Annotated in this window: 50 protein-coding genes (2 of these 50 running past the window's edge); 22 read left to right on the top strand and 28 right to left on the bottom strand. The window is 49.9% G+C overall.

All coding sequences use genetic code 11. The features are described 5' to 3' along the window. The 5 genes from CCUR_RS05245 to CCUR_RS05225 form a co-directional block, all read right to left on the bottom strand. Positions 1-814: the 5' portion of a glycosyltransferase gene (locus tag CCUR_RS05245; protein ID WP_012803436.1), read on the bottom strand. It extends 464 nt beyond the left edge of the window; only the first 814 of its 1,278 coding nucleotides appear in the window; its start codon is at positions 812-814; its stop codon lies beyond the left edge, outside the window. 248 nt (positions 815-1,062) lie between these two features. Beyond that, on the bottom strand, positions 1,063-2,220 hold the full coding sequence (locus CCUR_RS05240) for an ABC transporter permease (protein WP_012803435.1): 1,158 nt from the start codon (positions 2,218-2,220) through the stop codon (positions 1,063-1,065). Then, entirely contained in the window at positions 2,217-2,993 is a 777-nt protein-coding gene (locus CCUR_RS05235; protein ID WP_012803434.1) for an ABC transporter ATP-binding protein, read from the bottom strand. The genes CCUR_RS05240 and CCUR_RS05235 overlap by 4 nt, the downstream gene beginning before the upstream one ends. A 9-nt stretch (positions 2,994-3,002) precedes the next feature. Then, the gene (locus CCUR_RS05230) at positions 3,003-3,920 is read right to left on the bottom strand and encodes an efflux RND transporter periplasmic adaptor subunit (RefSeq protein ID WP_012803433.1); all 918 of its coding nucleotides are present in this window, start codon (positions 3,918-3,920) and stop codon (positions 3,003-3,005) included. Positions 3,921-4,109: 189 nt separating this feature from the next. Beyond that, entirely contained in the window at positions 4,110-4,358 is a 249-nt protein-coding gene (locus CCUR_RS05225; protein WP_012803432.1) for a hypothetical protein, read from the bottom strand. A gap of 204 nt (positions 4,359-4,562) precedes the next feature. Here CCUR_RS05225 and CCUR_RS05220 point away from each other — a divergent pair, with 204 nt between their 5' ends. The 4 genes from CCUR_RS05220 (at position 4,563) to CCUR_RS05205 (ending at position 8,995) form a co-directional block, all read left to right on the top strand. Next, complete coding sequence (locus CCUR_RS05220) at positions 4,563-5,240, top strand: response regulator transcription factor (RefSeq protein ID WP_012803431.1); 678 nt, start codon at positions 4,563-4,565, stop codon at positions 5,238-5,240. Then, complete coding sequence (locus tag CCUR_RS05215; protein ID WP_012803430.1) at positions 5,240-6,775, top strand: sensor histidine kinase; 1,536 nt, start codon at positions 5,240-5,242, stop codon at positions 6,773-6,775. The genes CCUR_RS05220 and CCUR_RS05215 overlap by 1 nt, the downstream gene beginning before the upstream one ends. A 385-nt stretch (positions 6,776-7,160) precedes the next feature. After that, positions 7,161-8,291 carry an ABC transporter substrate-binding protein gene (locus CCUR_RS05210; RefSeq protein ID WP_012803429.1) on the top strand — a complete coding sequence of 377 codons (1,131 nt, stop codon included), beginning with the start codon at positions 7,161-7,163 and terminating at the stop codon, positions 8,289-8,291. Between the two features lie 14 nt (positions 8,292-8,305). After that, positions 8,306-8,995, top strand: coding sequence for an ABC transporter ATP-binding protein (locus CCUR_RS05205; RefSeq protein WP_012803428.1), 690 nt, complete (start codon positions 8,306-8,308; stop codon positions 8,993-8,995). An 8-nt stretch (positions 8,996-9,003) separates the two neighbouring features. Here CCUR_RS05205 and CCUR_RS05200 read toward each other — a convergent pair whose 3' ends face one another. Both CCUR_RS05200 and CCUR_RS05195 read right to left on the bottom strand, forming a co-directional pair. Next, entirely contained in the window at positions 9,004-10,506 is a 1,503-nt protein-coding gene (locus CCUR_RS05200; protein ID WP_012803427.1) for an MFS transporter, read from the bottom strand. A 1-nt stretch (position 10,507) separates the two neighbouring features. Beyond that, positions 10,508-11,959 carry a M20 family peptidase gene (locus CCUR_RS05195; RefSeq protein ID WP_012803426.1) on the bottom strand — a complete coding sequence of 484 codons (1,452 nt, stop codon included), beginning with the start codon at positions 11,957-11,959 and terminating at the stop codon, positions 10,508-10,510. Between the two features lie 140 nt (positions 11,960-12,099). Between CCUR_RS05195 and CCUR_RS05190 the strand changes: the two genes are divergently transcribed. From CCUR_RS05190 to CCUR_RS05180, 3 genes are all read left to right on the top strand, one after another. Further along, entirely contained in the window at positions 12,100-12,498 is a 399-nt protein-coding gene (locus tag CCUR_RS05190; protein WP_012803425.1) for a molybdenum cofactor biosynthesis protein MoaE, read from the top strand. A gap of 261 nt (positions 12,499-12,759) precedes the next feature. Further along, complete coding sequence (eno, locus tag CCUR_RS05185) at positions 12,760-14,049, top strand: phosphopyruvate hydratase (protein ID WP_012803424.1); 1,290 nt, start codon at positions 12,760-12,762, stop codon at positions 14,047-14,049. Continuing rightward, complete coding sequence (locus tag CCUR_RS05180) at positions 14,049-14,753, top strand: DNA-3-methyladenine glycosylase family protein (RefSeq protein ID WP_012803423.1); 705 nt, start codon at positions 14,049-14,051, stop codon at positions 14,751-14,753. The genes eno and CCUR_RS05180 overlap by 1 nt, the downstream gene beginning before the upstream one ends. A gap of 106 nt (positions 14,754-14,859) precedes the next feature. Here the strand turns inward: CCUR_RS05180 and CCUR_RS05175 are convergent, their stop codons facing one another. The 10 genes from CCUR_RS05175 to CCUR_RS05130 form a co-directional block, all read right to left on the bottom strand. Then, the gene (locus CCUR_RS05175) at positions 14,860-16,593 is read right to left on the bottom strand and encodes a glucosyltransferase domain-containing protein (RefSeq protein ID WP_083771582.1); all 1,734 of its coding nucleotides are present in this window, start codon (positions 16,591-16,593) and stop codon (positions 14,860-14,862) included. 16 nt (positions 16,594-16,609) lie between these two features. After that, positions 16,610-18,601: a thiamine pyrophosphate-binding protein gene (locus CCUR_RS05170; protein WP_012803421.1), complete on the bottom strand. Its 1,992-nt coding sequence runs from the start codon at positions 18,599-18,601 to the stop codon at positions 16,610-16,612. 3 nt (positions 18,602-18,604) lie between these two features. Beyond that, the gene (locus tag CCUR_RS05165) at positions 18,605-19,675 is read right to left on the bottom strand and encodes a glycosyltransferase family 2 protein (protein ID WP_012803420.1); all 1,071 of its coding nucleotides are present in this window, start codon (positions 19,673-19,675) and stop codon (positions 18,605-18,607) included. Continuing rightward, positions 19,662-20,642 carry an NAD-dependent epimerase/dehydratase family protein gene (locus tag CCUR_RS05160; protein ID WP_012803419.1) on the bottom strand — a complete coding sequence of 327 codons (981 nt, stop codon included), beginning with the start codon at positions 20,640-20,642 and terminating at the stop codon, positions 19,662-19,664. The genes CCUR_RS05165 and CCUR_RS05160 overlap by 14 nt, the downstream gene beginning before the upstream one ends. Then, entirely contained in the window at positions 20,639-22,081 is a 1,443-nt protein-coding gene (gene rfbH / locus CCUR_RS05155; RefSeq protein WP_012803418.1) for a lipopolysaccharide biosynthesis protein RfbH, read from the bottom strand. The genes CCUR_RS05160 and rfbH overlap by 4 nt, the downstream gene beginning before the upstream one ends. Next, the gene (gene rfbG, locus CCUR_RS05150; RefSeq protein ID WP_012803417.1) at positions 22,074-23,261 is read right to left on the bottom strand and encodes a CDP-glucose 4,6-dehydratase; all 1,188 of its coding nucleotides are present in this window, start codon (positions 23,259-23,261) and stop codon (positions 22,074-22,076) included. The genes rfbH and rfbG overlap by 8 nt, the downstream gene beginning before the upstream one ends. Then, positions 23,246-24,019 carry a glucose-1-phosphate cytidylyltransferase gene (rfbF, locus tag CCUR_RS05145; protein ID WP_012803416.1) on the bottom strand — a complete coding sequence of 258 codons (774 nt, stop codon included), beginning with the start codon at positions 24,017-24,019 and terminating at the stop codon, positions 23,246-23,248. The genes rfbG and rfbF overlap by 16 nt, the downstream gene beginning before the upstream one ends. A gap of 2 nt (positions 24,020-24,021) precedes the next feature. Beyond that, the gene (locus tag CCUR_RS05140; RefSeq protein ID WP_012803415.1) at positions 24,022-25,464 is read right to left on the bottom strand and encodes a sensor histidine kinase; all 1,443 of its coding nucleotides are present in this window, start codon (positions 25,462-25,464) and stop codon (positions 24,022-24,024) included. Beyond that, positions 25,457-26,188 (bottom strand): response regulator transcription factor, encoded by a 732-nt coding sequence (locus CCUR_RS05135; protein ID WP_012803414.1) that lies wholly within the window; start codon positions 26,186-26,188, stop codon positions 25,457-25,459. The genes CCUR_RS05140 and CCUR_RS05135 overlap by 8 nt, the downstream gene beginning before the upstream one ends. A gap of 203 nt (positions 26,189-26,391) precedes the next feature. Beyond that, on the bottom strand, positions 26,392-27,258 hold the full coding sequence (locus CCUR_RS05130; protein WP_012803413.1) for an aldo/keto reductase: 867 nt from the start codon (positions 27,256-27,258) through the stop codon (positions 26,392-26,394). A gap of 476 nt (positions 27,259-27,734) precedes the next feature. Between CCUR_RS05130 and CCUR_RS05125 the strand changes: the two genes are divergently transcribed. Both CCUR_RS05125 and CCUR_RS07690 read left to right on the top strand, forming a co-directional pair. Then, positions 27,735-29,072: an FAD-binding oxidoreductase gene (locus CCUR_RS05125; RefSeq protein WP_245526089.1), complete on the top strand. Its 1,338-nt coding sequence runs from the start codon at positions 27,735-27,737 to the stop codon at positions 29,070-29,072. Then, a complete protein-coding gene (locus CCUR_RS07690) occupies positions 29,002-29,154 on the top strand; it encodes an FAD-linked oxidase C-terminal domain-containing protein (RefSeq protein WP_342606829.1) in 153 nt (50 codons plus the stop codon). Before CCUR_RS05125 ends, CCUR_RS07690 begins: the two co-directional genes overlap by 71 nt. Positions 29,155-29,175: 21 nt before the next feature. On the opposite strand, the gene cydC is transcribed toward CCUR_RS07690, so the two are convergent. Next, positions 29,176-32,793: a thiol reductant ABC exporter subunit CydC gene (cydC, locus tag CCUR_RS05120; RefSeq protein WP_012803411.1), complete on the bottom strand. Its 3,618-nt coding sequence runs from the start codon at positions 32,791-32,793 to the stop codon at positions 29,176-29,178. 380 nt (positions 32,794-33,173) lie between these two features. Here cydC and CCUR_RS05110 point away from each other — a divergent pair, with 380 nt between their 5' ends. Further along, on the top strand, positions 33,174-35,768 hold the full coding sequence (locus tag CCUR_RS05110) for a DUF2339 domain-containing protein (protein ID WP_012803410.1): 2,595 nt from the start codon (positions 33,174-33,176) through the stop codon (positions 35,766-35,768). Between the two features lie 74 nt (positions 35,769-35,842). On the opposite strand, the gene CCUR_RS05105 is transcribed toward CCUR_RS05110, so the two are convergent. After that, positions 35,843-36,217 (bottom strand): pyridoxamine 5'-phosphate oxidase family protein, encoded by a 375-nt coding sequence (locus CCUR_RS05105; RefSeq protein WP_012803409.1) that lies wholly within the window; start codon positions 36,215-36,217, stop codon positions 35,843-35,845. Between the two features lie 139 nt (positions 36,218-36,356). On the opposite strand from CCUR_RS05105, the gene CCUR_RS05100 reads away from it, so the two are divergent. After that, complete coding sequence (locus tag CCUR_RS05100) at positions 36,357-36,860, top strand: RrF2 family transcriptional regulator (protein ID WP_012803408.1); 504 nt, start codon at positions 36,357-36,359, stop codon at positions 36,858-36,860. A gap of 154 nt (positions 36,861-37,014) precedes the next feature. Here the strand turns inward: CCUR_RS05100 and CCUR_RS07670 are convergent, their stop codons facing one another. The 3 genes from CCUR_RS07670 to CCUR_RS05085 all read right to left on the bottom strand — a co-directional run bounded on the left by CCUR_RS07670 (position 37,015) and on the right by CCUR_RS05085 (position 40,043). Continuing rightward, the gene (locus tag CCUR_RS07670; RefSeq protein ID WP_049754334.1) at positions 37,015-37,845 is read right to left on the bottom strand and encodes a 4Fe-4S binding protein; all 831 of its coding nucleotides are present in this window, start codon (positions 37,843-37,845) and stop codon (positions 37,015-37,017) included. 181 nt (positions 37,846-38,026) lie between these two features. Beyond that, complete coding sequence (locus tag CCUR_RS07275; protein WP_012803406.1) at positions 38,027-38,629, bottom strand: TetR/AcrR family transcriptional regulator; 603 nt, start codon at positions 38,627-38,629, stop codon at positions 38,027-38,029. Positions 38,630-38,711: 82 nt separating this feature from the next. Then, positions 38,712-40,043: an ATP-binding protein gene (locus CCUR_RS05085; RefSeq protein ID WP_012803405.1), complete on the bottom strand. Its 1,332-nt coding sequence runs from the start codon at positions 40,041-40,043 to the stop codon at positions 38,712-38,714. A gap of 408 nt (positions 40,044-40,451) precedes the next feature. Here CCUR_RS05085 and CCUR_RS05080 point away from each other — a divergent pair, with 408 nt between their 5' ends. Both CCUR_RS05080 and guaA read left to right on the top strand, forming a co-directional pair. Beyond that, a complete protein-coding gene (locus tag CCUR_RS05080) occupies positions 40,452-40,910 on the top strand; it encodes a DUF1648 domain-containing protein (protein WP_012803404.1) in 459 nt (152 codons plus the stop codon). Between the two features lie 307 nt (positions 40,911-41,217). Next, positions 41,218-42,810 carry a glutamine-hydrolyzing GMP synthase gene (guaA, locus tag CCUR_RS05075; protein WP_012803403.1) on the top strand — a complete coding sequence of 531 codons (1,593 nt, stop codon included), beginning with the start codon at positions 41,218-41,220 and terminating at the stop codon, positions 42,808-42,810. Positions 42,811-42,932: 122 nt separating this feature from the next. Here guaA and CCUR_RS05070 read toward each other — a convergent pair whose 3' ends face one another. Beyond that, entirely contained in the window at positions 42,933-43,217 is a 285-nt protein-coding gene (locus tag CCUR_RS05070) for a cupin domain-containing protein (RefSeq protein ID WP_012803402.1), read from the bottom strand. A 581-nt stretch (positions 43,218-43,798) separates the two neighbouring features. On the opposite strand from CCUR_RS05070, the gene CCUR_RS05065 reads away from it, so the two are divergent. The 3 genes from CCUR_RS05065 to CCUR_RS05055 all read left to right on the top strand — a co-directional run bounded on the left by CCUR_RS05065 (position 43,799) and on the right by CCUR_RS05055 (position 45,251). Next, positions 43,799-44,056, top strand: coding sequence for a SemiSWEET family transporter (locus CCUR_RS05065; protein WP_012803401.1), 258 nt, complete (start codon positions 43,799-43,801; stop codon positions 44,054-44,056). Between the two features lie 78 nt (positions 44,057-44,134). Then, a complete protein-coding gene (locus CCUR_RS05060) occupies positions 44,135-44,584 on the top strand; it encodes a DUF3290 domain-containing protein (protein WP_012803400.1) in 450 nt (149 codons plus the stop codon). Between the two features lies 1 nt (position 44,585). Beyond that, the gene (locus tag CCUR_RS05055) at positions 44,586-45,251 is read left to right on the top strand and encodes a DUF421 domain-containing protein (protein WP_012803399.1); all 666 of its coding nucleotides are present in this window, start codon (positions 44,586-44,588) and stop codon (positions 45,249-45,251) included. On the opposite strand, the gene CCUR_RS05050 is transcribed toward CCUR_RS05055, so the two are convergent. The 4 genes from CCUR_RS05050 to CCUR_RS05035 all read right to left on the bottom strand — a co-directional run bounded on the left by CCUR_RS05050 (position 45,229) and on the right by CCUR_RS05035 (position 49,222). Beyond that, positions 45,229-46,632, bottom strand: a complete 1,404-nt coding sequence (locus tag CCUR_RS05050) for a molybdopterin-binding protein (RefSeq protein ID WP_012803398.1) — start codon at positions 46,630-46,632, stop codon at positions 45,229-45,231. The two genes, CCUR_RS05055 and CCUR_RS05050, sit on opposite strands and share 23 nt — an antisense overlap. Positions 46,633-46,694: 62 nt before the next feature. Next, complete coding sequence (locus tag CCUR_RS05045; protein ID WP_012803397.1) at positions 46,695-47,513, bottom strand: TetR/AcrR family transcriptional regulator; 819 nt, start codon at positions 47,511-47,513, stop codon at positions 46,695-46,697. Between the two features lie 16 nt (positions 47,514-47,529). Then, a complete protein-coding gene (locus CCUR_RS05040; protein ID WP_012803396.1) occupies positions 47,530-48,303 on the bottom strand; it encodes an ABC transporter permease in 774 nt (257 codons plus the stop codon). After that, positions 48,290-49,222, bottom strand: coding sequence for an ABC transporter ATP-binding protein (locus tag CCUR_RS05035; protein ID WP_012803395.1), 933 nt, complete (start codon positions 49,220-49,222; stop codon positions 48,290-48,292). Before CCUR_RS05035 ends, CCUR_RS05040 begins: the two co-directional genes overlap by 14 nt. Positions 49,223-49,565: 343 nt before the next feature. On the opposite strand from CCUR_RS05035, the gene CCUR_RS05030 reads away from it, so the two are divergent. Further along, complete coding sequence (locus CCUR_RS05030) at positions 49,566-50,474, top strand: undecaprenyl-diphosphate phosphatase (RefSeq protein ID WP_012803394.1); 909 nt, start codon at positions 49,566-49,568, stop codon at positions 50,472-50,474. Positions 50,475-50,622: 148 nt separating this feature from the next. Then, a complete protein-coding gene (locus CCUR_RS05025; RefSeq protein WP_012803393.1) occupies positions 50,623-51,003 on the top strand; it encodes an MGMT family protein in 381 nt (126 codons plus the stop codon). Positions 51,004-51,049: 46 nt separating this feature from the next. Here CCUR_RS05025 and CCUR_RS05020 read toward each other — a convergent pair whose 3' ends face one another. Beyond that, on the bottom strand, positions 51,050-52,861 hold the full coding sequence (locus CCUR_RS05020) for a flavocytochrome c (protein WP_012803392.1): 1,812 nt from the start codon (positions 52,859-52,861) through the stop codon (positions 51,050-51,052). Positions 52,862-53,212: 351 nt separating this feature from the next. Here CCUR_RS05020 and CCUR_RS05015 point away from each other — a divergent pair, with 351 nt between their 5' ends. The 4 genes from CCUR_RS05015 to CCUR_RS05000 form a co-directional block, all read left to right on the top strand. After that, positions 53,213-54,664 (top strand): helix-turn-helix transcriptional regulator, encoded by a 1,452-nt coding sequence (locus CCUR_RS05015; protein WP_012803391.1) that lies wholly within the window; start codon positions 53,213-53,215, stop codon positions 54,662-54,664. Then, positions 54,645-54,926 carry a chorismate mutase gene (locus tag CCUR_RS05010; protein WP_012803390.1) on the top strand — a complete coding sequence of 94 codons (282 nt, stop codon included), beginning with the start codon at positions 54,645-54,647 and terminating at the stop codon, positions 54,924-54,926. Before CCUR_RS05015 ends, CCUR_RS05010 begins: the two co-directional genes overlap by 20 nt. After that, positions 54,923-55,771: a 3-deoxy-7-phosphoheptulonate synthase gene (gene aroF, locus CCUR_RS05005; RefSeq protein WP_012803389.1), complete on the top strand. Its 849-nt coding sequence runs from the start codon at positions 54,923-54,925 to the stop codon at positions 55,769-55,771. The genes CCUR_RS05010 and aroF overlap by 4 nt, the downstream gene beginning before the upstream one ends. Before the next feature lie 182 nt (positions 55,772-55,953). Beyond that, on the top strand, positions 55,954-57,671 hold the 5' portion of the coding sequence (locus CCUR_RS05000) for an ATP-dependent helicase (protein WP_012803388.1). Its footprint extends 808 nt past the window's final position; 1,718 of the gene's 2,526 nt are visible here — the first part of the coding sequence; its start codon is at positions 55,954-55,956; the stop codon falls past the right edge of the window.

The raw sequence follows: 57,671 nt of genomic DNA, 5'->3' as shown, positions 1-57,671 counted from the left end.
AAAGAAACCGATCAGGCAACTTCAGCGGCATACTACTAAATGTTATTGCAATTGGCTGCGGCCCGCTGCTCAGAAATTTCTGCAGCTTATCGGGAAGGTTGCTATTTTTTTCAGCGGTGTAGAAGAACCCAGGTAAAGATACCCGATCGTTCCAGCTTGTTACTTCTGGAAACAACAGACTGCTTATTGGGTACATGATAGGAATGTCCCGCTTCTCATCGTGCAGGGTATATATTCCTGGCTTGCGCGGTTTCCAAGAAAGCTCATGAACTCGAAAATCATTTATTAGTTTGATTAACGGGCGCTCTGCCATGTCATTAATCCGATAACTCATTCGGTTTAACCAAGGTCCAAGGTTCCTGGTGGTGCATGCGAGATTTGCGAATTCCTTGATAGGGTATATCGTTGGTATTGGCGGCATACTGATGCAGGGAATGTCGTAATAAAGCGCGATATCAACTGCACCAAGAGCCTTTGGGTGATACACAATGCAGTCAGCGTCTTGAGCGGTTACCAAAAACTCGTGCAACGTTTTTCTATAAGCGGGATTAATCACCTTTTTAGTGAGCGCAAGCGCTTTGTGGAAGTTGCGGACAGGATGCTCCATGACCGTTTTGCCTTCTGCTGTTTTTGCAAGGGCCATTAAGTCCGAGCTGGTTCCTATGAAAGAAACGCCGTGCGATTCAATGAGTGTGCGAAAAGAGCCGCCCGTACAAAGTACGGCTTTATGTCCACAGCGAATGAGTTCTTGAGCTAGGGCAAGGTATGGCTGTACATCTCCCCGTGAACCCAATGTAAAAATGCATACGCGCATGCCGCTACTCCTTGGTTTAACCGAAGGTATTGTAAAAGAAATGGGGCTCTTTTACCGTATCGGTTTTGAGCATCGGCATCGGTCATTTACTTTGAAGCAATGCTCCTAGCCCTAGCATAATTATAAGGCTTGATAACGGCTGGTTTGCTGAGTGCGTCGCGCTTCTTAAGGATGGAGGATAGCGAGATAGCACGGTATTGAGTACTACCGCAGGGCTTCTTCGATAGGGTTGAGTAGCAACATGAATATTATCGTAGAGCCTCGATAGGATTGAGTCGTGCCGCCCGATAAGAGGGTACAAGGCCAAATACCAATCCAATAGCAATGCTTGTTGCTGCCGCTATGATAATAACGCCCGCAGAGGGTTCAAAGGCTAGCCCAGTTTGTCCTGCTGCGTATCCAAAAGCCAGTCCGCCTGCAATGCCACAGATACCACCCATGATGCTGATAATAAGAGCTTCCATAAGAAACTGACCCATGATGTCTATCCGTCGTGCGCCCAAAGCCTTTTTGATACCGATTTCTCGCACACGTTCGGCTACTGACACAAGCATTACATTCATAACACCGAGACCAGCTACCACGAGCGAAATACTTGCGATACCGCCAAGTAATGCCGTCATAGTTTGATTAACTGACGACCCGGCATTGAGCAACTCGTCCTGGGTTGTGATGGCATAGGAATTTGCGTTGAGCTTCTTTTCCGTTGAAAGATATGCTTCAACATCGGATTTTGCTAGGCTGACATCATCTTCACTGGCTGCCTTTACGTATGCTTCGTTAAACGACGAGCCAGTTCCCATGTCGGCTGCGGTGGACAGAGGAATAGTAACCAGATTTTCGGTGTTGAGCCCCATCGATTCACCCTGTGATTTAATAACGCCCACGATGGTATAGATATCACCATTAATCTTGAGTGTTTTCCCAACCGCGTGAGTATTTCCCCCGATCGCCTTGGCAACTTTTTCCCCGACGACACAGACCTTGCTTTTGTTTTGGCGGTCAACGACAGAAAGGTTGCGACCTTCCGCAAGGGAAAGGTTACGAGCTTCAAGATATTCCTCGTCGGTAGCAGTTACGTTTGCTTGGCCAATTTTCTTGTGATTCGAAGAAACTTCAGCGGAGACACTTTTTGAAGGAGCGATGGCGCCGATGCTCGAGCGCGATCGAATGCCCTCAATGTCCTGGTAGTTAAAACCGCTGCCATTGTAGGCATAGGCTGAAATAATGTTGCCACCGAGCGACTGAATGCGGGCAGCTACTTCGCGGTTTGACCCATCGCCAATACCAACAAGAACAATAACCGATGCAATGCCAATGATCAGCCCCAGCATAGTCAGCGCCGTGCGCAGCTTGTTACGCAGTACATTGAAAAATGATTCACGCAGCGTTTGAGCAAGCTTCATGAGGCGGTCCTTTCCTGTATATGCCCATCAGAAATGGACACGCTACGCGAGGCGCGCAGTGCTAGTTCGGGGTTATGCGTAATGAACACGATTGTTTGCCCGGCGCTATTGGAAGCTTCAAGCAACTGCATGATTTCTTCGCTTGTTTTCGAATCGAGTGCGCCCGTGGGCTCGTCGGCAAGCAGCACTTCTGGCTTGCCAGCTAATGCGCGCGCAATAGCAACGCGTTGTTGTTGTCCGCCGGAAAGCTGTGCGGGAAGATGACCCGACCGGTTACCCAACCCCACGCGTGTAAGTGCCTCGCGCGCCCGCTCTCCTGCTTCTTTTGGTTTAATACCACGATAGAGCAGGGGTAGTCGCACGTTTTCGAAGGCGTTCATCGTGGGGAGCAGGTTGAAATCCTGAAATACAAAGCCGATAGTCCGGTTACGAATGCGAGCGGCATCCGAATCGGATAGCGATGCGGCATCGCGCCCGGCAAGATAATATGCTCCTTCGTCGGGCACGTCGAGCAAGCCGATAATGTTCATTAACGTCGATTTGCCCGACCCTGACGCCCCAATAACCGAAACGAATTCACCCTTTGCAACAGCAAAGTCGATGCCATCGAGCGCGTGCACTGGTTCATCACCCATCAGGTAGGTCTTGTGGATCCCGCGCATATCGATCATAAGGGTGAGCTCATCTTGAGTTTTTACCTGTTGGTCGTTTACTGGGGTAAGCGTGGACTCGCCCTGGATTCTTACATGCTGGCCGCTAACTGATGCTTCCATAGTGGATTCCTAATTTGCCGATGTGGTGCTGGAACTCTGCGCACCGGTAGAGGAAGAGGAAGAAGCGGCAGGAAGCTCGTTGAGGAGCACGCGCTCGCCTTCGTGAATGTCACCCGAAACTTCCACCTTGGTGCCGTCGGACACCCCTGTGGTCACCGGCTCGTCTTCGGTTGTGCCATCTTTGTGCTGAATGGTAATAAAGGTGCCCGCATCACCTGTCTTGATAGCGCTAACGGGAACGGTAAGAACATCGGACGCCTCATTTGTTTTAATGCGCAGATTTGCAGACATGCCAACAAGAATGGAACCGTCTTCATTCGGGATCGATACAGTTACCGTATATTTTGATCCCGATGAACTGTACGTACCCACTTCGTTGATAGCAGAAACCGTACCAGTGATAGTAGTCTTTTCATCAGATCCAACGGTCACTTCAGCTTCTTGTCCAATGTGCACGTTGGCGATATCACTTTCGCCTACTGCGATATCAACGTTCATGGAGTCTACGCGCGTCACCTGCAGATAGTGCTCTTCGGTCAGCTCCTGTTTAGCCTTTTTGGGCAGATTTGTTTCGGTAACTACCAAGTCGTACGGGGCCTTGAGTGTTTCGCCGTTCGTGTATTTAACGAGCGGAGTTCCTTTAGTGATGCGTGTGTTAAGACCGACAAGCAGTTCCTTGTAATAACGATTTTTTTTCATTTCAAGTTTTTCGCTTGAAGCGCCTTTAATTTCACCGGGGCCACTGACATATGATTCAATCGTACTCTTTTGTACGGTTGCACTGGGTAGTTCGGATGGTGCTGCCGAGTTGTCGGCCCTAGCGTTTGTGGTGAAGGGGTTTTGCTCTGTGGTGAGACCCCAAACGAGCGCTGCGAGTATGCCGACCAGCAAAACGACTATCAGTGTTTTTCCAATTGCCTTGCTCATAGGGTATTCCTTTGCAGGATTTATTCGGGCAGGTTGTGTGGGGTTCTTGGTTGGACCCCATCTGGGAGGGTTGTGTGAATTTCCTTTGCGTGACTCTATTTAAGTAAGAGTGGTATGTGAGTCTTTGCTAGGACGCTATTGGTAGCTCACTGGCTGGACTACATCCGGTCGTTCGTGAGTCAAAAGAGGTTATTTTGAAGTGCTTGACGATCCATCGGTTGCTGCGCTCGACGAAGAGTCGCTGCGCATGATGCTCATGCCCTCAGGTGGATTATTGGGATCGATCTCAAACGATTCTGCTTGCTGTGTTTGGTCAGCGTTGGGGTTGACTGCTTGCTGGATACCAGCATTCTTTACAATAAACAGAGCGCCGACTACTACAATGGCTGCAACGAGCCCAATAATAATCCATTTAAATGAGGCGTTCTTCTTTTCCATTTCAGCTCCTTTTGCCGATGGGTTTGCAAGATTCGCTGATTGTGACACAGAGCACCTTAACGATTCCTTAAATGGAAGTAGGAACATCTAGGGGCACTGATATCGATGTTATAGTGTCGCGTTAAGAAATGCTTCTCGAACCTATCGGACTGAACATATCTTTAGTGATACACCAGGTTGAACTGTTTCTCGAAGTGAGGGTACGTGGATATTCTGATTGTGGAAGATAATCGTCCGCTTTCTCAGGTGATACGCCAATGCCTTGAACCGAATTACGTCGTTCATCAGGCATTTGATGGGGAAGAGGGATATTTTTATGCGAAAGAGGGTATCTATGACCTTATCGTGTTAGATCTGATGCTGCCTGGCATGAATGGATATGAGGTACTCGAGTGGTTACGAGCCGATCGTGTAATGACGCCGGTGCTTATTTTGACGGCATTGCGTGGCATTGACGAGCGGCTGCGAGGATTTCGGGCTGGCGCCGATGATTTCTTGACCAAGCCATTTGCAAAAGATGAATTGCTTTTGCGTATCGAGGCTATTCTCAGGCGCAGTATGAATCTTGTTGAGAAGCGTGAGTTTTCATTCAAAGACTTAGTGCTGTATCCCGATTCGCATACTGCCTGTATACAGGGTGAAGAAATTGAACTCAAGGGTCGTCAGTATGATGTGCTGGAATTTCTAGTGAGTCGGCAGGGGCAACTTATCTCGAAAAGCCAAATCTTTGACAAGGTATGGGGATTCATGTCCGATACCTCTACTAATGTTGTTGAGGTGTATATGAGTGCTATTCGCAAGCAGCTGAAACCATATGGTTATGACATTTATGTGCGAACCATTAGAGGAGCCGGTTATCTGTTCGGGGATGATGGCGAATAATGACTACCCGTGCTGAACAGCGATTTATCCAGCGAGAACTGATAGCCAGTACTGCAGTGTTCTTTGTAGTATTGGCTGGTTTACTGCTGGTCTTGGGATTTTTCATCTATCACCAGGTAAGCGAAAACCTCTTTGAAAGCATCGACAATCAGCTACAGACAGCCCGTGCTTCGCTGTCAAGCGGGCTGCAATGGGATACAGTTGCGCCCGATGTGTCTGGGACGGTCGACAGTGCGCAAGGTGGTGCGAGTGCTGTTGATGGGCAGGGTAGTCAAACCGCTGTTGGGGGACAGAGTAGCCAGGGGGATAACCAATCGACTGCTAGTGAGCAAAACGATCAAGCAGTAGCGAGCGATCAGGGAATTGCAAGTGATCAAGCGGCCACGAGTGAGCAAGATAGCGATGAAGACTATCAGGTGGCTATTGAAAGTGGGCTTTCCGGCGAATTCATTGAGGCCATTGAGCGCAATGTTGGAGAAAATCCGCAGCTGGTATTCGTTATACGAGATGAACAAGGGGCTGTCACAAGTGCTATCAGCCTGTATGCAGTAGCGCCTGATTATTTGGGCGACATTCCCTTCGAACCAAATGCTTTGGATACGGCTCAGCTGCGGTCGCTTGATGGACACCATCTGCGCATGGTGACAGCTGCTATTCACAGTGATACTCAAGAAAATTCGCCAATCACCGGATACGTGCAGGTGGTGGCAAATGTCGATTCCGAAATAGCGATTCTTGACACGTTTACAAAGACTATGGTGGCTGGCTTTTCGTTAGCCCTTGTGCTTTCCGCTGTGGCAAGCTATCTGCTTTCGCGGCGCATGGTTCGTCCGATTGCCCGCGCGTGGCAGAAACAGTCTGAATTTGTGCAGAACGCGTCGCATGAGTTGCGCACGCCGCTTTCGGTTATCAAAACCACCCAGGAACTTATGCTTGAGCATCCCAATGATCGCATTGTCGATCGGTTTGAAGAAATTACGGCGACTATTGATGAGTCCGATCGCCTTGCTCGTTTGGCAGAAGACCTGCTTGCTCTTACGGCGCTTGATGCTGGTGAGGCAGATCTTGAACGAGAAGAAGTTGACATTGACGAGACGGTGTCCTCTATGGTGTCCATCTACCGTGAATACGTTGAGCTGCAGGATAAAGTAATCTCAGTCGAGGCATGTAGCCATCAGATTATTCAGGCAGACCGCGCAAAAATTCGTCAGTTGCTTGCCATCGTATTGGATAACGCAGTCAAATACACTGACGAAGGGGACACTATAGACGTGCGTACTTCATCTGAGGGTAAGCACGTGCGCATTGTTGTGGCTGATAGTGGTATTGGCATTACGACGAAAGATGCCCAAAACGCGTTCGACCGTTTTTATCGCGCTGATCATGCCCGTGCCGCAAATGGTGGGCGTGGGTTAGGCCTTGCTATTGCGAAGGGTATTACCGAGGCACACGGCGGATATATTTCTATCGCGCCGAATCCTGCTGGTACGGGTACCGCCGTTACTATTATGTTTCCGGGCGCTGTAAGGAAATAATAGACCCGTTCATGTCTTATTTCAGGTGAAACGATCGTTTTGCGGAAGAGCTGTTTGAATGTCTGATCGCTCCACCGAGGATCAGAGGAAACGACGCACAAACCGAATGGATTCGTTCATATCTAGCCTCAGTTAAGCCTAGCGAAACTGATGCATGATTAATGCCCCGATTCAGCGAAATCACTTCAATGCGTTCTCCGTACACGGTTATATCCGAAGATACATGGTTGATGCTGGAACTTAGCAAAAAACGATATATGAATCCTGGTTTTATATAAATTTTATCGGTATATATCCTCACTTAAGTATAATGTACAAATTGTAGTTGCTTTATGCAAGTTTTTGCCTACACCCTAACTGTAATGCATTGAAAGGAAGTTGAAGTATGCAGCAAAAAATGATATTGAACAGGAATTTTATTGCCATAGGTCTTTCGGCAGTACTGGCGTTTGGCACAGCGGGTGCGCTTGTTGCATGCTCAGCGCCATCGAATACAGATAAGGGATCTGCCGTTCAATCAGGTGACCAAAGTGCCACCCGGACGGTTACGCTTGAAGGGGTGGATTATCAGGTTCCTGCTCAAGTCGACAAGGTAGCACCTACTATTGGTGCACTTGCTCAGGTAACTGAAATCGTGTCTGTTGATGGCGACAATATTGCTGCAACTGCAACGCGTGCGATTAGTGATCAATTCAAGACAGTGTTCAATAAATATTCTCAAGGCAATCCCACCAATGCCGATACGAGCGATATCGAATCAGTGATTGCTGCAGGTGTTCAGGTAACGTATGGCCCCAGCTCAGTCTACTCCGATGAACAGCGCCAGCAACTTACCGACGCTGGTATTGTGTTTATTCCGATGGACAACATCGCTACGATTGATGGTATCTGCAATATTACCGAAGCGATCGGTCAGATTTTAGGCGATGAAGAATATGCTCGTGCAAAGCAGTTTACTGCATATTGGAAAGACAATATTTTTGATGCCCGATCGCGTACCGCAGGTCTTACCGACGATCAAAAGCCGACGGTTTTAAATCTTTCGTACAACAACGGTGCGTTCACCACGGAATCTGGAGCAGCTCTGATCAGCGAATACATTAAGGCTGCTGGTGGTAAGAGCCTTTCTGAAGACTACTCCGCTGCGGCAAGCGGTAACGGTGGCGGCAAAGGTGGTGCAACGGTAAGTGAAGAGCAGATCGTTGCTTGGAATCCTGATTACATCATCACGTTTTCACCTGAGTCGACCGAGCAGGTTTTAAGCAATCCAGCGCTTGCCGAGGTGCCTGCTGTCAAGAACGGTCATGTGTATACCAGCCCTAAGGGTTTGTATCTCTGGAGTGTTCGTTCGGGTGAAGGTGCTCTTATGGCACCGTGGGTCGGCATCAAGATTAACGCCGATCGTTTTGCCGATGTTGACATGGTCAAGATGGTGCAGGACTTCTTTAGCACCTATTACAACTACAGCTTGACCGAAGATCAGGCGAATGCTGTTTTAGCTGGTACTTCGTTCTAATAACCTTATGATGAGTGGGCGTTGCTATTGTTCGCGTCCACTCGTTTTTTGAGGGGAGCTTTCATGTCCTCATCCACGTCCTCGCAAGGATTAGTGGGCGCAAGCGCAGTGGGAAGACGACTCGTCGTTATCGCACTTGCCTGTTTGCCTATATTCCGCAGACGCATACGCCACCGTTTCCGTTTACTGTGCGCGATGTGGTGGCACTTGGTCGCACGCCCTATTTGGGGCAGTTTAACCGTATGGGTGCTACTGATGAAGCGATTGTCAACGAATGCATGGAACGTATGGGCGTGGATATCTGGTCTGACCGACCGTATACAGAACTTTCAGGGGGTCAGCAACAGTTGGCGCTTATTGCTCGTGCCTTAGCGCAGCAGCCACAGCTGTTGATTATGGACGAACCAACGGCGAGTCTCGACTTTGGCAATCAGCAGTTGGTACTTCGTCAGGTTCGCCAGCTCACTGAAGATGGTATGGGTGTACTTATGGTGACGCATGACCCCAGCCATGCTCTTGCGTGTGCTCATCATGTTGTCATTATGGAAGCAGGAACGGTCACCGCCGAAGGGACACCCCGCGATGTGGTCGATACGGCCTGCCTTGAGCGTATTTATCATGCAGATGTGCAGGTCATGGATGTGCAGGTACCTAAAGGAATCCAGCGCGTTTGCGTTCCTCTGATAGGTGAAACACTAACGTAGAATTAATGCTAATGGGCGATTTCATTTCCTTCTGCGTCAAGCAGGGGAGCACCGGCGGCGATACGTTTCTCCGCCAAGCTTTTTGCAGCAGGAATAGAAACAAGCAGAAACGTACCCATAGCAACGGTTGCCACCATAACCATAATCCAGGCAGGCACAAACGAAAGGTACGCATCAAACAGCAAACCTGAAGCTACGGCACCAAGCGCGGCACCAAACATTTCGAAGGCCGTTACAATACCGGTAATAGTTCCCAAATCTTTCTTACCGAATTCTTTGACGGTCATCATCGGTGGAGCGACGGTGCCCATGCAGGTGCCAAAACCGAAGAGGAGCGAGGCAAGAATGGGACCAGCGTCAGTGACGGGAAAGCACAACGCTACCGCCGCAGCAAGCGATGTGGCTGTTCCAATGAGTGTGCCGGTGCGCATACCCCAGCGGTCATAGATGGCACCTAGTAGCACCTTAAACACAATTACGCAGGCAAGGTAGAATGCCCATACGTTGCCTGCCCATAATGTGTCATGTCCGCCGGTAACCACCGTTGTGCCATGCAATTCGACGAAGGTCATGTTTGAAACCGCATTAGTAATAATGGCCCCATTGTCGATGCCCATCATGACGAAGCCAGCTGTCATCAGCCAGAAGGCACGACTTTTCTTGAGCACCTTCCAACCAAGCGCGACAGAAACGGGCTTATCGGGCGACCGATCAACGTGGGTTTGCTCTACCTGGCCAGCTCCATAGGGCAAAAGACCCTTATCGCTTGGATGGTTACGGAAAAACACCAGCACAAGAGGTAACCCCAGCACAAGGCAGACAAAAGCCAGCGTTCCAAAGGCGCTGCGCCAGCCAAAACCAGTAATAAGCATGCTGGTAATAGGTGAAAGCACCACGCCACCGACACCCGATCCAGAAAGTGCAATCGAGACGGCCAGCCCGCGTTTTAACGTAAACCAATTGGCAATAATGACACTTGAAAGAAGACGCGTACCAGCTACTACAATCATGCCGGCTAAAATGCAGAGCACATAGAGATGCCAAAGCTGCGTTGCGAGCGAAAACCCAATGAGCACCACGAAGGCACAGAGAACGGTGAAGGTGCCTAAAATACGGACATCCCAGATATCGATAAGCTTACCGATGGCAAGTGATGCAAACACAGCAACGACCGTGCAGAGCGAAACGCCGGTGTTGAACTGGCCGACCGTTATACCAAGATCGCGAACGATGTGAGTTTGGAAGAGAGGAATGCAGTTGACAAATACCGTGTAGCAGGTTGCCATTAACAAGAAGCCAGCCGCAACAATTCCCCATCCGTAAAACGGCTTCCGGTTGCCATTTGTCGTTGTAGCAACCGTGTTGTTATCTGTTGTGGCGAAGGTGCTGTTGTCTGTTGCAACGAAGACAGCGTCTTTTTCTGTAGTGAAGACAGCGTTGTTTTCAGGTGTTTTAGAGGTGTGAGCGGCATGCTCCCTGTCAACGGGTGGTTTCTCTCCGTCGGTAGTCATGCTATCCCTCCAGTCGGTCGAGGTTGCGCATGAGCTCATAGTAGAAACCGATGCCGCGTTTAAAGCTTTCTACATCGAGGTTTTCGTCTTGCCCATGGATGCGTGAACGCTGATCCCCTCGGAATAAGATGCCTGCAAAGCGGTACACGCGAGGGAAGGCACGCTGGAAATGGCGTGCATCGCTGCAGCTCACTTGAATGTATGGTGCGATGCCAGCATCGGGGTAGGCGCTGTGTATCACAGCCCGCAGATATTCGTAGACCACATCTCCCTGCCATGGTGCGATGCGCGAAGGTTCTATAGCATCACGCAGCTGAATATCAGCTTTGCCCCCGAAGGCGTTATCAATGCGATGGAGTGCCTCTTGTACGCCTTCATTAGTATCAATACGGACATTCACGTTTGCGGTTGCTTGCTTGGGGATAATATTGGCAGCGGGCGCCCCTGCGAGTTCTGTGATGGCATACGTCGTACGTAACATGGCAGCCGTTTCAGGGTTTTGTTTGAGCATACGTATAACGAGTGGTTTGAATAACCACAGGTTACCGAAGACAATGCGGTACCCAAAGCTGCTGTAAGCTGCCAGTTCACGCAACATCGCTTCAAGCGGTGCTGACATCCGGGGGGTCGGTGGATTGTTTTGCAAGTTGTCAAGACCAGTAACCAGTTTGGCGGTTGAGTCGTTCAGCGAGGGCGTCGAGGCATGTCCACCTGCTGAATCGACGGTGATAGCGGCGTTGAACAGTCCCTTTTCTGCCAGTCCGATAACGGCAAATTCATTTTTAACATTCAACGGCGCATTATCGATAACAGCACCACCTTCGTCGAGTACTAATGCAGGCTCAATGCCGCGTTCCTTCAATAAGTCGACAAGAATGGGTGTTGTTTCACCGCTGTCCTCTTCACAGTTCGATGACCACAGATAGATAGTGCGTGTAGGGGTATATCCTTCGCGAATAAGCCTGTCAGCTGCTTCATACAAGGCTGCAAGCAAACATTTTGTATCGACCGATCCACGTGCCCAGATGCGACCGTCTTCGATGTCGGCGGAAAATGGATCGTGTGTCCATCCCTGTTTATCTGCAGATACTACATCGTGATGGGCCATAAACACCACCGGAGCCAGATTGCTGTTGGTGCCGTGCCATTTCAGCAGGATGCCATAGGTGTTGACCATCTCTAGTTCGGCTTCGGCAAAAAGGTGCGGGTACAGCTCGCGCATCTGCGGCACAAAGCGGTCGAAGGGAGTATGGTCGGCATGGGGGTTTTCGCGATCCCACACGGTGGGAATGCGCAGCATAGCGCAGAAGCGTTCAACTGCCGCATCGTCACCTCGCACCGTGGTGGGTGGAAGGGGATTGCTAATCGGCGTTGGTTTGACGCGTGTGGCGTTTAGTATGAGTACGAGAATAAAAAGTGCGATCAAGATAACGATGATGAGAGCTATTGTCATGGCGACCACCTTTAACGAAAAGCTGCAGGAACACTACTAAGAGCGTCATCGCAGTCATCGTAGCATGTTGAAGCACGGTGAGGGTCTTTCGCGTACTCATTATGTTGTGATAAAAGTTGCTATTGGGAGAAAGGATACACATGGGTAAACCAGAGCCGTCAATGGACACGTGGCTGAAAGAAGCCAAAGCGAGTGCACAAGCCGACCAGTGCGGCATGTTTCTTGCGCACAATGGTGTGGTTCGAAAGACGCCGAAGCTTGAGGTTCGCGAAGGTAAACAGGGTCTTGGCGAAGTTGCGCAGGTCGATTTTTCCTATGACGAAGAAGGAGTTCATGCGGCTATTGCTGAAGCACTTTCTTGGGACGGTGTGTACTACGTGCGCGTCTGGCTTAACGAAGGTCTGCTGGATGTGGGTGATTCCATCATGTATGTGCTGGTGGGTGCTGATATTCGACCGCATTGCATCGATGCGTTGCAAAAGCTTGTTGGCACAATAAAAAACGACTTGGTTGTCGAGCGCGAAGTATACGTCTCGTGATGTCGGTATCTTTTGGCGCTGCTGCGTGAAATGTATCACCGGTGCGTTATGTGGGTGGACAATTGTAGGCGCAGATGACACACCGCCGGCGCAGATTTATCGAAGCACCGATAGTTATAGATAGATTATAGGTAGATACCGATGTACAAATCTGCCGACGCCCGTAAGCAACGTGCTATCCACCGTGCGGAGTATGGCCTGTTGGGTAGGTCGTGATAAGATTGCCGCAATGAATTTCATTGCGTTCAAGGAGGCATATTCATGGGCATGATCGTCGACGTACACGGTCGCGAAGTACTCGATTCACGAGGCAATCCTACGGTCGAGGTCGAGGTGACCTTAGAGGACGGCTCATTCGGCCGGGCGCTTGTTCCTTCAGGTGCTTCTACGGGCGCTTTTGAGGCTGTTGAACTACGCGATGGCGATGCGAGTCGCTATCAAGGCAAGGGTGTTACCCAGGCGGTCGACCATGTTAACGAAGAAATCTTCGAAAACCTGTTTGGTGCTGAATCAACCGACCAGCGAGCCATTGATGCCGCTTTAATTGAAGCTGATGGCACTGACAATAAAGGTGCTTTGGGTGCCAATGCAATTTTAGGTGCTTCGCTGGCATGTGCGCGCGCTTCTGCTGAGGAAGCAGCTCTTCCACTTTACAAATACGTCGGTGGGGTGGGCGCTCATCTTTTGCCCGTGCCTATGATGAATATTCTCAACGGGGGAGTGCACGCGGACAACAACGTCGATTTTCAGGAATTCATGATTATGCCGGTGGGTGCTCCCACCTTCGCTTCTGCGTTGCGCTGGTGCGCTGAAATCTACCATACACTGAAGGGGGTTCTGCATGATGCTGGCCTCGGCGGAGGCGTTGGCGACGAGGGTGGTTTTGCTCCGAACTTTACCACCAATGAAGAACCACTTCGCTACATCGTGAAAGCCTGCGAGGCAGCTGGTTACAAACCAGGTTCTGACATTATGTTTGCGATGGATCCAGCTTCAACCGAATTTTATGACGCAGAAAAGGGTGTCTATGTACTGGCTGGAGAGGGTCGCGAGCTGACGAGCACCGAGATGGTGGATTATTGGGAAGCGCTTGTAGATAAGTATCCTATTATTTCTCTTGAAGACGGCATGGCTGAAGAAGATTGGGATGGCTGGCGCGCTTTAACCGAGCGTATCGGCAGCAGAGTGCAGCTGGTAGGCGACGATCTATTTGTTACTAATTCCAAGCGTTTGGCCAAGGGAATCGAGCTTGGTTGCGCAAACGCCATTCTTATCAAGGTCAATCAAATTGGTAGCTTAACTGAAACGCTTGAGGCTATTGAAATGGCTAAACAGGCGGGTTATGCCTGCGTTATGAGTCATCGCTCTGGCGAAACTGAAGACACAACGATCGCCGACCTTTCTGTGGCGCTTAACACCGGCCAGATTAAGACCGGTGCTCCGTGCCGATCCGACCGCGTGGCTAAGTACAATCAGCTTCTTCGCATTGAAGAAGAACTAGCTGGTCAAGCGCGCTATGCTGGCAGGGATGCGTTCTACAATATCAAGTAGTGGGCTATTTCGAATACACCGACGAAGCGACGGAGTATCTCAAGTCGCGCGACCCGCAGCTTGCATGTGCTATCGATGCGATAGGGCATGTGTATCGTGAAATGGATGCTGATCTATTTTCTGCGGTTGTCCACCATATTATTGGGCAGCAAATATCCACGGCTGCACAGCAGACTGTCTGGTTGCGTATGTGCGACCTGCTCGGTGAAGTGTCGGCGCAAAGCATTACTGCTACTTCGCCTGAGCAGTTGCAATCCTGCGGTATTTCCTTTCGGAAGGTTGATTACATTCAGGATTTTGCCGAAAAGGTCATGGATGGCTCCTTTGACCTTGATGCCATTGAGCAGGCAAGCGATGCCGAGGCCATAGCTGCGCTGAGTTCGCTTCGGGGTATTGGTACATGGACAGCGGAAATGCTGCTGTTGTTTTGCTTGGGTCGTCCTGATGTGTTGAGCTTCGACGATCTGGCGATTCAACGTGGTTTACGCATGGTGTATCACCATCGCAAGATTACGCGGCCGTTGTTCGAAAAATACCGGCGCCGCTATAGTCCCTACGGTAGTGTGGCGAGCCTATATCTCTGGGCTATTTCCAGCATGACTATTCCAGGATACAACCGTGATTATGCTCCCTTAACTGATGTCCAGAAGAAGGCGGCGCGCAAAGCACGTAGGCGTTCAAATGCCAGCACGCAAAGCGCATAGATATCTCAGTATAACGAGGCATAACGATATAAAGGCAGGGTGTGCCTAATTGTTAAGCGGCTCCGTTTAGGTAGTCTTGTTTATGGCTCCATCTAAGCTGTTTTGTTTAAGATGCTTCGCGTCCACTCCGATGAGGGTACGTATCGCCAAGGTGTACGATGACGTAATCACCTTCGTCGACGATTGAGCCATCCTGTGGCCAGATGGGCAATCCATCAGAGCGTGCCCGTCCGTCTGCAACCTGTTCAGCAGATGCTTGTACAAGCGGACAGCCAACGTGTGCGAAGAATTTGAATTCCTCGTCTTGCGATTCAAATGCTTTCATTCCCCACGAAAGGTATTCGCCGGTTCCATTAAGTGGGAGAACATATTGAGGATCGGTTGTATCGATGCGATCAAAATCGTGCAGTCCTTCAAGAAAGTGAATACGGGGGTCATCGGCGCGTGCCCACGTTGCATCGCGCCAGGGTCCCATAAGGCGATAGTCACCCGTGAATACGACGGGCTTTTCAGATAAGCCAGCCGTTTCAATATCGTGCGCTATCCCCTGGGCGATGGACGCTTCGTCAAGATAACGATCCCAGTCGGTCATAAAGAACTGATTGAGCGCGATTACTTGGGCAATACAGAATGCACTTGCGCAGGCAATGGATAGGGGCACAAGGACACGCTTTGATGTGAGCTTGGGGTGCGTGCGCTTTTGATTTGCTGCTTTCATATAAATCAGCGCCATTGCGATACCACTGATAAGGCAAGCAGCCTGAGCGGTGCGGAATTCAGCAGTGTTGCGCAGAAGAAACGTGATAGAAGCAAGACCTGCAATAAGCCCAAGATACAGCATCACCCGCACGAGTGATCGGTGTACAGGAATTTCCGCTATCGCCACAATAATGATGATGCCAAAGGCGATATCCAAAAGAGCAACGGGTGCATATACGAGCCCTTCGAGGCAGTAATAGAAGATCCAAGAAATAAGAAGGTGTCGATTGCCAACTGGACGCTCAAGGGGATGATTGGCAGCACGGTGGGATGGCTCAATGGCAAGCTGCGCCATAACTGCTTGATCGAGTATGCTCTCAGCGAGAATGGCAACACCGAGCACGCCAGCAAATAATGCTCCGCGGCCGAGGATACGTAAAACCCTATGTAATCGGGTGTTTTTCGCCTTATTGTCGGCAGGTGCTTCGTCTGCAAGCAGCAGACAGAAAAGTGCTGCACAGACATACACAACAGCGCTCGATTCGTACCAGGAGATCGCAAAAATCGCTGCCGCTATTGCGCCTATAAGGCAGACAGCACTGCGCACCGGCGTGGTTGTAAGAGCATGCCAGGTAAGAGCAAGGGAAAGAGCAACTAGAATGAAACACCCGCCAATGGCGATGCCCATCGACTGGTAGAGCAATACATCGGCAGGCAACGGGCAAGAAACAAAGATAGCAGAAAAGATAGTGCTAGCTACAACGTCAAAGCGCCTGTGAGACACCATCATAAACAGTGCCGAAAACAGCAGTGCACCAAGTGCGATAAGAATCGATCCAATAACATCTTCAACAAGCGGGACATAACCATGAAGGTTGAAGAGATAGGCAATTAAAGGCCAGGTAAAACGTCCTTGCACAATTAGTTCGCCATTAAAGTAGCGCTCGCCTGCTAAGTCGTCTATTCCCACGGCAAAGTGTATGTCGGCAAATGCATAGGCAGCTGCAGTCACAGCAACAAGTACTACAAGGTACGTCGGACTTTTCAACAGTGTGGTAAGACACTCATGAAAGCTGGCGGATGGGTGGGTTGGTGTATGGTGCGCATGGCGCGGTTGGCTTCTTTTTATCAGGCTTTTCATGGGTCAATCGTGCCGTCTACCTGGTGTTTACTTGGTTGGGTATGGCATCAGGTGTGGTGGGCTGGCTCGGTGTAACAGGCTGGCTCGATAGAGTGGGTTGGATATCTACTGCGCCTGGACATTCCACTGACTGAGCGTCTTCGACAGTTTCAGCTGACACGCTCATAATGCGCGCGAGTTCTTCTGGCGGTAGAAACGGCGCCATATCCTCGAGCGGCGGGGATATAAGCGTTCCATCGGGCAAACGTTTGGTGGCTGCTTTTGGTTCAAAGACTTGACTGTGTCCTACCATGATCTCGCAGATGGCTGGTCCTGATAGTGCTAAGGTTGTTTCAATTGCTTCGTCGATTTCAGAATTAGCTGAACAGCGGCAAAACGGTATTTCATACGCCCAAGCAATGCGTTCCATATCGGGAAAACTCAGATCGCCCGACTGTGGCCCAATGCCAACAAACTTTTTGTTAAAAAGGTTAGTCTGCGTCATGCGAATGGAATGATAGCCATCGTTGTTAATAATAAAAATCTTCAACGGCATTTTATGGTGAACAACGACCTGTAGTTCCTGGAGATTGAATTGAATACCACCATCTCCGGTGAACAGAATGGTGTCGGAGGTCTGTTTGCCATTTTGAATAGCCTGTCCGTAGAGGGCGCTACTGCCATGCTCGGCTATGCACGCGCCAATGGCGGCGGGAAGATCCCATCCCAAAGAACAGGTTGCGCAGTTAATAAGGTAACGAGTGCCCTCGCGCATGGTAGCAGCTTGTCCGCCTGCTACCGATGTAAAGCCACTTCCGGTAACGGTGATGCGGTTCTCGCCAAGGTGCTCTGACAGCCGTTTGATGAAGACATAAGGGTTAGCGGGCGTATCGACATCAAAGAATTCTGGTCGTACGACAGGATAGGTTGCACGCCACTGCTGACAAGTTTCAATCCAGGTACTCAGGTTGGCGTTGCGGTGTGGTTCTGCATCCAATACGGCTTCGAGCTGTTCAAGTAGGTCGCATGCATCGGCAACAAGAGGCATATCTACATGAATGGTTGGTTTACGTGTTTCATCTGCGCAGATGTCATTCATAATGACATAGGCACCTGAAGCCCACTGAGCAGAATCAAAACCGACTTGGCGAATGCCTAATCGTGCCCCGATAGAAAGAATGGTGTCTGCGTTCTGTACTGCAAAGTTACCAGCGCGATCGCCAACGATGCCAGGACGCCCAACATTGAGTGGGTGATCGTCGGATAGCATATCAACGCTATCCCAGCTGAAAACTACAGGGATACCCAACTTGTCGACAACGCGGCGAAACACTTCGTAGCCGCCTGATAAGCGAATTCCGTAACCGGCATATAGTACTGGTCGGTGTGCCGACCAAATTTTGTCGAGAACTGTTTCAGCTACTGTACGTGAAACAGGGGCGGGAAGCACGCTATCGTCCTTATCGGGGCAGTAACCTGGCAGGTCATCTACCTCGATTATGGCACCCTGCACGTCAAGGGGTACATCAAGCCAGCAGGGGCCTGGGCGTCCTGTCGTAGCAAGGTGGTAGGCGCGCTCCAAACAACTACGAATCATTGAAGCTTCTTTTACAACCTCGCAGTATTTCGTTAAAGATGAAACAGCCTTGCAGATATCGAACTCTTGGTCGCCTAGATTGCGTAGTCCCGTCAAACCAGTTGAGCGTGCCATCAATTCAAAGCGAACCTGTCCAGAAAACACCAGCATGGGAATAGAGTCGAGATAGGCACTCATGACACCCGTGATAGCATTTGTGCCCCCTGGGCCTGAGGTAACACATACTGCAGCTGGTTTATTGCAAACCCGAGCGTATCCTTCGGCTGCCATAGCGCAAGCCTGTTCATGGTGGTTAAACACGCAGGTGAGACCCTCTTGGTGACCGAATGCATCGTCGAGCTGCATGGCTCCACCGCCGACAACCATAAAGCAATAATCAATGCCATGGTCTACGAGAAATTGTGCAATATAGTCTGCCACTCTCATTCGCATAGGTTATTCTCCTGCTACTTTTGCTGGTTTCTTTTTGTGGGTGGGATCGATGTGTTCATCTTCGTTTTTGCGGGCGCATCCGCGACCAATTCGCTCTTCATTTTCCTGGTTTTGTTTTTCCATTTCATTTTCGCAGGTGCTAGCAAAACCAATTCGTTCTTCTTCAATAACCAAGGGGCGATTCATCAGGCGCGTATTGATACTCATGACATATTCGCCAAGCAGTCCCACAAGGAATATGGTGACCGATCCAAACACGAGCGTTGCAAGAAGGGTAGGGGCACTTCCTGCGGGAAATGAATCCCACCAGATCAGTTTCGCAATCAGGTAGACAAGTGCGACTACGAGACTCGCGATGCTTAAGCAAAAGCCGACGATGCCAGCCACCCTAAGCCCCGATTTAGTGTAACTAGTTATTGACAGCATCGCTGCATCATAGAGGGTGAAAAAGTTATTTTTCGATGTGCCGTGGCGTCGGCTTTCCTGTGTATAGGGAATGTCTACGCGCTTCCAACCCAATTCAGCTACCATGCCACGTAGAAATGGGGTTGGATCGTTGAGTTCGCGGAGCACTTCGATGAATGTTCGATCGTAGAGTCCAAAGCCGGTGAAGTGTTCAATTTGGTCTTGGCTGCTCATCCGTTTCACAAGACGATAGTATCGGGTGCGTAGCCAACGGAGTATTTTCCCCTCTGTACTGGCTGTTTTTATGCCGCAAACAATAGCTGCCCCTTCTTCCCATGCCGCAATAAAGCGCGTGATAAGAGGCACCGGGTCTTGGAAATCGCAGCACATAAGAACAACCGCGTCACCTTGGGCTTGCAGCATGGCATGGTAAGGGGAATTGAATTGGCCGAAGTCGCGGGTGTTGAAGATGGCTTTTATGTGCGCATCGGAAGCGCACATGAGGCGCAAGACATCGCGTGTTCCATCGGTTGAGCAGTTGTCAGCAAAAATAATTTCATAGTTGTAGTGTGGTAGGTGATCAGCCATTTCCTGTTTGATTGCAGCTGCTAGTGCCGGGGCATTATCGCGTTCGTTGCGACAAGGAATCACAATGCTAATAGTCTTCATTGGCCTGCTCTCTTTGCAATCTATGCCATGCAACGGTGCGGGCGATACCTTCGTTAAAAGATACGCGGGGGACAAAGCCAGTATCAGCTTGCAGGGGAGTGATATCTGCATGCAGTACCGAAGGCTGCAAAGGGTCGTAAGGAAGGTCCCCAATACCGAGAGGGAGTTGAGGATCAACCGCATCGCGCAGCTTTTCGAGATAGTTCACTAATAGCGTACTTACACCGCTCGCCAAGCAATATTGAGCGCCATCTTTACCCTTGAGTCCTGCTAGGGCAATTGCCCGTGCTGCATCATCAACATACAGATAGTCCCATTGTTGCAGAGCAGGGGTGAATGACGGCTTTTCCCCGTCGAGTAGTTGCTCAATAGCTTGGGGAATCATGGCCTGTGCGTGGTCATGGGGCCCATATACGCTAAAGATACGTAACCAGACATGAGTAATCCCCATCGCGTGCGCTTGGAGATACGAAAGGGTACGACAGGCCTGCTTTGCTGCTCCGTAGGCAGTTGCTGGCTGTTCTAGTTGATCGGGTGAAGTTTTGGGTGAGGAAGGGTTGGTCTGATTGAGGTATTTCGTTTCAGCTTGCGATCCTATTCCGATAAACCGTGTGCAGCCGCAGGTGCTTGCTGCTTGTACCGCATCGATTGCAAAAGGAATATTTTTTGCTTGCAGGGTAGGGTCGCGGCGTTGGTCAGGTTCGGTTGACTCCCAGGCAAGATGAAAAAAGACATCGCCCCGAACCAGTGCGGTGGGGAGCATGTGGGCATAGGTGCCCAATGCGGCTTCTACGATTGTGAGCTGCTTAGGTTGCGCAAAGGGGGTTATTTCTTGCTTGAAAGAGTTCAGGTGGGGCGAAGCAGGCCGGACAACGCACGTGACGTGCCATCCTTCTTGAAGCAGCTGGCGACAAAGCGCACGTCCTATCATGCCAGTAGCACCAGTAACGATAGCCTGAATCGTCATACCCTTCGTGCCTTTCCCACACTGCGGCGTATTTCAGTTGCTATGCGCTCGAGCTTCTCTTCTGTTATACCCGGATATACCCCTACCCAGAACGTGTTTTCCATGATGGTATCAGTTGCGGGTAGGTTACCGACACAGCGATAAGAGGTCTGGTTGTTTCGCAGTGTGTCGAAACATGGATGTCTCAGAAGATTGCCAGCGAAGAGCATGCGTGTTTGTATGCCGGCCTGTTCTAGATGCGAGATAACAATCCGACGATCAAGGGTATCTTTGCACGTAAGGGCAAACCCAAACCAACTTGGGTCAGAATGTGTTAGCGGATCAGGCAAAACGAAAGCGTCCTGCAAATCAGCGAGCGCGTGCCGTAAGTAAGCATGGTTTGCTTGTCGGGCTGCTTTGAATGCTGGTAGTTTTTTCAGTTGGGCGCAGCCAATAGCCGCTTGTAAGTCGGTAACTTTGAGATTGTATCCAAAATGCGAATACGTGTACTTATGGTCGTATCCTGCCGGCAGTAGTCCTCGTTGTCCGTCGAAACGATGGTCGCAGGTTCCGTCTTCGCCGCTGGGGCATGAACAATCGCGCCCCCAATCGCGCAGCGAGCGTATCAATTTATGCAGCAGTGGGTTTGCCGTGTAGACTGCACCGCCTTCACCCATTGTTATGTGATGGGGCGGGTAGAAACTTGAGGTTCCGATATCGCCAATGGTACCCGTAAAACGCATTTCACCATCGACACAGCATGTTGACCCGAGTGCATCGCAGTTATCCTCGATAAGCCACAGATTGTGAGCTCGGCAAAACGATTGCACCTGCCCGATATCAAAGGGATTGCCCAAGGTATGGGCAAGCATGACCGCCTTAGTTTTATGCGAAAGTGCCTCTTCAAGTGCGTTGGCATCTATGTTGTACTGGCCGACTGTCACATCCACAAATACGGGAACTGCGCCGAATTGGAGGATGGGGGATACGGTTGTTGGAAAACCACAGGCGACGGTAATAACCTCATCGCCGCGCTTAATGGCTCGGTCACCAAGCTCAGGACAGGTCAGCGTCATGAATGCGAGCAGATTTGCACTTGAACCCGAATTTACGGCAGAAACATAGGGAACGTCGAGATATGCGCCGAGTTCTTTTTCAAAGCGGTTGGCATAGCGACCTGCGGTCAGCCAAAAATCCAGTGACGCATCGACGAGATATGCCATTTCGGTTTCATCGAATACCCGCCCCGCATAGTCGATACGCTCTGTTGAAGAGGATATACGATTGGTTTGTCCTGCTGTTTGGGATGCGCAATCGATGCAGTCTGTCGTGGGGGACGTGTGATCAGCACAGTCTGTTGAAGCTAATGCGTTCTCCGAAGCTTTGAACCGGTGGTAGTATGCCTGCACCGCGCGCAGTATTTCTGCCCGTGCCTGCTGTTCATCTACGTCTTCAAACATCCAGTTCTCCTCTTCGAGCTGTTGCGCACCAGCGTTCTATCTGCTCGTCTAAGCAGTCGCTTGCCCGTTTTTCGTCAATCCAAGCGCGTGTCCATTCCACGGTGCGATATATCGCCTCGTGCACATCCCACACCGGATGCCAGCCAAATGTTTTGCGAATAAGGGTGCTGTCTAACTGAAGACGTGCTGCTTCATACGGACCATTATCGCCGTGATGTTCCCAGCGCGCCGATTCGCCCCAGCAGGTACAAAATTCATCAGCAAGAGCACCGGCACTGAGGCAGTCTTCGTAGCGCGGTCCCACGTTATACCAGCCAGCCAATGCGGCATCATCGTACTGGGCGCGTGCAATCATCAGATAGGCACCTAGTGATTCCAGCACATGCTGAAAGGGTCGCACCGATCGAGGATTGCGAATAACAATAGGTCTATCAGCCAAGACGGCACGTACGCAGTCAGGTACCAAGCGATCGCGTGCGAAGTCGCCCCCGCCGATAACGTTACCAGCCCGTGCGGTGCTCAGTGCTGCGCCTGCTGACGAAAGAAAGCTGCGCTGGTAGCAGTGAGTAACTAGTTCTGAACACGACTTTGAATTGGAATACGGATCAGCTCCATCAAGGAAGTCCTCTTCCGAAAAAACCTGTATGTTCCCATTGTCGCGATACACCTTGTCGGTGGTGACATTAAGAATCGACTGAACATTTCCCGTCTTCCGTGCGCATTCCATAACGTTGACGGTACCCATGACATTGATTTCGTAGGTTTCGCGCGGGTGCTGATAACTTTCACGTACGAGCGGCTGTGCAGCCAAGTGAATCACGATGTCAGGTTGCGCACGGTTAAACGCCCGCTCAAGTGCTGAAACGTCGCGTATATCGCCGAACGTTGATTCAATGTCTTGGCCGATATTGGCAATGGTAAAAAGACTGAAAGTATCATCGGGAGTAAGAGCATAACCGTGTACTGTTGCGCCAGCGTGCACGAGCATGCGGCAGAGCCACGACCCTTTAAAGCCGGTATGTCCTGTAATGAACACACGCTTTCCGCGATAAAACTGAAGCTCACCAAGGCGCGGCTGAAGTGGCGCATCGGTGGTATCTGTCGAACCTTCTATGGTGCGCTCATGAGGTGTCTGAACAGAAGGTCGCAGCGCACCAGTGTCTTTTACCAGATCTTCCATGGTGCGTTTCCTTTAGCCCACATGTCTTCAAGAAGCTGCTTTTCGCGCTGCATATCCATGCATTGCCAGAAGCCTTCGTGGCGGTATGCGCCAAGTTCGCCTTTCTGAGCAAGCGTAAACAGCGTGTCGCTTTCAAATATCGTGCTGTCGCTTTCAATGTAGTCGAGCACTTCAGGTTCCAATATCATGAATCCGCCATTGATGTAACTGCCATCGCGATCGTGCTTTTCTCTAAATTCCCTGATCAAGCCACTATCGTTCATATCAAGTACACCAAATCGCTGCGTAGCATGAACAGCCGTAAGTGTGGCTTTTGTTCCTGATAGCTGGTGGTATGCAACCAAATCGGAAATATTGACGTTGGCAACACCGTCACCATAGGTCATAAGGAACGTTTCGTCGCCGACATAATGCTTTATTTTCTTGAGCCGCCCGCCGGTCATAGTGGCATAGCCCGTATCGGCTACAGTCACCTTCCACGCTTCAGAGGTGTTGCGATGGACTGTTGTCCGCCCCCCATTTGTTAGATCGAAGGTCACATCTGAGGTGTGCAAATAGTAATCGGCAAACCAGTCTTTGATGACTTCTTGCTTATAGCCAGCACAAATTACAAATTCAGTAATGCCCTGTGTCGAAAGGATTTTCATGATGTGCCAGAGAATGGGCATACCACCGATTTCTATCATCGGTTTGGGCCTTAGGTGGCTTTCTTCGGATATACGGGTACCAAGGCCTCCCGCAAGAATAACCGCTTTCATACTTACAGTTCTTCTTTCGAAGAGTCCGAAGGGCGTTCTTCTGTATCTTCTACAGAACGCTCGTCTGTAAAACGCTTTTCCGTAAAGCGCAGATATACCGTAAACATGCCGTGCTCCTCCTTGTAGCTAAAATGCCATCCACATGCCTCCAACATGCGCTGAGTCGTCTTTAGTCCAATGCCAGTACCCGATTTGGTTTCGCGTTGATCTCCAACGGTGTTGGAGATACGAATGGTTACCTGGGTGTCTGCTTGACTACAAGAGATATCGATTGGTTTGCTTTTATCGGCGTATTGACGGATGTTTGAGAAGAGATTGTCGCAAGAGCGTTGTACGAGCCCGCGGTTTGCACGCACTATGAGGGAAGGATCAATGCCACCGTCATTGTTGCTACCTTTACTGCCTTTGTCTTCCTTGCTATCTTCACTATCTGCGGGGTTATTGATAGTGCTATGCACGGTAAAGCCAGCTGTTTCGAGATCCAAGATACCATCTTCGATTATTTCACCAATGAACGCGGCAGCGTGATAGTCTGCCAGTTCGATATTGCTTGTGCCGGAATCAAACGAGAGAAAGTAGTCGAATAACTGGTCTGAGACTTCTTTGATGCGATACGCTTTTCGTCGACTATTCGATAAGTATCGCGTACGATCTTCTTGGCTGACCTGGTCGTTCATTTCAAGAATATCCAGGTAGCCGATGAGGGACGTTAACGGCGAGCGCAGATCGTGCGACATGGCAGTAACAAGTTCGTAGCTTCTCTGTTGCATGCGTCGCTCTTCATCCAAGCGACTCACCATGGCGCGACGCATGTCTTCAATGCCTTGCGCTAGGTCTCCTATTTCGTCGCCACCGCGCACGTTAATAGAGTAGTCGAGGTCGCCTCCCTCAAGGATATGTAGGTCATCGCTGAGACGGGATACATAGCGGGCCTTGCGCCTGACGGGAATTATCAACACAATGCCAAACACCACTGCTGCCAAAGCAATGGAGACGCCCGTGCCTATCGTTTCATCACGCAGGGAAAAATATTCGTAGAACATAGCGGAACCCGGACCATCGGCAAACTGTACCGTATACGTTTTTTGCCACTGCATAGAATCGCCGCCGGGTATTCTGAGCGTCGAAAGATCCATGTCCATGGTTGAGTCGTACAGAATCATGTCATCGCCGTAGATCTGGAGCATGATGTAGCGCTGATCATGAACCCAGGTATCGAGCTTTTCCTTATCGGAACGAGCGACATCGTTTTGATCCACATAGCTCTGCAGCGATTCGATAGCTTGTTCGAGTCGCTGGTTTTGAACGGCTTCACCACTGAAAAATGAAGCGATAATCCAGTTAGATGCCATTTGAAACAAGAAGAAGGCACAGACAGCTGCTGCGAGCGCAACAAGGGTGAGCGCCAGGAGCTCGTACGTCAATTTCTGCAGCCGCCTACCCAATGCGATAACCCTTTCCCCAGACGGTTTGAATAACAACGGGGTTACGAGGATCGTTTTCGAGCTTCTTACGAAGGTTGCGGATATGCACCATGATGGTGTTGCTCGATTGAGGAAGATATGCATCGTCCCAGATAGATTCATATATCTTTCGAGCAGTTAGCGTCTGTCCGCGATGGGATGCCAACAGATACAGCAGTTCGTATTCAAGGTCGGTCAGCGGTATAGCCACCTTGGCTTTTGTTGCCGTTCGCGTTAGGGGATCTATCGTGATATTCCCGATGCAAATGGCTTGTTCCTGCTGGCTTGTGGCGGTCGGCCCGGAAGCACCGTATTGATGCCAGCGACGAAGCATTGCTTTCACCCGGGCTATGAATTCTGCGATTGAAAAGGGTTTAACGAGATAATCGTTGCCGCCAAACGCAAAGCCACGCACTTTGTCTTCATCCTGCCCGCGGGCTGTTAAGAAGAGAACAGGAACGGCCGAGGTTTGGCGCAGATGCTTACATACATCATATCCGGTGGCTTGTGGCATCACGATATCGAGAATAACCAGATCGTAATTACTGTCTGGGTTATCGAGATAGCGCATAGCTTCTAAGCCGTCGCCCGCCAGATCGACGTAATAGCCCTCGGCGCGTAGCATAATGCTGACAACTTCTCGAATGTCAGCATCGTCATCTGCAAAGAGGATGTGTATATGTCCAGACTGCGTGGTAGATGTCATGGAGCTATTATCCCATGTGAAAGAGCACTCAAGCGCGCACTAAATATTCTTCAGGTTTCTTCAGGAATGTTAGGGCCGTGCCTTGTTCACGGGGATGGAACAAGGCACGTATCGGTGCATTACAAACCTATAAGTGATGGCACCTGTTCACGAACGTAGTGAACAGGGCTTCAGGATTTGTTCTTACGAGTTTCTCGATATTCCTAGAGTTTGCCACCGTACACGGGGAAGAATGAACTATCGCCATAGTCTGAAATACGCTCAACGTTCTTGAGGGCTTCCATGTCATCGGCCGCAATCTCAAAATCGACTGCAGCATTTGATTTCATGTGATCTGGATTTGCTGTTTTAGGAAGCGCAACCATGCCTAATTGCAGCACATAGCGAATGCACAACTGCGCAACCGACACGCTGTACTTTTTAGCCATATCGACTATTGCGGTGATCTTGCCTGCTTCGCCGTGAGCGATGGGGGAGTAGGCTTCTACCAGGATATTGTTGCGCTTGCAAAAGTCCGCCAGTTCAAGGGGTGTATTGCCGATATGAGCAAGCACCTGATCAACCGCGGGCACTACACGGCAGTTATCCAAGATGTTACGTAGGTCGTCTTCAAGGAAGTTGGAAATACCAATAGCGCGCAGCTTACCGGCAGAAAGCGCATCTTCCAACGCCCGGTATGCTTCGACGTTGCCCTTTTCATAGCGATTATCCGACTGGTTGACTTCAGTCCACGGCTGCGGGGAATGGATAATCATCATGTCCAGATAATCGAGCCCCATTGTGGTAAGCGTGCTGTCAATAGAAGCTGCAGCTGAATCGTAGGTCTTGTGTTCAGCAGCAACTTTAGAAGTTACGAACAGCTCATCGCGCGCTACACCGCAAGAACGAACAGCCTCGCCGACACCGCGTTCGTTGTCGTACGCCTGTGCCGTATCGATGTGGCGATATCCTATCTCGACTGCAGCCTTTACCGCATCAGTAACGACATCGTCGTCAATCAGCCAGGTGCCCAAGGCCAGCTTGGGGATAGCGACCCCGTTATTCATCGTGAAGGTTTCTTCCAGCATCATAGTTTCTCCCTTTCTCGGGTGCGCTTTACGTGTTGTTGTTCAATACGAGCGTTTTACGGGACGCCATACGAATTTCTGTACGCATTGAAAGGTAACGCTTATTCCGATGCGATATCAGCTCGACTTATTTCTGGCAATGAACTGATACTAAATACAGCGGATAAAGGCATTGATGAAACGGCGCACATTAGGACAACGCACTGCTGATAAAACAAGTAGTTATCCAGATTATTCACGTGCGCTTTCGCTATCATAGGGATAAGTAGAAAAGTGTGAGAGTGAAAGTATCGGGGCAAACATAAGGGAGCCAGCAGAGACATAGGTGTAGGTGTTTAGGCTTAGGTTTGGCATAGACATCGGCGTAGGCTTAGCATAGGCATAAGGCGCATAAGCTAGGGGATAAAGATGCAAAAGCGTCAGTGAAACGAGGGGCTTCGCACCTTATCAGCTGAGGGCATATCGACCGAAAGGCGATCATGGACGGATACAGTAAACTCACAGCAGAACTGATCGAGCAGATTGCGGCTATTGTTGGGGAAGAAAACTGCCTAACGGGCGAAGATATAGCTGATGATTATGCGCATGATGAAATGCCCATCTACGGAAGCCATATGCCGGAAGCGGTTTGCTTGCCAGCAAATACCGAAGAGGTTGCCGCCATTATGCAGGTGTGCAACAAACATACTATTCCCGTGACGGTGCGCGGAGCGGGTACCGGTTTAGTAGGGGGTAGTACCCCTCTGTTTGGCGGCATCGTCTTATGCACTATGCGCATGGATCATATTCTTGGCTACGACATGAATAATCTGCTTGTTCGCGTACAGCCCGGCGTGCGCCTTTGCGACCTGGCAGCCGATGCCCTGGACAAAGGTCTGCTTTATCCTCCTGATCCGGGTGAAAAGACTGGTTCAATCGGTGGCAATGTAAGCACGAATGCTGGTGGCATGCGGGCGGTTAAATATGGAACCACAAGGGACTATGTACTCGACATGACAGTGGTGCTGCCGACTGGCGAGGTGATGAAGCTCGGCCGTCCCGTTACTAAAGCTTCGTCGGGTTATAGCCTGATGCATCTGATTATTGGGTCGGAAGGCACCTTAGCTATTATTACGGAGCTTACCTTGCGCCTTGTTCCTAATCCGCGGGAAAATACGAGTTTCATCCTGCCGTTTGAGAGCATCGAAGCTGCTATCGATGCTGTGCCTCGTATCAAGTTAGTCGGACTTGGGCCACAGTCCATCGAGTTTATGGAACGGGACATTGTGGATTCATCTGCTGCGTCAACGGGCAACAACATCTTTCCAACCGAAGTCAACGGGCGTGAAGTAGGGGCTTACATTCTGGTGACTCTCGACGAGGGAGATGAAGACGAAATATTTCAGCGGGCTGAAATTTTGGCTGAGATCGGCGACGAATTAGGAGCCTACGACACACTTGTTTTGAGCCAACCTGCTGAAAAGCAAGCAGTTTGGGATGCGCGCGATTCATTCCTTACAGTGATTGAATCGAAATCTGAACTTGTCGATGAAATGGATGTCGTTGTCCCGGTCGATAGGATACCGGCATTTTTGCGGTACGCCCATGACGTTGGAGCTGAAAATGGCGTGCGTATGCGTTCGTTTGGACATGCTGGCGACGGCAACCTGCATATTTACTGTTGCACCAACGACATGAAGCATAAGGAATTCATTGAGCGTTCCGGACGCGTGATGCGTGCCTGCTATGCCAAGTGTGCCGAATTCAATGGTCAGATATCTGGTGAGCACGGTATTGGTTACGGCAAAAAAAGAATACTTGCTCGAAGCAATGGGTGATACCGCAATAGAATTAATGGCAGGCATCAAACGTGTCTTTGACCCAGCGGGAATTCTTAATCCCGGGAAGATATGCAATTAACACCCTCGAAAAGTATGTGAGCTAGGCGCCGCTTGTGTTTGTAGGTCGATCGAGTGAGATTTCAGTGTCGGCAAGAGCACGGGTGGACGCGCGATGGCTGACAAGCACAATGGTCTTCCGTGCTTTTTCGCCTTCGAGTGCTTCGACAATCGCTGCTTCATTGAGCGCATCGATATTTGATGTTGGCTCGTCAAGTAACAAAAATGGTGCATCTTGAAGGAAGATACGGGCAAGACCTATGCGCTGACGTTCACCACCAGAAAGTCGTCCACCTAGTTCACCAGCTGGTGTGTCGAACCCAGATGGCAAGCTATCTATAAGCGTGAGCACGCTTGCCTTGGCGCAAGCTGCCCGCAGCTGATCGTCAGTTGCATCAGGCTTTGCCAGACGAATGTTCTCGCCGATGGTGCCAGCAAACAGGTGGGTATCTTGGGTGAGGTACCCTTCGTTTGAACGCAAACTTGCAGTATGTACTTCGCGCACATCATGTCCAGAAATACGCACAGCACCACTGCACGTATCCCAGAAACGCATGAGCAATTTCAGTGTTGTTGACTTGCCGCAGCCATTTTCTCCCACAAGAGCTACTGCTTCTCCCTGTGGTATAGCGAATCTTACCTGTTCAAGAACCTGTTTGTGTGCGCCAGCATATGAGAATGAGACATCATCGAATTCAGCGCCAGAGAATTCTATATTGGAGCCGTCTTCTATTTCGAGCGTTTCGGGTGTTTCATCGAGTATATCGAGAACACGTCCACCTGAAGCAAAAGTTTGCTGCAGTGTGGTGCCAAGACGCATCAGGGCAAGCACCGGTCCAAACGAGGACATAAACGTGAAGCCAACCACAAAAGCAGCTCCCAGTTCTGTTGTCCCGGATGCTGCCAGCGCGAAGGCAAACTGCACCATGCCAATAGCAAGTGATCCAACAATTGCTTGTGTCGCCGCTTCCATGGCAGCCGAGCGTGCTTTGAGAGAAAGTTCTACTTTACAGAGTTCATTGGTAATCTGAGTAAGAGTATTTCCACGCTCTTGGGTATGTCCAAACTGCAAAAGCTCTCGCATACCACGCAAGCTTTCGAGCGTAAACGATTCAAGACGGCCTTGTCCTTCGCGCAGGTGTTCACCTGCTTTTCCAGAGATATGAGAAGCGAAAATGGGCAGTACCACACCAACAAGGAGATAGCTCGCGAGCGCAAGCGGCACCACTTCAGGAACGGTGGCGCCAAAAAAGACAAGCATAATAACGCTGACAATACAGGCGATCGCTATCGGCGAGATGGTGTGTGCATAAAACACTTCAAGCAATTCGATGTCGCCAGTGGCTACTGACACAAGATCGCCCTTAGCGCGACCTTCAAGCTTCGCTGGTGCGAGACGCCGCAGCGCGCCGTAAAGCACATCGCGAATATACGCGAGTATGCGAAAAGCGATGTCGTGGTTACATAGTTGTTCACCGTAGCGCAGTGGTCCGCGGAGGATGCCGCAGGCAACGGCTGCGACGCACAACAGCGAAAGGGAAGCCCCAGTACCGAGTGTTCCTTCGACGATACCGTACGACGCGAACGCCATTAGGAATATGGCGGCAAGGAATCCTATAGTACCCAACGTGATGGCAAGGGCCATGCGGGGAGCAAGTGGACGTACCAGCTTGATAAGGCGCCGCATAATTGCGAAGTTCGAACGCTTCGGGGTTGCTGCTTGGTTTATTGAGGTAGCCCGATCGGGTTGATGTGCTGCTTGGGTTGGTTGATGTGTCGAGCTAGCTGCCGAACGAGCTGATGTGCTTGTGCTGCTTTCAGGTGATTCGGGTTGCGCTGGTGTCTTGTGTACGGCCGTCGAGGAGACCCTGTCTGTAGATGCTGCAACGGTTCTGCTTGCAGCTATCACATTACTATTTGCCGCCATTTCAGCTGCGGCTGCACGTTCTTCCAGATGGCGTTGGCTTTCCCATAATTGCGCAAACAGACCACTGGTTTGTACAAGTTCTGCATGTGAACCCTCTTCGGCGACAGTGCCGCCATCAAGGACCACAATGTTATCGGCTTCTTTAACAAGCGATAGGCGATGCGCAATAACGATGACGGTCCGATCGCCTTTCATGCTGCGGATGACTTCAGAGATTGCCTTTTCACTTTCAGCGTCGATACTTGAAGTTGCTTCATCAAACACGTAGATCGGCGTGTCATGGAGAAGGGCGCGCGCAAGCGCGATGCGTTGGCGCTGACCACCTGAAAGGTTCGAGCCGCCTTCAGAAAGTACTAGGTCGAGGCCACCCGCCGTGCGCACGAAGTTAAGTATTCCGCAGCGTCCAAGGGCACCTTCCATAGCCGCATCCGTTGCGCACGGTGCAGCCATCTGCAAGTTTTCCCGTATGCTACCAGCGAATAACATGCTATCGGACGGCACAACGGTTACTAGAGTAGCGAGTGTGCTTGCAGAGAGGTCGCGCAATTCCACGCCGTTTATAGCTACCGTGCCCGTGTATGCGTCAGCGTGACCGGAAAGCACAGCGGCGAGTGTGGACTTACCGGCACCACTTTTCCCGACGATACCGGTAAAGCTGTTAGCAGGGAAGTCGAGGTTAATCGAGTGAAGCGTTGGTGTCGCCGAGCTGCCGGGATAGGTATAGCCCACCGTACGGCATGAAAGTTCGCATTGCTGCGCTGTAAGTTTTGCGTCTTTGCGCGGTGTTTCCTTCGTATCGAGAAGTTCGAATATACGTACCGAACTGGCCATGCCGCTCATAGCTGCGTGGAAGAGCGATCCGAGTGCCCGCATGGGTAAGAAGAACTCTTGAGAAAGAAATACAACAGCAAAAGCAGCAGCAAACGAAAGCGAACCCTGAAAAAGGAGTACGAGGGCCACCACAATACCGGCTGCTGCACCGCCATATGCCACTACGTCCATAGCGCCAATTGAGGTGAGCTGTACACCCAACATACGCATGGTTGCCTTGCGGAATCCTTCTGCGGTGTTGTTCATCTGCTGATGGCGCATCTTGTCAGCTTGAAAGATCTTAAGGGTCGTCATGCCTTGGAGGTCTTCTAAAAACATGCTTCCAAGATCGGCGTAAGTATCCCAATAATCTTCAGCCACCGCGGTAGCTTTGCGGCGCACGATAATAATGAGCGCAGGAATAAACACTACGCAGGCAAGCAACATACACGCTGGACCTGCTGCAATGGGCAACAGACAGATAAATAAAATAACAGGTGCAATGAGGGAAAAGAAAAGTTGAGGCACATAGCCACCAAAATACACTTCGAGCTGTTCGGACCCTTCAACAGCTAATTGTACTGCTTCAGAAGTTGACACGGTCTCTTGGTAGGCAGGACCAAGAGAAACGAGCTTGTTGTAAATCTTTGTTCGAATGGATTTCTTGGCGGCAACTGCTGCTATATCACCGGCGCGCTGTGTGCCATATCCAGCGACCGCCCGAACGATGAGGGCGACAGCCACGAGCGCCAGAGTTCCGCTATCGAGTAAGGTTGATGTTCCCTGAAAGATTCCTTCGATGGCTCGACCTAAAGCAATCATCATGATGATATTTGCAAAGAGCGCGACTACTTTAAGCACAACGGAGATAAATACCGGTATGCGTGCTTCGGGCGCGAGTTCAAACAGTCTTTTATCGAACATGAAACCTTCCTTAGGTATCAAGTGATTTGGAGGGCTTTTGCTTATACAGTCCTTCGCAAGGTAAATAAAGCGGACTTGATGAGCAAATAGTATTGAACACGATTATACACAGAAGGTCACAATAGACCTACGAGCAGAATCTAGGTGGGGGTTGGGTATATTTGTAAGCACCAGTTCTCTAATATCCTATTGGGTAAAGAAAACTCTTCAGCTATTATTTTTGCTTGAGAAGATAAAGACAGTAATAAGAGGTTCGCTAGTGGCTCATTAGTAGGAGTACATATAGGAGAAAAAAGTACATCTTGGCATGTTGTTCCACTTCGATGGAATAGCAAGCGCGCATGCATACAGTAGAAGAGAAGCAGTAAAAGGGGCACTGTGTGATTTACAACATAACAAGCATCCTACAATTTCTGATAACGTGCTTTATTGGACTTGCTGCTTGTGTACTTGTTGTCTATGTTGTTGCTGAAATGCGGAAATGCAAACGCGAAATTACTAATCTCAAGGAGCGTTTGTGCAATCTTGAATCTGCTAGTTTATCTGTCGGACATACTTCACCTCCTGCATCAAACGTGCCGTTAGGTGGCGAAGCTGACTACGGACGACCGCCTGTTTCTGTTGGCGTGAGTGCGTCGGCATCGGTTGCCTCTGCAGCGACATCAGCCAGCTCTACCACAATGCCCACTGATATACGCACGCCTGTTACTTCCGTATTGGTGCCTGCTGGTGCGCCCGTACCACCTGTCGGTGCGCCTCTGTCGGCGCCCGCTGTGGCTTCTACATCTGAAACTTTTGCTACACCCGTATCTTCATCTGCTAATTCTCCCGCAGCTCTTTCGGCGTCTGCTGGTGTAGCCACATCTACAGAAAGAATCTCTGCACAGACAGACAACTCGCTTGAGGGTACATTCGGTCGTAATGTTATTGGGCTTGCTGCGGTTATCCTTGTTTTCCTTGGGCTTATCTTCCTAGGTATTCTGGTGATTCCCATCCTTGAAAACATCGTTCGTTGTGCAGCTATGTGGCTGATCAGTCTTGTTTTAGTTCTCGCAGGACTCTTGACAACGCGTCGGCGCCAAAACACCTTCTCAATATCCCTTTTGGGTGGCGGCATGGGCGCTGTGTTCATTTCTGCGCTCATAACTCACGTATATTTCCATTACCTGGGTGAAATACCCGCCTTTGGACTATTGCTTGCCTGGATGGCAGCTTGTATGGCATTGATACGGCGTCTCGACTCCATTGTATTGTCGGTGATAGTCCATGTGGGTATGGTCGTTTCTGTCTGCTTTGCTTACGCTATCGGTTTTAACGAGACACGTTTACCGCTTGTTGTTACCTATCAGATGCTGGCATGTATTCTGGTAGTGGTTGGAGACATCTTCTGCATGAGGAAGACGTATCGGTCTGGGCTGCTAACCTCACTCGTGCTTATTTTGATCGCCAGTCTTTTTATGTATGACTACTTCAGGATGGGATTTATCGGTTTTGGTGGTCCTCCGCTTACCACTCCAGTCGTGCTGGTCTTTTTCCTGCAATGTATTGGTGCGAGTGTCCTGTTGCTTTTGTTTGTGCAGGCGCTCCCTCAAAAGGGGGAAGCGCGGCATGCCATTGCGACGGTGTCATACATTATTGGTAAGCTGGTTTGGCTTGGGGTACTTCTTGTTGATGTGTGGGCTGTTGTGCGACAGCTGTCTCTTCAAGCAAGTGGTTTTGTAGGTAATGCGGGCTTTTATGGTGCGGTAGCAGATCGATTGGTGATGACTGCCGAAGTACAGGCAACGGTTGCGGGTCTTATTTGTCTTGCGGTTGGAATTGCCCTAGTCCTATGGCTGACCTCCAAAGGTGTCGTAGATAGAGCAACCAGCCGATTGTCCCTTTGCCTGTTGGGTTCTATGGCGGCGTTTCTGCTAGTACTGCGGTATGCCTTTCCACATCTGTCGCTTCTGGCGATTCCTAATCTTTCCTATATTGTTCTTGTTGCTACGTTCTTTTACATCCTCGCATATGCGAAACGCGATACCGCATTCGCACTGACTGGCGATATCCTTTGGAGTCTCGACGCTTTACTAATGATTGCTTTTGGCTATGACGAACTGGTGGAACACGCGGGTTTGATTGCTGCATTTGTCTATGTCATGCTGCTTGTGGCAATAGCGTTTCTTTCATGGTGCGGTCGCTGTAAGAAAGCTGCTGTACCGAGCGTATTACAGGTGTCAGGAATTCGTCCACGTATCCTTATCTGCTTGGTTGTAGCTGAGATTTCAACGCAGGTTATTGTAGCTGCAACTGCCTTTAGATATACGCAAGTTGTTGTTGCGAGTGTTCTTGCGGTGCTACTGGTGGGTATGTACATTCTTCAGGCGCATGATCGCAAGATGGTATCCGATACGTTCTGGATAGGGGCAGCGGTTAATGAACTCGTTGTTTCTATGCTCATAGCCTTCTGGGTTCTTAGGGAGAACGGAAGTAGCCTTCTTTACGGTGAAAATCCACTGATGGCCTATACACCAGCACTACTTGTTTTGCTGGTGTTAGTTGGATTGCGCCTTTGGGATTTCTATCCCGATACTCCTCGGCCTGCAGCGGTTTTGCAAGTGTCAGAGGGGATAACACTTTCGCTGCTTGGCTGGGCACTTGTGCGGTGCTTTACTATTTTGCTTGATGTTGCCTTTGTTGAAAGCATTGTTGTGATGGCAACAGCGCTTATCTGTATCGCTGTTGGTTTCAAAGCACGGCTCAAACCATTGCGTTTATATGGTCTTACCCTCGCCATCATCTGTGTTCTGAAGCTTGTGCTGGTAGATGCAGCGGTGCTTGAGCCGTTTGCTCGGGTGGCCTCGTTTATTATCGGTGGCGCTATCTGTTTTGCCATCAGTGCACTCTACTCCTATGTGGAGCGGCGTATGAAACAGCAAGGTAATGTAGGGCCAAATGATGAGATAGCTCGCGAAAATCTCTCGCGCAGGTAGTCAAATACTGCAATGTTAGCAGTGGTACCGTAAGTAAAAATCGAAAGATAAACCGGATATCGATTGTATGTTGCTTACACCATTTGCTTACAGGTTTCAGGGGTAAATACCATAACGCGATTACAGAACTTACGAACACTATGCATGCGCTCAAAAAGAGGGCCCTCCGACTGAAATTCCGCTGTGCCAGTAAGAAGAAAGCCTGTTCCTAAGTACTTTTTGCCTTTAACTTCAGGACTGCCGATAGTGATTTCAACATAGGGATTGCTCTTTATGTTGCTTTCGGTTTTGCGGTAGCCAGCGCAGGGGATGAGCAATTCATCATCTTTTGTGACCATGACGTATTTATTCCAAGTGTTTACAAGGTGCGGGTGTCCGTCTACATCAGCAGTGGCGATAGCCACAATACAGTCATTTTCTAGACATTTATAAAGCGTTTCTGGAAGCATGTTCGAACCTCCTATAATGGACAAAAGTTATCGACGATCTGTCAAACTTGGAATGAGTGTAGATAGACGCCTGTCTTTGTTCAATGCCAAAAATATATCGTCGATAAATTTTATCTATAATTACTAGATTGGTAGAAGCATGAAATTTTCTATAAGCATTGAACATGCGCTTCATTGCCTTATGTATATGGTTGATGTAGAAGAAAACAAAAGTATAGGTATTCGTGATTTGGCTGAATTCCAGGGGATTTCTGCAAGCTATTTGTCCAAGACTTTTACTCGGCTTGCGAAGGCACATATTGTTCTTTCTTCGCCCGGTGTTAAAGGAGGCTATCGTCTTGCGCGCACTCCTGAAGCCATTTCGTTTTGGGACATCGTCGAGGCTATTGAAGGCAAGGATCCATTTTTTCGCTGTCAAGAGGTGAGGTTTGGTAGTCCTGTTCTGAAAGAGCTGGGCGCCTTGGATGCGAACGACAAGAGTCCTTGTTTAATTAGCGGGGTTATGCATCAAGGAGAAGCCGAAATGAAACGATATCTTTCCAAGAAAACACTTCGCTGGCTTCACGATGAAGTGTTTGAACATGCATTTACGGATAAACAACGTCAGCTGACGGTTGAATGGTTTGCTCGTCATAGTTGGTGAATATTTCGGCAGTAGACCGTTTCTATCGTGATGATGAGAGTGATTTTAACGATCTGATGCAATCAATTCAACGAACGGATGCGGTCATCAGGCTTTATCGAGCGCACGTGCTGTAATAAGGGTGTACTTGTAATGAAGGTGTATTGCGTGCGAATTATCGCATAATGAAGTCTTTTTTGCGAATAGGCCCAAACCCTATCGCAAGTGCATTGTGTCGACAGGCGTCACAGCATGCGGCACACTGGATGCATTCCGTGCTGTCAATAGCTGCTTCACCAGCAGCTAACGTAGAGACCGGTAGGCTCATGGGGCATGCCCGCTCGCACGCTCCACAATGTACGCAGGTGTTAGAAACACCGTGTACGTGAAGTTGCGGAAGGTGCAACAGGCGTCCGATTGTTTCACCAATAATCATGAATGGCGCAATCCAGCAGATGTAGTGACATGCACCGCGGCGTCCCACGATGAGGTCTATTACGAAGAACAGAGCAACAATTCCCAGGTAAATAAGCAGATCGTGAATGCTTGCTACTGAAAGGCCGTGCTCGGTTTTAAATGCTAAGTCGACAGTATGGATTCCTCCTGCAACCACAGCACCAGCGGCTATAGCGCATATCCATGGCACCCATATTACGAATTTAATCGCGCAGCGCCACCCCAGTTTGCTAAGTTTTGGCTGTATCGTGGCCACCATTTCTTGGAGACCTCCTGTTGGGCAAAGCCATCCGCAAAAGCCGCGACGCAAAAAGAATGAAAGCAGAAACAGCGTGCCAAATGCGACGAGGCTTCCAGGGAGAATTCCTTGGAAAGGTCCAAGAACGGACAGGTAGGGAGAAAAATAAAAGATCGTAGCGGGGAAGAGCAAAAACGAAGTGAAAACTAGACCAAGCCGTATGCTCTGACGCCTTGATGTGACCGAGCGTTTTAATGCAGATTGGTGCTTTGATACATGTCTGTCTGTTGGTACGGGTTGACACTTTGACATAGGCCTGTGTTCTGGTGTTGGCTGGCACGGTGGTATAGGCTCGCGCTTTAGTTCAGGCTGACACGGTGATGTGGTCTGACATTTTGCAGTGGACTGACGCTTTAATATGGATACATCGGCATGCTTTCGGGTGGCAGTCTTCCAACTTGTTGCGCTCTGTCGTATCGATAGCGAAGACATACTAGTGGCTTTCTTTGTTGGCGGCATCAGCAGACTCACATTTGGCATGAGTGATATCTCGATAGAAAGCGCGAAAAGCATCATTAACAAGGCAGTTAATTTCTTCATCCGCAAACAAAGAGCCCGCAAGCGCCATGCAGGCAAGCCCATGCGTAAATACGATCATCCGCTCGTAAAGTCTGGAAGCTTCTTCCTGGTCTAGGTTTTTCAATTGTTCGATTTCTTCTATTACACCAGGTTGTGACACGCTTTTAAACAACTCTGTCATTGATGTCGCGGCAAGATGGGGTGACACGTATAAAAAGCGGAAGAGCTCGGGTTCTTCTTTTGCCAGTGTGATGTGAGCTGCCCCATTGGAGGCAAATTTATTCGAACAGGTGTGAGCGCGCATGCGGTTGTAGTTCTGAATCCATGTACGTGCGTGTTCGTACAGTGCTTTCGTTAAGCCATCCATGCCGCCGAAGCGATGGTATATGGGCTGAACAGAACAGCCTGCTTGTTCGGCAATAGCACGTGCAGATAATGCTTCGTAACCTTTTTGGCGCACGACAGCAAGTGCTGCATCGAGCACAACATCGTCCGCATAATGAGTCTCGCGTGGCATAGTTGACTTCCTTACCATTCTTAATATAACGATTGTTATATTAAGCTGATACGATAGTAATGTCAACGTGAATATACATTGTCTAGCGGTATGGGTCTGTGCCAGTGGAGGAGGCATTCCAGAGCCATTTATTTGCCATCGCATATAGAGGTACGTTGCGCATCCATTCCTGCTCTCGGAAGGGTGCCAAGCTGAAGCGGACAGCTAATGTTTCTGGGTTCCTGCTTTTGAAGGCATGAAGACTCTTGGATTTCAGGTTTTCCTCAGCCTTAACCTCGATAGCTACCACGTGCTCAGAATCCTGCACAAGGAAATCAACTTCGCCGATGGAATTCTCCGCCGACCAGTAGAAAGGCTGTTCGCCACAGTCGGATGCTAGCTGTTGGCAGACGTATTGCTCGATGAGTGCACCCTTAAACTCCGTGAAGACTGCGTTGCCATTTACGATAGTTGCAGGGTCGAGTTTGGACATGGCGGCTAGAAGGCCAACATCAAGAAGAAAGATCTTGAAGGACTTATGGTCGTTGTAAGAGGAGAGCGGAAGCCCTGGTTTGGTCACGCGCGGTACCTTCATGATGAGCCCCGCTTGGGAGAGCCAGGTAAGCGCTTCCTCGTAATCTTTAGCACGTGCGCCCTTGCGGATGCGCCCGAACACAAACTTGCGGTTTTCCTGCGCTAAATGAGAGGGGATCGATTCCCAAGCTTCCATCATGCGTGGCAGTATCCTGTAAGGTGCATGCTTTGCAAAGTCGCGCTGATAACCCTCCAATATGTCGGTTTGAATTCTGCGAACTTCTGCGAGCTCAGCGCCCTGTACGAATGCGTCTACTGCTGCAGGCATGCCACCGATGACGTAGTATTGACGCAAAAGTGCTGTCGCTTTGGGTGCGAACGATGTCATGCTGTCAATATTTTCTGAATCGGACAGCTTCCTGAGTATGGTATTTCCGGTGGCATCGAGGAACTCTCGAAAGTTCAGAGGAAAGAGATTTAAAACATCGACTTTGCCTACGGGGTAGCCTGATCCCTCATGAGCAGAAAGCCCAAGTAAAGAACCGGCTGCTGCGACAGCATACTCAGGCGCATCCTCGCAGAAGTATTTGAGGGACGTGATGGCTTTCGGGCACGCCTGTATCTCGTCGATAATAATAAGAGTGTTTTTGGGGGTGATGTTAGTGCTTGTGTACAGCGACAAATCGCTAATCATGCGCCCTGTGTCGAAATCTCGTTCAAAGAAGGATCGAGCTATTGTGTTGTTGTCCAAACTTACATAGGCAACTTTATCGAAGTGAAGTTTCCCAAACTCTTTCAGTAGCCAGGTCTTGCCAACTTGTCTAGCGCCGTTGAGAATGAGCGGCTTACGCCTAGGACTGTCTTTCCATTTAACGAGTTTTTTCATAAGGAATCTATCCATATCGACTCCTTTCACCGGTAACTAGTGAATCAATTACGTCCTTATTATAGTGCGATATTACATAAATAAGGACGTAATAGTGTGTGAAATGACATAAATAAGGACGTAGCTGTTATTTCGAGCCGGAAAACTTAGATGAATGCTATGAGATACAGAGATCTTTTATATAAAGGGTCCATCGCACTATGGCTTGCGGGGGTGGGGGGGGATTAATTTTCGTGCCTCACGCTTGTATGATCGTGCCAATGAGACTCATAGTATTGCATTGAGATGACACGAGATTTGGTCACGAGAAATCAAATAATACCTAATGGATTAGGTATAATGGGAGCGCACAGTTAATTACTCATGCACCTACTACGATACTTGATGGACGAAGATTAAGACGAAGCAATCAAGGTGAAGGCGATGAAGGGTACTTTCGGGAAAGCCATAGAAGTCCTTTGCATTCTACTGGTAATCGGAACCTTTATTCATCTTGCGCTGGTGTGGTCGAACATGCCAGATGTCATCCCGGTGCACTACGGATTTGACGGGCAGATTGACGAATGGGGCAGTAAGTCTCGGATTTTGGTTGTTCCGATGCTTATGCTTGTGCTTTGCGCGGGGATAGATATCGTCGAGCGCCATCCAAAATGGTGGAGCACAGGCGGCATACAGATAACCGATAGAAATCGAGCAGGTATCTATCATGCTTTTGGCAGTATGCTTGCTTCGATCAAGGTTGTTATTGCTGTGGGTCTTTCTGCAGTGTCCGCAGTTCAAGTGAATGGAACCCCACAGCCCTGGTTTCTATTTCCTCTATTCATAGCTGCGCTGGTACTTGTAGTTGTCTTCTGGATCGTGCAAGTTTACCGTATGCGGTAGCACTGCTTAGGGGGCTAATGAGTCGCGGTGTCTACAAGTTGAAGTATTCTGGCTGTTGGGTTGAGATATCTACGAACCGTATTATTCTATCTGCTGAATAAGAGTTGCGACATTCTAGCTGTTGTTGGACCGCAACATCCAAGCCAGCGGTATTCTCGCACGCTATACAGGCTGAGCATCATGGATTTCCGCGCATAAGCCATCGGGGGCGCGCTGCTTTGGGTAAGATAGACGTGTCGCTTTACGCGGCCATTGTAGCTACAAGAAACACGATAATGTAGGGTCCATTTATAGAAGGAGTGCGCCCGTGAGCACAGCAGCGGTTCCTGACCAAAAAGTAATCGTCTTGGATTTCGGGGCTCAATACGGGCAATTGATTGCTCGCCGCGTGCGTGACCTTCACGTGTACTCAGAAATTGTGCCCTGCGATATTTCTGCTGCTGAACTAGCTGAAATGAAACCATCAGCTATTATCCTGTCCGGTGGACCAGCGAGTGTATATGCCGAAGATGCTCCTGCGATTGATCCAGCAGTGCTCGAGCTGGGCGTTCCGGTACTCGGTTTTTGCTATGGGCAACAGATCATGGCTACCACTCTTGGCGGAACGGTTGGTCATACCGAAAAGGGTGAATACGGCGCTGCCACGCTTACACGCAATGGCATGAGCCTTCTGTTGGGCGACACTCCACAACGACAAACCGTGTGGATGAGTCATCGCGACGCCGTAACCGACGTCCCTGAGGGGTTTGTCGTAACGGCGCAGACCGATGTATGTCCTGTTGCTGCCATGGAGTGCATCGAACGAGATCTGTACTCCACGCAATTTCATCCTGAAGTGCGTCACACCCCGTATGGCCAGGATATGCTGAGTAATTTCCTCTTCGATATCTGCGAACTTGAGCCGAATTGGACTATGGATGGCATCGCGCAGGGCATGATTGATGCAATTCGCGCGCAGGTTGGTAGCGATCGCATGATTTTGGCACTTTCAGGTGGCGTTGATTCAAGTGTAGTGGCCGCGCTCTGCGCAAAAGCTGTCGGCAAACAGTTGACCTGCGTGTTTGTAAACCATGGATTGCTGCGTAAGGGCGAACCAGAGCAGGTTGAAGAAGTATTCACCAAGCAATTCGATATAGACTTCGTGCACGTGCACGCCGAAGAGCGCTACGCAAAGCTGTTGGCTGGTGTGGTTGATCCTGAACAAAAACGTCGTATTATTGGCACACAGTTCTGGAAAGAGTTCTTTGCCGTAGCTCAGGAGACTGGTGGCATTAAGTATCTGGCGCAAGGTACGATCTATCCTGACATTATTGAAAGTGGCGCGCGCAAGACTGGTGGCAAAGCATCAACCATCAAAAGTCATCACAATCTGATTCCTTTTCCTGAAGGAGTACGTTTCGATTTGATCGAGCCACTTGATCATTTCTTCAAAGACGAAGTACGCGCACTTGGTGAAGCGCTTGGGCTGCCTGATCATATTGTGCATCGCCAGCCATTCCCTGGTCCGGGTTTAGCTATTCGTATTATCGGTGCTGTCGATGCCGAAAAGCTGGTGCTTTTGAAGGACGCCGACGCTATCGTGCGCGAAGAGCTTGATGCGTACAATGAATGGCTAATCGAACAGACTGGCGAGCGTAATAGCGAACATGCGGCATGGCAGTATTTTGCTGTTTTACCTGATATTAAGAGCGTGGGTGTGATGGGGGACGAGCGCACCTATGCGCGGCCGATTATTCTGCGGGCTGTGGAATCAAGCGATGCGATGACTGCCGATTGGGCGAAGCTTCCTTACGAGGTACTCACGCGCATCAGCAGTCGAATTGTGGCTGAGGTTCCTGGTATCAACCGTGTGGCATATGACATCACAAGTAAGCCTCCTGCCACGATCGAGTGGGAATAGCTGATATCGGCGTTTTCAAGCACCTGAACCAGACCAACGGGTCAGGTTTGCTTGGCAACCTCTGGGCAACCTTTGCGGTTTCACGTCCCACGAACAGTGGACGTTGCTTTATTTATGTACGATTACCTCTTCACGATTACGGTAAGCATTGTCAAATCGTTGTCACCGGTGTTGATGGTGCTGTGCTCCGAACCCTTTTTACAAATATGGCAGGCGCCAGCATGCAACAGCTCCTCTTGTCCGTCGCGTATTGCTTTACCGGTTCCTGACAAGACGTAGTTGATGTCGTCGCTCGTCTCATGTTTATGTAGGCCTATCGAGCCGCCTTCGTGTATGACGGTTGGGATGATCTTCCCCTGTTTATCCATGTACATCCTGGCACTCATTTCGCCTGTTCCGTTATTCATGCCAGGGATGGTCACCTCTTTGACTTCGTTGAAATCACCAGCATCGATACACTCCTTTTTTTGTGTGCCGGTTCATCTTACTTTGGCAATAGCAGATGATAAGCCATTTTCAATGGAGGCCTACAAGTCCGCTTGCTCATCTTTGCTTTATACGATATTTGACGTATGCGAAACATGTCTAGCTATGACTTCATCCACGATAGTGATGGGTGTTTTGGATATCGTGAGCTTAAAGAGAATACATGGGCAGCTTTAATTGTGTGTTGTGGCGCGATCCATGTATTTCTTATTTTCTGGATCTAGAATGCGGTTGGGTTATCGAGTGCAACGATGGAAGTCTTCTATTCCGCTAGTGTTTACCTACGTTCCAGTGTGGTGGGTGGTGTGTTGGATTATGCCGATATATCGAAGGTTACAGGAGATTATTGTTGTACGCGTTGAGCGAACTTGTTTTCAGAACAGTTAATTAAATGCAAAATTCTTTTGCCGCCAGATCCATCGTGGGTATTTTGTTGACAGGAATTTATGGTGGTAAATCTTAGCAATGTCAGTCCCATTAATGTTGAAAGTGGAAACAAAATATGAATCAAAAAGCATTTAAAATTATTGGATGGATAGCAACTTGTACCGCTATGCTCATGTATATAGCTTACTTTCCTCAGATTCTAAATAATCTGAATGGAGATAAAAGCGGTTTCTTACAGCCTATGGTTGCCGCAATAAACTGCACCTTGTGGGTCTGCTATGGCTTTTTTCAAAAGAAGAAGGACTGGCCTATTGTGGTAGCAAACATCCCCGGTGTTTTGTTTGGTGCAGTTGCCGCAATCACTGCCCTGTAAGTAGCTTGTTAGAGTTTGAGCTATCAGGTTGCCATTTGGACTACAAAGGCAGAACTACACCCCAAGGTTGAATGACATATGGACTTCTATAATCTTGATTACATCATTTCGCATCAGTCTACCGATTCAGCTTTACGCGTAGCTATAATACTGGCGCTTCTTTTAGTGGGTATCGTCTTTAGTACGATTTATTTTCGGAATAGAATACGAACCCGTTGGAGAGATGTTGGGATAGGCGCCCTTGTTCTTTCGTTAGCGTTAGTGGGCATTCAAGCCGAGCAGTACCTTCAGGTAAGCAATCAGATGTCCCGGTCTCAATTACTGGTGAAATTTATCGAGGGCGTTGCTACAGATCAACAGATTTCAGCGGATGAAGTGCTAGTAAATGCTACAAACTTAAAAGACGGCATTATCGTACGCTTTAACGAAGAAGACTATCTCGTTCATCTTAAAGACGACAATAACTCTTATACGCTCGAACGGACGCATATCATCAATCACAATGTTTACGTGAACGGGGAGCGCTGACATGGATTTTTATACACTGACAGCTATCAAATTTGCACTTGGGATGCTTGTGATGATTCTTCAGATCAACATCCTTGGAAAACATGATTTCTCTCTCAATACACCCCTTAACCAAGTTCAAAACTATGTTTTGGGCGGCATTATAGGTGGAGTTATCTATAATCCATCGGTCACGGTACTCCAATTTTTGATAATCCTTCTTATCTGGTCGCTTGTTGTTGTAGTAGCAAAAATTCTTTTCGGGAGTAGTAAAACATTCAGGCGTGTTGTTGCCTGCCAGCCTGAACTTCTCGTTCGTGATGGAGAAGTAGATATCTCGCGTTGTGCGAAGGTCGGCCTGACGGCAGAGCAGCTTTGTAGGAGCCTGCGAGAAAATGGTATTTCCAGTATAAAAGATGTAAAAGCAGCCGTCATGGAAACTGATGGCAAGCTGACGATTCGTTCAGGTGATATGCAGCGTGAGGGGCTACTCTTGCCGCTCGCAAATGATGGACACTTGACACCTGACGGATTGAAGCTCGCAGGTAAAGACAAGACATGGGTGATAGAACAGCTTGCAGCGCAGGGATATGCTTCAGTGAAGCAAGTATTTCTGGCTGAGCTTGTGGATGGAAATCTTGAAGTAGTTCCGTTTTCTAAAGTTGCTAACGCCACTCGACCCAAATAATGTCACCAGGTTTTGGAGCTTCAATTCCTGTACCGGTTGGTAGCATATAGTATGCGTTTGCTGCAAGGGTTGCCGCGCTGCCCGGACGACCTGCGATTGGCCAAGCGCGCAAGGTACCATCTTCAGCATGATCAATTCGCAGCATTTTCACAGCAAAGAATTCGGGCTTGCCGGGTTCATGTTCTGGGTGTTCCATCGGTCGTTCTTCACCCCGTACGGAATTGCCATGCTTCTTTGGTCGATCCGATCGGGCTGCAGGGAATTCTTCGGCAAGTACAACTGGTATGCGCTCAGCTTCAGGGCTTAATCCCATAAAGGCGCGCATAAGTGGACGCAGGTAGAAGTTCAACGTAAACGATGCACCGCCCGACGGTCCGGAAATGCCGATGATGGGCGTACCGTCGATAACCGCCGCGCTGGAATGATGCCCTGGTCCGTGATTTGTCTGGTGATAGATCATGTGTCCCATTTCCTCCATGACCTCGCACGACCAGTCATCGCTACCTTTTGATGATCCTGCGTTCAGTACGACGATATCGGCAACTTCTACGGCATGTGCAATGGCGTCTTCAATGGCGTCGCGACGATCGAGCACAATATCGAAGGGGATAAATTGTCCACCCCATTGTTCGCACTTTGCACGAACAATCACGCTATTTGTTTCGAATGTACGACCGTGGGCAGCAAATTTGTCAGGGTGCTGAGGGTCAAAGGGAACACCAGGCGCTATCAATTCGTTGCCAGTGGGAATAAAGGCAACACGGGGGCGACGAATCACGTCCACGCTAGCATTGTTGCCCGTGCCAATGCGAGCTGCTAAATCTGGCGTTATCAGAGAGCCCGCCTGAGCGAGTACGTCGCCGCGGTGCATGGTACTACCAACCGGACGAGTGCCAGCACCTGGCTTTGAGGGGGCAGCGTCAATAGTAATATGTTGCTCGTCGGTGGAAACCTGCACATGTTCGATAACGATGGCTGTGTCGAACCCTTCAGGCATGGCTACGCCCGTATTTGCGAATTGCCAGTTTACGCCACGCACCCACTTGCTGGTATCAGGCAGCTGACCTTCGGGCAAATCTGCAAAGTCAGACCAATGCAGGGCAACAGAATCCATCGCACACGTGAGTGCGCTGGGTATATCATTCTGCGCAACAACGTCATATGCCAGCACGCGGTCAACAGATTCTGCAAGCGAAACGCGCTCGACAAGCTTTCGCTGAACATTGCGCGTGTGTCTGGTTACTTGGTTATCTGAAGCGCTTGCTGTCTGCGCCAACGCACCGCGCCAGCCGAAGCCTTCGGACACTTCATCAAGAGCTGCGAGCATCTGTGCGACTGCGTCTTCGCGCGACAGCTGAATGTGCTTTGAATGATCCCTCATGAAATGCCCCTTTCACAAAAGTATGAGTTATCAAATAGTATCAAATTGCCTGTAAGCTTTTGTTATTCCCAGCCTTTGAGAATAGCATTGAGTCCGCGTTCAAATTGGGCACTGAAGTCCCATTTGCCATCCATCACATCGCCAATGAGCATGCTGAGTGAGGCCAGTTCATCCGCTGGGAGGGACTCCATTGCGCGAGATAGTTCACCAGTGGCTTCATCAGGGGTATCACCCGCAGGCGGCGCGGCTTCTGAAGCAGCGAAACCTGTTGTGTATACTGTGATAGCAGTTATAATCCCGAGCATGTCTAAGGGTGCGGTGAAGCCAGTCTTTGAAAGATCTGCTAAAACGCGAGCAATAAGAGAGAGCTGGCCGGGGGTTGAAATGGGGTGCGTGAGCACCAGTATGATAGCGTTGGGATGCTCAAGAAGTGTGGCATGAAGCGTTCGCGCATAGATGCGAAGGTAGCTTTTCCAGTCGGCTTGATGCGCTGCTGATGTGTCTTGTGAAGTGTGATTCGATGCCGATGCATCCTGCGAAGAGTGAATCAACGCCGGTGTGTCTTGTGAAACGTGGCCTGATGCTGGTGTATATTGTGAAGCGCGGCTTGATACCTGCGTTTCCTGCGAAATATCTGAAAGAAAGTGCTCGAGGGCGAGTTCCCAGACCTTTTCAGAAACCCCTTCGAGCAGTGCTGATTTATCAGGCACGTGCCGATAAAAGGCAGTTTGAGAAACACCTAATCGTTTTCCCAGAGTTCGAAGGGAAAGGGAAGACAGACCCTCTTCGTCTACAAGAGCAAGTGCCATCGAGAAGATCTTATCCTTCGAGAGCGTGCGGCTTTTGCTTTTAGGCGATTCGCTCGGCATCTCGTCAGGCATAGTCTTCCCTTTTCGTTTAACGCGACTGCAGACCTTTCTTGATTGCGAATTGTATCACCACAAGGGCAACGAGTATTGTAAGGAACACGCCAAGCATACCGATTTGAGGCAGTACACCAGACACGCCAGCGCCATCCAAACTGACCGCATGAACTGCGTCAAGAGCCCAATAAGCTGGCGAGAATTTTGATACTGCCTGAGCCCATTCGGGAAAGCTCGATACGGTGCAAAACGAACCGCCGATTCCTGCTGCAAGCATGCCCACAATGTTGGAAAGAGACAGAGCTATATCTTCTGTTGGTGCCCACAGGGCAATCGTGACACCTAAGGCGGCAAGCACTGCAGCAAATGAGAGAATCACGAGAATGAGCGCGCCAGTATCTCCAGTGGGTCGATAGCCAAAAATAAGAGCTCCCAGCGCCAGAACTGCCAATACCTGTACCGACTGAATAAGAAAAGCTACAAGGGCTTTTCCTGCCAGTATGACACCATGAGAGGTCGCGGACACTTCGAGGCGCGGCCACATACCCCAGGTGTATTCGCGGAAGAAAGACTGAATAATGGTTTGCACCGAGAGGAACGAGAAAAGTACCGCCATACCAGGCATAGCTTGTTCTGCTCCAGTGACGTTTGTATAACCATCCGCCAGAAGCATAGACTTAAAAGCGGGTTCCATAAACGGTATCAAAACAAGAGGGATAACGGTGAGAAGCAGGGTTGAAGTTGGATCCATAAGTTGAAGACGAATATTCAGTCGAACGACTGCTAAGAATTTCCTAAGCGTTTTCATTATCTGTTTCCTCTCCGACAATGGATAGATAAGCGTTTTGCAGGCTTGCATGGGATATCTGTACGTCTTCAAGATTGTTGTTACTCAGAGCGGGATTTGAAAGGAGCTTTGCAATGGCACGTCCCGCGTTGCTGGTGTTGCCTTTTTTGGTCAGCTTTGTTCCGTTACTCTGCCAATCTTCAATAGAAGGAACAGCTTCTGAGAAACGCACGCTTACTGAACTTTGTGCATAGGTGGCAATCACCGCATCAAGCGTATCCGCCACGACAATGCGTCCGTTGTTCAAAACGGCAATATCTGCGTTGAGTTCCTCAAATTCGCCCAGGTAGTGTGAGGTGTAGATGATTGCCGCGCCGTTTTCAGCAAGGGAATGTATGGCATGCAAAATGCGACTACGAGCCTCGACGTCGGCACCTACTGTTGGTTCGTCCATGAAGACAACCTTGGGTTCGTGCATGATGGCCATGCCTGAATGCAGTCTTCTTTTCTGTCCGCCAGAGAGGTGTCGAGCCCGCTTGGTCTTTTCATCTTCAAGCCCCAACAACTCCATCACTTCGGATGCTCGTGTGAGAGAGCGTTTCCGCGAAAGTCCTTCGAGTTGTCCGTAGTACGTAAGGTTTTCTTCGACGGTAAGGTCAGGGTAGATTCCCAGATCTTGCGGAGCGTAGCCAATAAGATGACCGATTGATTCTTTTGCGGGGTCCATTCCACAAACGGATATCGACCCGGAATCTGCCCGCCTCAGTCCGCAGAGTATTTCTATTAAGGTCGATTTACCGGCGCCATTGCGTCCGAGAAGACCGAGTATTTGACCGCACGAAACCTCGAGATCTATACCGTGCAGTACCTGGTGGCCCCCGTAGCTCTTTTGTACGGCGTGCAGTTGTAGAGCGGGGGAGCTCTTCTTTATATCAATCACAAAAACTCCTTTGTGGATGCCGTGTTGGCAGCGCCATCGTCATACATATCTACGGTTATTGGATATGTTAACAATGTTAACATATGATAACGCGCTGTATGTTAACGCTGTAAACTAAGATGTGCAAGTAGTTTCTTGAACTTTTTGAAAGTGGACCAATACAAAGCGCGATTAAGACGGCAGCACAGTGTGGCTGATATTACTCGGCCAATGCGTTTCGCTTTTGAAAGTTTCCCGAATGTCTTAGTACTTGTTGTTTGGGTAGAGCAAGTGGATGATAGGGTAGGAGCCACCATTTTGCTTGGTAGAGCTTGGTAGATACAGTGTGATAGGTGAACAAGCTATGATTATTGAAGTGCTGAAGTCCCTGTTTTTGGGTTTTGTTGAGGGCGTGACCGAATGGCTGCCCATCTCATCGACAGGTCACATGATTCTTGTTGATGAGTTTCTGAAGCTCAACGTGTCGGAGCAGTTTCTTGCTCTTTTCTTAGTTGTTATTCAGATCGGTGCCATCCTAGCTGTCATTATTTTGTACTTCCATAAGCTCAATCCGTTTTCCCGCACGAAGACACCTGAAGGCAGGCGGGCTACGTGGCGTCTTTGGGGTATGGTCGTTATTGGATGTATCCCCGCTGCTATTGTGGGGCTTTTGCTGGACGACTGGGTGCACGACCACTTCTACAACGCGGTTGTGGTTGCTTCAGCCCTTATTATTTATGGTATCGTTTTTATTGTTATGGAGCGCCGCAACCGCCGTCTAGAAGATCAGGTAGTCGCCGCAGTCGATGGACGCCATGCACGTCCGACGACGTCGCCGTCGGGCAGTATTTTCCGCGTTGAGACGGTCGACGATATTGATATTCCAACCGCAATTAAGATTGGCCTCTTTCAGTGTCTGGCTATTATTCCGGGCACAAGCCGCAGCGGTTCTACGATTATCGGCGGCATGCTATTTGGCTGCTCACGCACGGCAGCCGCTGAGTTCACGTTCTTTTTGGCTATTCCAATCATGTTTGGGTGGGGCCTGGTAAAGACGCTGAAGTTTCTTGCGGGTGGACTTGCCATGACGCAGACAGAAATTGTGGTGTTGGTGGTAGGCGTCTTAACGGCGTTTATCGTGTCGATTATTTCGATCAAGTTCTTGATGGGGTATATCAAACGCAACGACTTCACGGCATTCGGTTGGTATCGCATTGTTGTTGGTGTTGTGGTGCTCGGTTACTTTGGGGCAAAAGCCATCGGGTTATTCTAAGAACTAGACAGAAAATGAGTTCGGTCTTGGGATTGTTCATTAGTGAAGCCGTAAGGCTGGCTGGAACATGAGCTCAGAATCTGGCGAACTAATCACCGAAACCAGCAGTAAGCTAACGGTAGCGTGAGTGAAGGGATGAGTGACGGCGATGGAATCTAACGGTGATTTCTTTACGCGTGCATTTGATGTGGTGCGTCGTATCCCTGGAGGGAAAGTGGCTACCTACGGGCAGATTGCGCGCCTAATTGGCGAGCCGAAAAAGGCGCGCTACGTCGGTTTTGCGATGCATTCAAGCCCTGGTGTTGCAGGCGGTGTTCCCTGTCACCGGGTGGTGTTCAAAGATGGGTCGCTTGCGCCGGGTTTCGCGTTTGGTGGCGCGGATGCCCAGTGCAAGCTGTTAGAAGCTGAGGGCGTTACGTTTCTTTCTGACGGGCGCGTTGATATGAATGCTTGCGCCTGGGATGGTCGCGATCCGAATAGGATGGGTCCACCACCTGGCTTTTTAACAGCCGCAGAATTCGGTGACTAACGCCAAACGGCAACTAACACTAAGGTCGTTGTCTATACCTTGTTATCTACCCAACATACGCAGCAGCTTGTGAGCCAGCAATGCGACCGAAGGTATAGATGTCTGCCATCGAGCATGACCCTAAGCGGTTGGTGCCCATCTTATGACCGGCAACCTCACCGGCCGCAAAGAGACCAGCAATAGGATTACCCGCGGAGTCAAGCACCTGTGCATCGGTATTAATATGCAGTCCACCCATGGTGTAGTGCACAGCGGGCTTGTATGAATTCACGTAATATGGGCCGCCCTCAATGGGAGTCATCTTGTCGCGATAGCCAAAATCTTCATCGGCACCTTGTGCGCACATGTCGTTCCAGTGTTCAACCGTTGCTTTAAGGGCAGAAGCATCAATACCAAAGTGACCAGCAACTTCTTCAAGGGTATCGCCCTTCACGATAATGCCGCGGCTCTCGAGATTTTCGTATTCGTCTTCATGTTGTACTAGCAGGCCGGTTTCATCTGCTGCTGATTGGTTCCACAGCATGTAGCCCATACCACCAGTTTGGTTCTTGATAGCGTTGGACAGTACATCGCGCCGTCCCAGTTCTTCGACAAAGCGCACGCCTTCCTTATTTACCATGATCGCGCGGCTTTCTAGGCGCATGTCATCCACATACAACAAAGCGCCAGTTTCTGGGTCGCAGGTGGGATATGTCTGGATGTATTCCATATCGATAAGATCTGCTCCGATGGCGCTCGCCATGGTTAAACCATCGCCGGTGGCGCCGACGCTATCGGTCGAAAGAATTTTGCTATCCATATCAGGGTTGTATTTCACGCGCATGTCAACGTTGCTTCCGAATCCGCCTGAAGCAAGCACGACAGCCCGTGCCGTGATGGCTGTGGTTTCCTTTGTAATTTGGTTTTCAGCTGTCACACCGCTTACCGCGCCAGCGGCATCGGTGGAAAGGCTGGTCACACGCATGTTGCGAATTACGGTCAGGTTATCGATTTCATCGGCTCGTGCAGCAAGCTTAACGATCATTTCGCTGCCCGTGTGTCCACGAGGAATAATAGAGCGTTTGACGGAATGTCCACCAAAGAACAAGAGGTCATGTTCCCAGGAAACACCGCCCTCAAAGGTGAGCCATTGCGATGAATCAAGTGCCCCTTGTGCAATAACATCCACTAAAGCAGGGTCGCCTACGTTATCGCCACCCTTTAACATGTCGGCGGCCAGCAAAGCGGGGGAGTCAGCAACGCCATCAGTTACTTGAATCCAGTTGCCTGGTACGGCCATTTCACCGCCAGAAAGCGATGTGTCACCACCGACAACGCCAAGCTTTTCAAGCAGTACAACTTTCTTACCAGCATTAGCAGCGGTGATAGCGGCTGCAAAGCCTGCGCCACCAGCGCCAATGACAACAACATCGGCTTGAGAGGGGATATCCTGGTTCGACTTCAGCTGTGCGTGATCGCGCTTTTTCCAGTTGGAGGATTGCGCGCCCGACTGATCGAGCGCATCGCTAACAGCCGTTAAAAACGCCATGCTTGTTAGCGTTGCTCCGGATATGGTATCCACGTTAAGCGTTTGATTGTCAACGATAAGCTGCGACAATTCATCGATAGCGACATCGCCCATGCCTTGCGTCTCGCGCGACTTGAGCACGTTGATACGGGTAATAGAGCCACCTTCGGTAACCACTTCGATATCCATGTCGCCGTGCTTGCCGATGCCGTGACCGACCCAAGCTCCATCCGATCCGGCATTTGCGGTTTTGCTGCCTGATTTAGGTGCACAACCGGCAAGTGCGGCGGCGCTACCCACGGCAGCAAGTGCGCCCGCAGTAATAAACGAACGACGCGAAAGATCTTTCATGATGATTCCCTCCCTGTGTGATTTTCATCTGGCTGCTCGTAGTTACTGGATGGCCGTGCATCTGACGCACCCGGCTGCTGGTTACCTCAGAGGGTTTTCCCTCGCGGTGCCAGTAGCTACTGGATAACTGTGTATTTGACGGCAAACTATCAAGCAGATGTCCTTTCACCTACTTTTATCTACCAGCAGATAACTACACCAGATGTTTTGTAGTGCTAGTCTCCCCTGACCAGCGTATTCACCGTAGCTTTTTCGTGCACCTATTTCTAGATAGAAGGGCGGTTAAATTCGTAACCCTGAAATAACCTTGCCACTTCAAACGCGGTCGGTATCATAACGATGGGAGGGGATATGAAAGAAAGACGCGATTCTGCTTTGTCGCTGCGCCGACGAACAATAAAGGTTATTCAACGCCTGGTTGCCGTTCCGCTCGTGTTTTTGGGTGTGGCAGCATACCGCGCGTGGCTCGCTATTTTCTTTCGGTACGACGTTTTTGAAAGCGTCGGAACGTTTGATTACTTTCTTTTTGAAGGAGCTATCGGCCTAGCGTCGTTTGCGCTTGCGTTTGCTGCTGCGCGCATTACGCCGCTGTGGGCTAACCGTCCGATGCGGTTTACCTGCGCGCTGCTTATGGTGGGTGGCTCGGTGTTGCTGCTGGCACAGAACGGGAATGTTTTACCTGATGTCGCAAAGACAATTGGTCTGGTATGTGCTGGTGCGGGCTTGGCGGTACTTATCCTTATGTGGGCAGAATTTTACGGCTCCATTAACCCGATGCGTGTGGCGGTCTATCATGCGCTTGCCATCTTCGCTGGCGAATTCTTGAAATGGCTGTTTATGGGCTTACACCCAGCGTATCTATCCTTTTTTGCTATAGCGCTACCCCTACTTTCGCTGGTGCAGGTGCGCATGAGCATGGAGCGACTTGAACATGCCGATCGACCGGCACCGCCCAAACGAGATGCGAAGCGGGTGTTTCCATGGAAGCCTATTCTACTTATGTCGGTTTGCACTTTTGCCGGTGGTTTTGGCGCCTTTCCCGCACAGGCGCTTCTGGCGGGTAATGTTGTCGGTGCGATGGCGGTTTGTGCTCTGGTGGTTGCCGGCGTCTTTTCGCAGGCACGCTGGTTTAATTTCGACACGGTCTACCAGCTGGCATTTCCATTCTTTATTGTGGGCTTTTTACTGGTGTCTCCGTGGGCCTCGGGTAATCCACAGCTTATGGCACTGTGCTATGACGCGGGATATACCATGCTGTCCATGTTCATCATGCTTATTATGAGCAACATTACGTACCGATTTGGCATCAGTGCCGTATGGCTTAATGGCATCGAACGCGGCATCCGCTATGTGGTAGAACTTGCTGGTTGGGGTTTTGGTGCGCTCGTGTCGGCGCGCGCTGCCTCTTCAGTCGCTGAAGTTGTGTTCACCGTGATGACGCTTGCGTTAATTGCCATCTTCGTTGTGGTGTTTGCCAGTGAGCGCAATTTGTCGGCTCGGTGGGGCATTACGTCAACGGCGTTTGGCGACGACGAAACGGACGCAATGGGTTATACGGCGTTGCGAGTATCGGATTTGTCGCGAGCACATGGTTTGACCCCGCGCGAAGAAGAGGTGCTGCAGCTGATGGTACGCAATAAGAGCGTTCCCGACATGGAAAGCGAACTGTTTGTGGCCGCAGGTACTATCAAGGCTCATATCAACCATATTTATCGTAAATTCGGTGTGCATAGTCGCCATGAACTATTTGCTATCATAGGCGCATCCGAGGAAAGGACGAATCATGCCTGCACAGGAAGATAACGTTGCAAAAATCGAAGATCATCGCACGCAGATTGATGCAATCGACCGCCAGCTGGTCGATCTGTTGAATCGTCGCGCCGAGCAGTCGCTTGCTATTCGCGAGCTCAAGCCGGGTGCGCATATGGGTTTGTTTGATCCGCGCCGCGAAGAAGAAATATTCGAGCGGGTCAGAAGTTATAACGATGGCCCACTCTATGATGACAATCTGCGCGAAATTTACTCCGCTATCTTAAAGGTCATGAAGGAGGTGCCTGCACGATGACTGACACTCCAGCAGGTAGCACTTCAGAAGCTCCATCAGCAAAAACAAAGCTTAAAGGGGTGAAGGGTCTTCCTGATTATGGTACGCGCACTGATGAGATTACGCTTTATGCAGGGCCGTGTGCAGTAGAATCGCCCGAGCAGTTTGAAACGGTTGCGCGCTGTATTGCTTCTGCGGGCTTGTCGTGGATCCGCGGTGGTGCTTTCAAACCACGTACCAATCCTCATTCATTCCAGGGTCTTGGTGAAGAAGGCCTGCAGATTATGCATGAGTACGGCGGAAAGTATGGTCTGAAGACGCTGACTGAAGTCATGGATTCAGCCCATTGCGAAATGGTTCATTCTTATGTTGACGGTCTCCAGATTGGGGCGCGTAACTGCCAGAATTTCAGCCTGCTCGAGAACGTTGGCGAGGTTACAGCTACATCGCACAAGATGGTGCTTTTCAAGCGCGGTTTGGCTAACAGCATTTCCGAATGGTTATCGGCTACCGATTACATCACCATGAAGGGCAACGATAACGTGGTGCTGTGCGAACGTGGTCTGCGCACCTTTGAGACGGCTACCCGCTTTACCTTGGATATTTCAGCGGTGCCAGTTATTCACAAGCAGAGTCTCTTTCCTATTTGCGTTGATGTCAGCCATCCAGCAGGTGTGCGCGACTTGGTACCGCCGCTTGCCCGCGCCGCTATTGCTGCTGGTTGTGACTCGATTATGATCGAGGTTCATCCCGACCCGGCGCATGCGAAGTCTGATAACGCGCAGCAGTTGACCCCCGATCAATTCCTTGATCTTCTGGCCGACTTGCGCGAAATTGCTGCGGTATTTGGCAAGCGGATTGTCTAAGCGCTGCTGATACAGGCGGCTTGCGTGGAATTATCGCAGTCTTTCCGTTTGGTTAGTTGATTGTCTGACTCTGCGGTATCGTTAATAGCGAAGAACATAAGCGAGGGCACATCGGTTGCGGTGGCCCTCGCTTTCTGTGCGGTGTCGCTTGTATAACGAAAATAGATTGATGAAAGGGATCCATGGCGCTCGATCTGGAAACTCTCAACCCTGAACAACATGAAGCAGTGATGACTACCGAGGGTCCACTTTTGGTGCTTGCCGGTGCTGGATCAGGTAAGACGCGGGTACTGACGTACCGCATTGCGCATATGATCGAAGATTTGGGCGTTGCTCCATGGGAAATCCTCGCGATTACGTTTACGAATAAAGCGGCCGCCGAAATGCGCGAACGTCTTGGTGCGTTGGTGGGTCCAGCGGCACGCGGTATGTGGGTGTCCACCTTCCATAGCATGTGTGTGCGTATTTTGCGGGCAAATGCCGAGGTAATTGGCTTCACGAAAAATTTCACGATCTACGCCGACGACGATAGCAAACGCCTGATAAAGGACATCATGGCGCAGCTTGATATCGATCCGAAACGCTTTCCGGTAAACGCGTTGCGCAATCGTATTTCCTCGGCAAAAAACGAACTGATTCTTCCCGATGCCTTTGACCAGCGAGCATCTGACCCTATCGCTTTGGTTGCGGCACGTGTCTATCACGAATTGCAGAAGCGCTTGCATCAGGCTAACGCATTCGATTTCGATGACCTGCTTATGTATACCTGGTTGTTGTTCAAGCATCATCCCAATGTGCTTGAAGCGTATCAGGAGCGGTTTCGCTATCTGCTGGTTGACGAATACCAAGATACAAATCATGCGCAGTACGCAATTACGACGCTTCTGGCCGCTCGGCACAAGAATATTATGGTTGTGGGTGACGATGACCAATCGATCTATAGCTGGCGTGGTGCTGACATTCGTAATATTCTTGAGTTTGAACAGGACTATCCGCAAACGCGTACCGTCAAGCTGGAAAAGAACTATCGCTCGACCGCCACGATTCTCGATGCTGCCAATGCGGTGATTGCCCATAACGTAAATCGTAAAAGCAAGCGATTGGTGCCGACGGGCGATACGGGCGACAAAATCCACGTGTATATGGCGTCCGATGAACGTGACGAAGGACGTTGGATTGCCGGTGAAATTGAGCGACGTCATACGCAGGGTACGAGCTACAACCAGATAGCGCTGTTTTATCGCACCAATGCTCAGAGTCGTATGCTGGAAGATATGTTGCTGCGTGCTGGCGTGCCGTATCGTATTGTGGGGGGCACCCGATTCTTCGATCGTGCTGAGATTCGCGATGTCATGGCATATCTGACCCTGGTGGTAAATCCCGCTGACGACATGGCTGCTAAACGGGTTATTAACGTTCCGCGGCGCGGTATTGGCAAAACAACAATAGAGCTGATTGATGCATGTGCTGCGCGTAATAACTGTACATTTTTAGAAGCCGCGCAGCTAACGATAGCTGACGAATCGGTGCGCTTGTCTACTCGCACGGCGCTCGGGCAATTTACGAGCCTTCTTTCTGAAGCTGCTACGTGGACGGGGGAGTTGCGCCGCATAGTTGAGATGATCCTCGAGCGAAGCGGTATGGTGCGTGCGCTTGAGAATTCGGGTACCGATGAAGACCTTGGTCGCGTTGAGAATATCAAAGAGTTTCTTGGCGTTGTTGACGAATTTACTGCCACGCATGACGCTGACGAAGCCCACTATGCTGCTCCGATAGCGGCCGCTTCTCTTAACGAAGAGGCACAAGACCAAGAGCAAGATCAGCAACAAGAGCGACAACAACAAGAGGTGCAAGCGAATGTCGCCACGGCTTCTTTAGCTACAGCAGAAGAGACCAGCGC

This window comes from Cryptobacterium curtum DSM 15641, from assembly GCF_000023845.1.
In the GTDB taxonomy this organism is placed as follows: domain Bacteria; phylum Actinomycetota; class Coriobacteriia; order Coriobacteriales; family Eggerthellaceae; genus Cryptobacterium; species Cryptobacterium curtum.
Note: the sequence above shows the minus strand (reverse complement) of the source record. Positions and strands in the feature narration are given on the sequence as shown.

What these genes read in the sequence shown, in the direction of transcription:
- CCUR_RS05240 (WP_012803435.1), bottom strand. Translation starts at nt 2,220, where the DNA reads ATGAAGCTTGCTCAAACGCTGCGTGAATCATTTTTCAATGTACTGCGT.
- CCUR_RS05235 (WP_012803434.1), bottom strand. Translation starts at nt 2,993, where the DNA reads ATGGAAGCATCAGTTAGCGGCCAGCATGTAAGAATCCAGGGCGAGTCC.
- CCUR_RS05230 (WP_012803433.1), bottom strand. Translation starts at nt 3,920, where the DNA reads ATGAGCAAGGCAATTGGAAAAACACTGATAGTCGTTTTGCTGGTCGGC.
- CCUR_RS05225 (WP_012803432.1), bottom strand. Translation starts at nt 4,358, where the DNA reads ATGGAAAAGAAGAACGCCTCATTTAAATGGATTATTATTGGGCTCGTT.
- CCUR_RS05215 (WP_012803430.1), top strand. Translation starts at nt 5,240, where the DNA reads ATGACTACCCGTGCTGAACAGCGATTTATCCAGCGAGAACTGATAGCC.
- CCUR_RS05210 (WP_012803429.1), top strand. Translation starts at nt 7,161, where the DNA reads ATGCAGCAAAAAATGATATTGAACAGGAATTTTATTGCCATAGGTCTT.
- CCUR_RS05200 (WP_012803427.1), bottom strand. Translation starts at nt 10,506, where the DNA reads ATGACTACCGACGGAGAGAAACCACCCGTTGACAGGGAGCATGCCGCT.
- CCUR_RS05195 (WP_012803426.1), bottom strand. Translation starts at nt 11,959, where the DNA reads ATGACAATAGCTCTCATCATCGTTATCTTGATCGCACTTTTTATTCTC.
- CCUR_RS05190 (WP_012803425.1), top strand. Translation starts at nt 12,100, where the DNA reads ATGGGTAAACCAGAGCCGTCAATGGACACGTGGCTGAAAGAAGCCAAA.
- eno (WP_012803424.1), top strand. Translation starts at nt 12,760, where the DNA reads ATGGGCATGATCGTCGACGTACACGGTCGCGAAGTACTCGATTCACGA.
- CCUR_RS05175 (WP_083771582.1), bottom strand. Translation starts at nt 16,593, where the DNA reads ATGAAAAGCCTGATAAAAAGAAGCCAACCGCGCCATGCGCACCATACA.
- CCUR_RS05170 (WP_012803421.1), bottom strand. Translation starts at nt 18,601, where the DNA reads ATGCGAATGAGAGTGGCAGACTATATTGCACAATTTCTCGTAGACCAT.
- CCUR_RS05165 (WP_012803420.1), bottom strand. Translation starts at nt 19,675, where the DNA reads ATGAAGACTATTAGCATTGTGATTCCTTGTCGCAACGAACGCGATAAT.
- CCUR_RS05160 (WP_012803419.1), bottom strand. Translation starts at nt 20,642, where the DNA reads ATGACGATTCAGGCTATCGTTACTGGTGCTACTGGCATGATAGGACGT.
- rfbH (WP_012803418.1), bottom strand. Translation starts at nt 22,081, where the DNA reads ATGTTTGAAGACGTAGATGAACAGCAGGCACGGGCAGAAATACTGCGC.
- rfbG (WP_012803417.1), bottom strand. Translation starts at nt 23,261, where the DNA reads ATGGAAGATCTGGTAAAAGACACTGGTGCGCTGCGACCTTCTGTTCAG.
- rfbF (WP_012803416.1), bottom strand. Translation starts at nt 24,019, where the DNA reads ATGAAAGCGGTTATTCTTGCGGGAGGCCTTGGTACCCGTATATCCGAA.
- CCUR_RS05135 (WP_012803414.1), bottom strand. Translation starts at nt 26,188, where the DNA reads ATGACATCTACCACGCAGTCTGGACATATACACATCCTCTTTGCAGAT.
- CCUR_RS05130 (WP_012803413.1), bottom strand. Translation starts at nt 27,258, where the DNA reads ATGATGCTGGAAGAAACCTTCACGATGAATAACGGGGTCGCTATCCCC.
- CCUR_RS05125 (WP_245526089.1), top strand. Translation starts at nt 27,735, where the DNA reads ATGGACGGATACAGTAAACTCACAGCAGAACTGATCGAGCAGATTGCG.
- CCUR_RS07690 (WP_342606829.1), top strand. Translation starts at nt 29,002, where the DNA reads ATGGTCAGATATCTGGTGAGCACGGTATTGGTTACGGCAAAAAAAGAA.
- cydC (WP_012803411.1), bottom strand. Translation starts at nt 32,793, where the DNA reads ATGTTCGATAAAAGACTGTTTGAACTCGCGCCCGAAGCACGCATACCG.
- CCUR_RS05105 (WP_012803409.1), bottom strand. Translation starts at nt 36,217, where the DNA reads ATGCTTCCAGAAACGCTTTATAAATGTCTAGAAAATGACTGTATTGTG.
- CCUR_RS05100 (WP_012803408.1), top strand. Translation starts at nt 36,357, where the DNA reads ATGAAATTTTCTATAAGCATTGAACATGCGCTTCATTGCCTTATGTAT.
- CCUR_RS07670 (WP_049754334.1), bottom strand. Translation starts at nt 37,845, where the DNA reads ATGTCAAAGTGTCAACCCGTACCAACAGACAGACATGTATCAAAGCAC.
- CCUR_RS07275 (WP_012803406.1), bottom strand. Translation starts at nt 38,629, where the DNA reads ATGCCACGCGAGACTCATTATGCGGACGATGTTGTGCTCGATGCAGCA.
- CCUR_RS05085 (WP_012803405.1), bottom strand. Translation starts at nt 40,043, where the DNA reads ATGGATAGATTCCTTATGAAAAAACTCGTTAAATGGAAAGACAGTCCT.
- CCUR_RS05080 (WP_012803404.1), top strand. Translation starts at nt 40,452, where the DNA reads ATGAAGGGTACTTTCGGGAAAGCCATAGAAGTCCTTTGCATTCTACTG.
- CCUR_RS05070 (WP_012803402.1), bottom strand. Translation starts at nt 43,217, where the DNA reads ATGAATAACGGAACAGGCGAAATGAGTGCCAGGATGTACATGGATAAA.
- CCUR_RS05065 (WP_012803401.1), top strand. Translation starts at nt 43,799, where the DNA reads ATGAATCAAAAAGCATTTAAAATTATTGGATGGATAGCAACTTGTACC.
- CCUR_RS05060 (WP_012803400.1), top strand. Translation starts at nt 44,135, where the DNA reads ATGGACTTCTATAATCTTGATTACATCATTTCGCATCAGTCTACCGAT.
- CCUR_RS05055 (WP_012803399.1), top strand. Translation starts at nt 44,586, where the DNA reads ATGGATTTTTATACACTGACAGCTATCAAATTTGCACTTGGGATGCTT.
- CCUR_RS05050 (WP_012803398.1), bottom strand. Translation starts at nt 46,632, where the DNA reads ATGAGGGATCATTCAAAGCACATTCAGCTGTCGCGCGAAGACGCAGTC.
- CCUR_RS05045 (WP_012803397.1), bottom strand. Translation starts at nt 47,513, where the DNA reads ATGCCTGACGAGATGCCGAGCGAATCGCCTAAAAGCAAAAGCCGCACG.
- CCUR_RS05040 (WP_012803396.1), bottom strand. Translation starts at nt 48,303, where the DNA reads ATGAAAACGCTTAGGAAATTCTTAGCAGTCGTTCGACTGAATATTCGT.
- CCUR_RS05030 (WP_012803394.1), top strand. Translation starts at nt 49,566, where the DNA reads ATGATTATTGAAGTGCTGAAGTCCCTGTTTTTGGGTTTTGTTGAGGGC.
- CCUR_RS05025 (WP_012803393.1), top strand. Translation starts at nt 50,623, where the DNA reads ATGGAATCTAACGGTGATTTCTTTACGCGTGCATTTGATGTGGTGCGT.
- CCUR_RS05020 (WP_012803392.1), bottom strand. Translation starts at nt 52,861, where the DNA reads ATGAAAGATCTTTCGCGTCGTTCGTTTATTACTGCGGGCGCACTTGCT.
- CCUR_RS05015 (WP_012803391.1), top strand. Translation starts at nt 53,213, where the DNA reads ATGAAAGAAAGACGCGATTCTGCTTTGTCGCTGCGCCGACGAACAATA.
- CCUR_RS05010 (WP_012803390.1), top strand. Translation starts at nt 54,645, where the DNA reads ATGCCTGCACAGGAAGATAACGTTGCAAAAATCGAAGATCATCGCACG.
- aroF (WP_012803389.1), top strand. Translation starts at nt 54,923, where the DNA reads ATGACTGACACTCCAGCAGGTAGCACTTCAGAAGCTCCATCAGCAAAA.